The following is a 57671-nucleotide window of genomic DNA, read 5'->3' on the forward strand; positions in this document are numbered from 1 at the left end:
CGTCGCGCTGACCGTGGCGGCCGTCCTCCGGGACGGGCGAGAATCGCAACCGTCGGAGAGGCGCCCGATTACCCGGACCCCTTCGGCGGGTGGCGGCCGTCTTGCGGGACAGTCGAGGATCGCAACACCACCCTGGAGGAGGCCAAGACCTGGCGGACCACCGTGGCGGCCGTTCTCCGGGACGGCCGACGACCACATAGGCGCTCAGTGGATCTTCTGTTGTTCCAGCCATTTCAGGACCTCGGCCCGCTTGTACAAGACCTTGGCATTTCGCCCGCGGCCGAGTTTGTAGCCCTTCAGGCCCAGCTTTGCCGCCTCGCGGTAGACCCAGCTCACGGACATGTTGAGCATGATCGCCAGTTCAGCGGTGTCCATCAGGATCGGCTCGGACTGACGCCCTCCCCTCGCTCGGTTGGAGTACGGGACACTACTTTGCGACTGAGTAATAGAGGAAACGGGCATTGAGCCTCTCCAGTAGAGCTGTCCTGCTGACCATGCCTGATGGCTAACGTTGCCTTTGGCCATGGTCACGGTCGTACCATTTTCGCAGGGTCACGGAATCCGACCGTGGACGCTGGTCAGTGCCTGACGGTCATAAACGCCATGTTCGGAATACGGCCCGGTTTGGCCAACCGGCGATGATCCGCTATATTCCCGACCTCTCTTTGGCGGGCCGCGAGTGAGGGCGGCGCACGCTGCGCCGATGTGCACGGCGGAGACCGCGTCCCGCCGGATCCGCGGCGCGGTCGTGTCGGCCCGCGCGCCGGGGGTGAGAGCGGTGCGACTGCGGGTGGAGGTGGCCCCAGGTATGGGGCAGGGGGCGATTGCGTACCCTGGGGGCGTCGTCACGGCAGGGGCCGGAGTGCCGGCGCAAGCCTTCCGTCGCTGCGTGACGATGTGTCAGGAAAGTCAGCAATCGGTCAGCAAGAGTCCTGCAAAACCTGGTGAAAGCCGGCCGAACGCGCGACTTGCCCCAGGGTACGGAAACCGCCCTTGACCTGCGCATATGCAGGCAGGGAGCCAACATCCAGGAGTGCCGCAATGCTGCGTACCATGTTCAAGTCCAAGATCCACCGGGCCACGGTGACCCATGCCGACCTGCACTATGTGGGATCGGTCACCATCGACGCCGAGCTCATGGAGGCGGCCGATCTGCTGCCCGGTGAGCTGGTGCACATCGTGGACATCGACAACGGCAGCCGGCTGGAGACCTATGTCATCGAGGGGGAACGCGGCTCCGGGGTGATCGGCATCAACGGCGCGGCGGCCCATCTGGTCAAGCCCGGTGATCTGGTGATCCTGATCAGCTACGCGCAGGTGGCCGATGCCGAGGCCCGTGCCCTGCGGCCCCGGGTGGTGCATGTGGACCGGGACAACCGGATCGTGGAGCTGGGTGCCGATCCGGGCGCGCCGGTGCCGGGCAGCGGCACTCTGCGCAGCCCGCTGGCCGTGGCCCGCGGCTGAGCCCCGGGGAAACCGCGGAACACGCCGCGCACAGCACAAGGGCCGGGCCCCGCTCCTCCCTGGATACCTGGAGGAACGGGGCCCGGCCCCATGGTTCGGGATGCGGGTCAGCTCGTGCGGACCAGGTCGAAGACCTCCGCGCACTCCGCCTCCAGCCGCGGACCGGCCAGCCAGGTGGAGTCGTAGGGGCCGATCGAGGTGACCGAGATCAGCGTGTCGTCGTGGATCCAGGGACCGCCGGAGGAACCGGCGGTCATGGTGCAGCCCACGCGGTACATCACCGGCTGGGAGGCGTCCAGCGACAGCCGGGTCGGCTGGTCGGTGCAGCTGTACATCTGCTCGCCGTCGAACGGTTCCGCCGCCGGGTAGCCGATCACCTTGAACTCGTTGAGCTGGGACACCGCCGGGGCGTCGAAGTCGATCTCGTATGCCGCCCCGGTCAGCTCCTCCAGGGACTGGCTGCCGCCGTCCTCCGGGGCGACCTTCATCACCGCGAAGTCCTGGTGCGCGCCGTCGCCGCCGACCGCGGTGCCGTTCTGCACCCAGTAGTCGGTGGTGCCCACGTACTCGGCCCACCAGATGCCCAGCGGCGCGATCTCCTCGAAGGGCAGGTTGATGGACTCCTCCAGCGGCACCCCGCTCGGGTTGTACGCCGGAACGAAGGCCACATTGCGGAACCAGCCGCCCTCGGAGCCCGCGTGCACGCAGTGGCCTGCGGTGGCGACCAGGTTGGAGGCGCCCGGATTGTCCGGGTCCTTCACCACGGCGCCGGAGCACACCATGGTGCCCTCCGGGGTCTCCATGAAGATCTTGCCGACGGCGGGGTAGTTCTCGGTGTAGGGCGCGGGCTCGGCCACCGCGTCCACCGGCAGCGGGTCGGGGTCGGTCACGCCGCGGTCGTCGTCCGGGTTGTCCGCGGGCGGCTCCTCCTCGCCCGGTTCGACATCCTCGATCTCGCCCTCGTCGACGCCGCGGTCCATGTCGAGGGCGTCCCGCATGCGGTCCGCGTCCCAGAAGTCCTCGATGATGATGCCGATGTACTCACCGGCCTCGCGCAGCCACTGGTCCTTGTCCCAGTTCCGCCACTCGCCGTCCTTCCACTTGTCGACATCGATGTCGATGGGCAGGGCGTTGAGCAGGTCGTCGAGACGGTCGTCCTGGCTGTCCGGCGACTCCTCGACGGGCTGGTTGTCCTCCTTGCCGCCGGAGCCCGCCTCGTCCTCGCCGGGGCCGCAGGCGGTGGCGGTGAGGGCGAGTGCGGCGGCCACAACTCCGGCCGCAAGGGCGGCTCGATGGCGCCTGCGCATCAAAGACATGGGTGAATTCCCCCTGAGCGGTTCTGTTCTGAGATGGGCCTCGTGGCCCGCGGGCCGCAAGACGGATGCTGCCCCGGCAACGGGACGGCCCCCCAACTATGCCGGTGTGGTGGTGGACGGAGAAATCCGGGCTGCCGGTTCCGGATGCGTGTAGCGGTGGCGTCGCGGCCATGTCGCGGACCGGTCCCGGGGAAACGGCCCCGGCCGGGCACGCATCAGGGCGGCGCGGGTGCGGGAGGCCGGGCGGGCGCGTGATCGCCCGGCGCCCGGCTCGTTGTTCTCCGGGGACACCGACGGCCGTGCGGGCGCCGCCCGGGTGCGGCTACTCACGAGGGAGAGGGTCATGCACATGGGCACCGGCGAAGAGTACCGGGCACCGGCCCCGTCCGGCGCGGCCGGCGAGCAGGAGACCGTGGAACTGCCCGCACCGCCGGCACCGCCCCGGACGCCGTCCGGCCCGCCGGGCGGTGATCTGCTGGACGGGGTGCCGGACTGGGGCCCGGCGGCGGTGGCGGACGGCCCGGTGCGGCGGAGCCTGCGGCTGCGGCCGGTCCGCCCGCAGTCCGATCTGCCGCTGCTCACCGCATGGTTCGGCGGCCCGGCGGCGGAATTCTGGGAGCCGCCGCGCGACCCGGCCGAGCGGCTGGCCGCCCTGCTCTCCGGCGACGGACGCGAGGTGCCCTGCCTCGGCCTGCTGGACGGCGCCCCGGCGGGCTACTGGGAGCTGTACCGGGCCGATCTCTCGGTGCTCGCCGGCCGCTTCCCCTGCCTGCCGCACGACACCGGGATGCGGGTGCTGCTCGCCCCCGCCCTTGCGCGGCGGCCGGGGCCGGCCGCCGCGCTGCTGGCCGCCGCCGGGGAGCTGGTCCTGCACAGCCGTCCGGCCTGCCGCCGGGTGCTGGCCGCGCCGGATGTGCGGGACGGAGCGGTGGTGACCGCCCATCACCGGGCGGGTTTCCGTACCGTGACCGAACTGACGGCCGAGGCGGTCACCGGGGCCGGGGCGGGCGGCCGGACGTCCCCCGCGCGGCGGATCGCGGTGCTGGTCAGGGAGCGGTGAGCCGGCATCCGGCTCCGGACGGCGGCGGGCGGCCGTCGGGAACCCGCCCCGCGGTGTCAGTGCGTCGGCGTAGGGTTACCGGTCTATGAGCGCAACGACCGGCGGCTCCGCCCCGCACCCCGCACCGTCCGCCCCGCCCGAAGCGACCGGTACGGACCAGGCCGGTCCCGTGCCGGCCGGGCAGCCCGAGCCGGCGGCGCTGCTGGCCGCCGCGGTGGCCGCCATCGGCGGCTCGGCGCGGCCGGGCCAGGTGGCCATGGCCGAGGCGGTCGCCGAGGCCGTCGCGGACGGCAGCCATCTGCTGGTCCAGGCCGGCACCGGCACCGGCAAGTCGCTGGGCTATCTCGTTCCGGCGCTGGCCCAGGGCGAGCGGGTGATCGTCGCCACCGCCACCCTGGCGCTCCAGCGCCAGCTCGTCGAGCGGGATCTGCCCCGCACGGTGGAGGCGCTGCACCCGCTGCTGCGCCGTCGCCCGGAGTTCGCCACCCTCAAGGGCCGTTCCAACTACCTCTGCCTGCACCGGCTGCACGAGGGCGTGCCGCAGGACGAGGAGGAGGGGCTGTTCGATCCGTTCGAGGCGGCGCAGGCCGCCGCGGCATCGAGTGGCCCCGGCAGCCGCCTGGGAAAGGACCTGCTGCGCCTGCGGGACTGGGCCGACGAGACGGAGACCGGCGACCGCGACGCCCTTTCCCCGGGGGTGTCGGACCGGGCCTGGTCCCAGGTGTCGGTCTCGGCCCGGGAGTGCCTGGGCGCCGCCAAGTGCCCCTATGGCGCCGAGTGCTTTGCCGAGGCCGCCCGGGAACGGGCCAAGGCCGCCGATGTCATCGTCACCAACCACGCACTGCTGGCCATCGATGCCCTGGAGGGCGCACCGGTGCTGCCGGAGCACGAGGTGCTGATCATCGACGAGGCCCATGAGCTGGTCTCCCGGGTCACCGGGGTGGCCACCGGCGAGCTGACCCCGGGCGGGGTGAACCGTGCGGTGCGCCGCGCGGCCAAGCTGGTGGACGAGAAGTCCGCCGACCGGCTGCAGACGGCCGCGGAGAGCTTCGAGCGGCTGATGGAGCTGGCCCTGCCCGGCCGGCTGGAGGAGATTCCGGAGGATCTGGGCTATGCGCTGGCCGCCCTGCGGGATGCCGCGCGCACGGTGATCACCGCCATCGGCGCCACCCGGGACTCCTCGCTGGGCGACGAGGAGGCGGTCCGGCGCCAGGCCCTGGCCTCCATCGAGAATGTGCAGGAGGTCTGCGACCGCATTCTCGCGGGCTCGGAGTTCGATGTCCTGTGGTACGAGCGGCACGACCGCTACGGCGCCTCGCTGCGGGTGGCGCCGCTGACCGTCTCCGGGCTGCTGCGGGAGAAGCTGTTCACCGAGCGTTCGGTGATCCTGACCTCCGCCACTCTGAAACTCGGCGGGGACTTCAACGGGGTCGCCGCCTCGCTCGGCCTCGGCCCGGAGGGCGCCATGACGCGTCCCGCTCCTGGCCCGGCCACCGCGGCGGCCGACGCACCGGCCGAGGCCGGGGACGGGAACCGAGCCGGGGACGGAGCGGGGGACGGTGCCGGGGAACTGCAGCCCGCGTGGCGCGGCATGGACGTCGGTTCGCCCTTCACCTACCGCAAGCAGGGCATCCTCTATGTGGCCCGGCACCTTTCCCCGCCGGGGCGGGAGGGCGGCCGGGCCGACATGCTGGAGGAACTGGCGGAGCTGGTGGAGGCGGCCGGCGGCCGGACCCTGGGCCTGTTCTCCTCGATGCGGGGCGCCCAGCATGCCGCCGAGGAACTCCGCGGACGGCTGGATCTGCCGGTCCTGCTCCAGGGCGAGGAGACCCTGGGGGAGCTGATCCGGGCCTTTGCCTCGGACGCCCGCACCTGCCTGTTCGGCACGCTGTCGCTCTGGCAGGGCGTGGATGTGCCCGGGCCGAACTGCCAGCTTGTGGTGATGGACCGCATCCCGTTCCCCCGGCCGGACGATCCGCTGATGAGCGCGCGCCAGAAGGCCGTGGAGAGCGCCGGGGGCAATGGCTTCATGGCGGTGGCCGCCACCCATGCCGCCTTGCTGATGGCGCAGGGAGCGGGCCGGCTGGTGCGGGCCATGGACGACCGCGGGGTGGTCGCGGTGCTGGATCCCCGGCTGGCCACCGCCCGCTACGGCAGCTTTCTGCGCGCCACCATGCCGGACTTCTGGTACACCACCGATCGCAATCAGGTGCGGCGCTCACTGGCCGCCATCGATACCGCGGCGCGGGCGTCCCGGCCCGAGGAGGGGCGCTGAACGGAGCGGACGGCGCGTCGGCGGGGTGGACGGGTACCGAGGCGGGCGACCTTCTGGGGCGCCCGGCCCGCCGCCATGCCGTCTGCGGTGGGACGGCGGCTCAGAGCCGCCGCATGACCGCGACGACCTTGCCCAGGATGGTGGCGTGGTCGCCCGGAATGGGCTGGTAGGCCGCATTGTGCGGGAGCAGCCAGATCTGGCCGTCCTCCCGCTTGAAACGCTTGACGGTCGCCTCGCCGTCGAGCATCGCGGCGACGATGTCGCCGTTCTCCGCCACCGGCTGGCGCCGCACGGTGACCCAGTCCCCGTCGCAGATGGCCGCGTCGATCATGGAATCGCCGACCACCTTGAGCACGAACAGCTCGCCGTCCCCGACCAGCTGGCGGGGGAGGGGAAAGACGTCCTCCACCGATTCCTCGGCCAGGATGGGACCGCCGGCGGCGATCCGGCCGACCAGCGGGACATAGGAGGCCGCGGGCTTGCCGCTGGTGTCCGCCGGGGGCGGGGCGGGCGTGTCCGCGCCGCGCACCTCATAGGCCCGGGGGCGGTGCGGATCGCGGCGCAGGAAGCCCTTGCGCTCCAGGGCCATGAGCTGGTGCGCCACCGAGGAGGTCGAGGACAGCCCCACTGCCTGGCCGATCTCCCGCATGGACGGCGGATAACCGCGGCGCTGCACCGAGTCACGGATGACCTCGATCACCCGGCGCTGCCGGTCGGTCAGCCCGGAGCTGTCCGCCCGGATGCCGGGTGGCCGGCCGGGCGCCGAGCGCTGCGCGGCCGGATCCGTGCCGGCCGGGCCGTGACCGGAGTGCGGCCCGGAGTGCGGCCCGGGGTGGCCGGCGGTCGCCGTGATCGTGTGTTCTGCTGCGGTGGTCATCCTTGCCCCTCTCGCAGGTGGGTTTTCCTGGCCTGACAACGGTAGTTGCTATCGAAAGGTTGCGCCAAACACACGTTCGAGTGAAATATCGCAGATTGGCTTACCCGATCATGCCCCACGGTGTATGAAAGCCGGTCCGGTGCTCCGTCCCGCGGCTCCGCCGCCGGACGTTCCGAAACGTTCCCAGGCGTTGCGGGGTGCCGTCCGCGGTCTGCCGTGGACGGCACCGTATGCTCACCGGGGCCCGCCTCCGCCGGCCGCCGGGGCGCGCCCCGTCCTTCCGTCAATCTGACACTCCGGCACCAGATCTAGTGCCCCGATTGGCGACGGCCACCAGAAATTGTGGTTATGCTGGTGTCGCCCCGCAGGGACCAACGGCACGGACCAAGGTCCCGGCGAGGTGATCCGGTGGTGTCCGCGGCGGCTTCGAGGAGGGTGTGGGAACCATGCACTGCCCCTTCTGCCGGCACCCCGACAGCCGGGTCGTGGACAGCCGCACCGCGGACGACGGCACCACCATCCGGCGCCGCCGCCAGTGCCAGGAGTGCAGCCGGAGATTCACCACACTGGAAACGGCCGCCCTGATGGTGATCAAGCGGAGCGGCGTCACCGAGCCCTTCAGCCGCGACAAGGTGATCGCCGGGGTGCGCAAGGCGTGCCAGGGGCGGCCGGTCACCGAGGACGCGCTCGCCCGGCTCGGCCAGCGCGTGGAGGAGGCCGTACGGGCCACCGGAAGCGCCGAGCTCTCCACCCACGACGTCGGCCTGGCGATACTCGGGCCGCTCAGAGAGCTCGATGTGGTGGCGTATCTCCGCTTCGCCTCCGTGTACCGGGCCTTCGATTCCCTGGCCGATTTCGAGGCCGCCATCGCGGAGCTGCGCGCCGGACCACCCGGTCCCGGCGGCAGCTAGCCGAGCGCGGGCCGCCGGGGCGGTCCCCGCGGAATTCCCGGAGCCGCCGGTGCGCGGCGTGGCGACGCGGCCACACAGCGATACGGCGGTGACGGGACGGCAGCCGGGCAGTCACAGCAGCACAGCAGCAGCACAGGCAAGGCGCACCGGGAAGATCCGGTGGGCGATCGGGCGTTATGCCCATACAGGGAGGCGGAATGACAGAGACGACGAGTGGCTCGGCACGCGGCTCCCGCGCCAGGACGGCCAAGGGCGGGAAGGCCGCGGCCAAGGGGCTGCGGTTCGAGCGCATCCACACCACCCCCGGGGTGCACCCCTATGACGAGGTGGTCTGGGAGCGCCGTGATGTCGTCATGACCAACTGGCGCGACGGCTCGGTCAATTTCGAGCAGCGCGGCGTCGAGTTCCCCGACTTCTGGTCGGTGAACGCGGTCAACATCGTCACCAGCAAGTACTTCCGCGGAGCCGTGGGCACGCCCCAGCGCGAGACCAGCCTCAGGCAGCTCATCGACCGGGTGGTCAAGAGCTACCGGGCGGCCGGCGAGGAGCACGGCTACTTCGCCTCGCCCGCCGACGCCGAGATCTTCGAGCACGAGCTGGCGTACGCCGTGCTGCACCAGGTCTTCAGCTTCAACTCGCCGGTCTGGTTCAACGTCGGCACCAAGCAGCCGCAGCAGGTCAGCGCCTGTTTCATCCTCTCGGTCGAGGACTCCATGGAGTCCATCCTCGACTGGTACAAGGAAGAGGGGATGATCTTCAAGGGCGGCTCCGGCGCCGGCCTGAACCTCTCCCGCATCCGCTCCTCCAAGGAACTGCTGTCCTCCGGCGGCAACGCCTCCGGACCGGTCTCCTTCATGCGCGGCGCGGACGCCTCGGCCGGCACCATCAAGTCGGGCGGCGCCACCCGCCGGGCCGCCAAGATGGTGGTGCTGGACGTGGACCACCCGGACATCGAGGCGTTCATCGACACCAAGGTCCGCGAGGAGGAGAAGATCCGGGTCCTGCGCGACGCCGGCTTCGACATGGACCTGGGCGGCGACGACATCGCCTCCGTCCAGTACCAGAACGCCAACAACTCGGTGCGGGTGACCGACGACTTCATGCGGGCCGTGGAGAGCGGCTCCGACTACGGGCTGCGGGCCCGGATGACCGGTGAGGTGATCGAGCGGCTGGACGCCAGGGGCGTGCTGCGCAGGATGGCCGAGGCGGCCTGGGCCTGCGCGGACCCCGGCATCCAGTACGACGACACCATCAACCACTGGCACACCTGCCCGGAGTCCGGCCGGATCACCGCCTCCAACCCGTGCAGCGAGTACATGCACCTGGACAACACCTCGTGCAACCTCGCCTCGCTGAATCTGATGAAGTTCCTCAAGGACGACGGCCAGGGCCGGCAGTCCTTCGACATCGAGCGCTTCACCAAGGTGACCGAGCTGGTCATCACGGCGATGGACATCTCGATCTGCTTCGCGGACTTCCCGACCCGGAAGATCGCCGAGAACACCCGGGCGTTCCGCCAGCTCGGCATCGGCTACGCCAACCTGGGCGCGCTGCTGATGGCCACCGGGCACGCCTACGACTCGGACGGCGGCCGGGCCCTGGCCGGCGCGGTCACCTCGCTGATGACCGGCACCGCCTACCGGCGCTCGGCCGAACTGGCCGCCGCCGTCGGCCCGTACGACGGCTATGCCCGCAACGCCGACCCGCACCGGCGGGTGATGCGGCAGCACGCCGAGGCCAATGCCGCGGCCAAGCGGATGGACGAGCTGGACACCCCGGTGTGGGCGGCGGCCACCGAGGCCTGGCAGGACGTGCTGCGGCTGGGGGAGAAGAACGGTTTCCGCAACGCCCAGGCCAGCGTGCTCGCCCCGACCGGCACCATCGGCCTGATGATGGACTGCGACACCACCGGCATCGAACCCGACCTGGCCCTGGTCAAGTTCAAGAAGCTGGTCGGCGGCGGCTCCATGCAGATCGTCAACACCACCGTGCCCAAGGCGCTGAAGCGCCTCGGCTACCAGGACGAGCAGAGCGAGGCGATCGTCGCGCACATCGCCGAGCACGGCAATGTGGTCGGCGCGCCGGGTCTGAAGCCCGAGCACTACGAGGTCTTCGACTGCGCCATGGGTGAGCGGTCGATCGCCCCGATGGGCCATGTGCGGATGATGGCGGCGGCCCAGCCGTTCCTCTCCGGCGCCATCTCCAAGACCGTCAACATGCCCGCGAGCAGCACTGTCGAGGACGTGGAGGGCATCTATCTGGAGGGCTGGAGGCTCGGCCTGAAGGCGCTGGCGGTGTATGTCGAGGGCAGCAAGGTCGGGCAGCCGCTCTCCGCCGCCAAGAAGGACGCCGGGAAGGACGCCGGGAAGGACGAGGGCGGGGCGGCCGAGACGGAGCCGGCGGCCCAGGCGCCGGCCGCCGGGGAGAAGCCGGCCGAGCACCGCCCGGTGCGGCGCCGGCTGCCCAAGGGCCGTCCCGGCATCACCACCTCCTTCACGGTGGGCGGCGCCGAGGGTTACATGACCGCCAACAGCTATCCGGACGACGGGCTGGGCGAGGTCTTCCTGAAGATGTCCAAGCAGGGTTCCACCCTGGCAGGCATGATGGACGCCTTCTCCATCGCCGTCTCGGTCGGCCTTCAGTACGGCGTGCCGCTGGAGACCTATGTCTCGAAGTTCACCAACATGCGGTTCGAGCCGGCCGGCATGACGGACGACCCGGATGTGCGGATGGCGCAGTCGATCGTCGACTACATCTTCCGCCGCCTGGCGCTGGACTTCCTGCCCTTCGAGACCCGCTCGGCGCTGGGCATCCACACCGTCGAGGAGCGCCAGCGCCATCTGGAGACGGGGTCCTACGAACTCTCCGCCGAGGACGAGGACATGGATGTGGAGGGGCTGGCCCAGTCCGCGCCCCGCCAGCCGGCGGGCGGCGCCCGTCCGGCAGCCGCCGCCGAGGCGGCGCCCGCCGAGGCGCACAACTCCACCGAACTGGCCGAGATCCAGCTCGGGCTGAACGCCGACGCACCGCTGTGCTTCTCCTGCGGCACCAAGATGCGCCGCGCCGGAAGCTGCTACGTCTGCGAGGGCTGCGGCTCCACCAGCGGCTGCAGCTGACCCCGGCGTGCTCCCCGGCGGCGGCTGACCGGGGGTTTCGACAGGGGACCGGCCCGAGGGGGCCGGTCCCCTCCGCCGTACCGGCCGCGGCCCGGGGCCGGGCGGGAAGGGTCTCGGCCCGGCATCAACCGGGCCACCGGCCGGTGAGACCGGTGCGTTCGGATGCTGAACTGGCCGTACGATAGCGCGGTGCTGGTCAAGTGGATGCGGTGCACCGTGGTCGACCGAGGCGGGTTCGAGCGAGGGCAGCGGAAATGGGCGGGGCTGCTGGGCGAGCCCGGATTCCGCGGCCAGGGCGGCGGCTGGAGCCGCTCCCGGCCCGGGGTGGTGCACTTCTTCGCGTTCTGGGAGAGCCGCACCCTCTACGACTCCTTCATGGCCCGCTCCCACGACCGGCTGGCCGCCTCCCAGTCCGGCACCTACCGCGACATCCAGGTGCGGCTCTTCGACTACCGCTTCGATGTGAAGACCGGCTTCCAGCCCAGGTTCGGCGACGCCGACGTGGTGCGGGTGGCGCACTGCACGGTGCACCGGGAACGCGCCGAGCATTTCGCCCTGATGCAGGAGAAGGTGTGGAACCCGGCCATGGCCGGGTCCCCGGGCATGCTGCGCGGCGTGTTCGCCGAGGCGGACGGCGAGCGGGAGTTCCTGGTGCTGTCCATGTGGAACTCCGCCGCCGAACGGGCCAAGTACCGTACCGAGCGGGTGGAACGGCTCGCCCTGCGGGCCCAGACCGGCGCGGATGTCGCGGCCATCGACGGCGATGTCGTCGATCTGGAGCCGTCCTGGACGGTGTGACAGATCCCGCGCATGGGCGGTGGCCCTGCCCGGCCGCCCCCGGACGACGACTGGAGTGGTGCCCACCATGACCTCGCAGACCCCCGGGACCCCGGACGCGGAGCCCGCGCCCGGACCCGGCGACCCCGGCCGCCGGCGGCGGGCCCTGGCCGCTCTGGAGGGCGTGCGGGTGGGCGACGCCCTGGGCGCCCAGTTCTTCGTTCCGGCACACCTCCCCCTGATCCGCCGCGGCGAGCTGCCGCCCGCTCCCTGGAACTGGACGGACGACACCGAGATGGCCTGCTCGGTGGTGGCCGTGCTGCTCGCCCGCGGCGAAGCCGACCAGGACGAGCTGGCCCGCTCCTTCGCCCGGCACCACGACTTCGACCGCGGCTACGGCCCGGCGGTCGGCCGCATGCTGCGGCTGATCCGCCAGGAGGGCGGCAACTGGCGGGAGCTGGCCGGCGGCCTGTTCCACGGCAGCGGCTCCTACGGCAACGGCGCGGCCATGCGGGTCGCCCCGCTCGGCGCCTGGTACGCCGACGATCCGGCCGCGGCGGCCGCGGAGGCCCGGCGTTCCGCAGAGGTCACCCACCGGCATCCGGAGGGGGTGGCGGGGGCCGTGGCCGTGGCGCTGGCCGCCGCCGCGGTGGCCGGCGGCGAGCGGGACCCGGCGGCCCTGTTCGAGGCCGTGCTGGAGCACACGCCGCAGAGCGAGGTCCGAACCGGCGCGCGCCGGGCCGCCGGACTCCTCGGCCGGCGGCGGGACGCCGACAAGGCAGACAACGCGGCCGAGGCAGACAACGCGGCCGAGGCGGCCGCCGTGCTGGGCAACGGACGGAACGTCACCGCCCAGGACACCGTGCCGTTCACCCTCTGGGCGGCGGCCCGGCATCTCGGCGACTTCGCCGGCACCGTGTGGGACTGCGTCCGTGCGGGCGGGGACATCGACACCACCTGCGCCATCGCCGGCGGCATCGTGGCCTCGGCGCCGGAGGGCGCGCCCCCCGCTGACTGGCTCGCCGCCACCGAACCGCTGCCGGACTGGCTGGAGCCGCGGCCCTGACCGCGGCCCGGCCGCGGCGGCGGCGTAGGGTGGGCCGCATCATGCCAGCACCGTCCGCAGGCCGCCCCCGGCCGCCCTCGCCGACCCACACCGTCGAGCGCTCACTGCGCGCCACCCTCGGAGCACGCCTGGTCGCCGGTGTGGACGAGGTGGGCCGGGGAGCCTGGGCCGGACCGGTCACGGTCTGCGCGGCCGTCACCGGACTGCGCCGTCCGCCCGAGGGGCTCACCGACTCCAAGCTGCTGACCCCGGTCCGCCGCACAGAACTGGCGGAGGTGCTGGCCGGCTGGGTCACCGCGCACGCCCTGGGCCACGCCTCCCCCGAGGAGATCGACGAACTGGGCATGACCGCCGCGCTCCGGCTGGCCGCCTGCCGTGCCCTGGAGGCCCTGCCGGTCCGGCCGGACGCGGTGATCCTGGACGGCAAGCACGACTACCTGGGCGCGCCCTGGCGGGTGCGCACGGTGATCAAGGGGGATCAGTCGTGCGTGGCGGTCGCCGCCGCCTCCGTGCTGGCCAAGGTGCGGCGTGATGCCCGGCTCGCCGAACTCGGGCGGGACCATCCCGACTTCGACTTCGGCAGCAACGCCGGTTATCCCTCGCCGGTGCACCGCGCGGCGCTGGAGCGCCTCGGTCCCACCCCGCATCACCGGCTGAGCTGGGCCTATCTGGACACCTTGGAGCGCTGGCGGCATCTGCGGAAGCCGAATCTGCGGGAGCGTGCGGAGGCGGAGGAGGCCGCCGCCGCGGCGGCCGAGCTGGAGGAGGCGGGACAGCTCGGGATGTTCTGACCCTCCTGCTTCCGCCGGCCGCGACCGGGTGCGAGCGGGCGCTCACGCCGGGTGGGCTGGCTGATTGTCAGTGCTGTCGGGTTGCATGGGGGCATGGACGATCTGGAGCTCCGTGCCGAAGCCGATGCCATCCTCGCCGATCTCGTCGGTGCGCCGGGGGGTTCGGTGCGGCTGCGGGAGGATCAGTGGCGGGCGGTGGCGGCGCTGGTCCGGGAGCGTCGGCGTGCGCTGGTGGTGCAGCGCACCGGCTGGGGGAAGTCGGCGGTGTATTTCGTCGCCACCGTTTTGCTGCGCCGCCGTGGGTGCGGGCCGACGGTGATCGTGTCGCCGTTGCTGGCGCTGATGCGCAACCAGGTCGAGGCGGCGGGCCGGGCGGGTATCCGGGCCCGCACGATCAATTCGGCGAACCCGGAGGAGTGGGACACGATCCATCAGGAGATCGGGAGCGGCGAGGCCGACGTTCTCCTGGTGAGTCCCGAACGCCTCAATTCGGTGGACTTCCGCGAGCAGGTGCTGCCCGGGCTCACCGCCGCAACGGGCCTGCTGGTGGTGGACGAGGCGCACTGCATCTCGGACTGGGGCCATGATTTCCGTCCCGACTACCGTCGGCTGCGGGCGATGCTGGCCGGGCTGTCCCCCGGGGTGCCGGTGCTGGCGACGACGGCGACGGCCAATGCGCGGGTGACGGCCGATGTGGCCGAGCAGCTGGGTACCGGTACCGGTGAGGCCCTGGTGCTCCGCGGCCCGCTGGACCGGGAAAGCCTCCGTCTGGGAGTCGTCCGGCTGCCGGATGCCGCCCACCGGCTGGGGTGGCTGGCGGAGCATCTGGGCAGGCTGCCGGGCTCGGGGATCGTCTACACCCTGACCGTGGCCGCGGCCGAGGAGGCCACCGCCTTCCTGCGGCAGCGTGGCTTCGCGGTGGCCTCCTACACCGGGCGGACGGAGAACGCCGACCGGCTGCAGGCCGAGCAGGATCTGCTGGCCAACCGGGTCAAGGCCCTGGTCGCGACCTCGGCGCTCGGGATGGGTTTCGACAAGCCGGACCTGGGCTTCGTGGTGCATCTCGGGTCGCCTTCGTCGCCGATCGCCTATTACCAGCAGGTGGGCCGGGCCGGTCGCGGAGTGGAGCATGCCGAGGTGCTGTTGCTGCCGGGCAAGGAGGACGAGGCGATCTGGCGGTATTTCGCCGATACCGCGTTCCCGCCCGAGGCACAGGTCCGCCAGACCCTTTCGGCCCTGGCCGAGGCGGGCCGGCCGCTCTCGGTGCCCGCCCTGGAGACCGCGGTGGAGCTGCGGCGGGCCCGGCTGGAGACCATGCTGAAGGTCCTCGATGTGGACGGGGCCGTGCGGCGGGTGAAGGGCGGCTGGGAGAGCACGGGACAGCCGTGGGTGTACGACGGGGAGCGGTACGCCTGGGTGGCTCGGCAGCGGGCGGCCGAGCAGCAGGCCATGCGCGACTATGTGAGCACCGGCGGCTGCCGCATGGAGTTTCTGCGCCGGCAGCTTGACGACGAGGAAGCGGCCCCGTGCGGCCGGTGCGACAACTGTGCCGGCGCATGGATCGACTCCTCGGTCTCCCCGGAGGCGCTGACGGGGGCGAGGAAGGAACTGGACCGTCCGGGGGTCGAGGTCGAGCCGCGCCGGATGTGGCCGACGGGCATGCCCGCCCTGGGCATCGACCTCAGGGGGCGCATCCCCGCCGGCGAGCAGTGCGCCACCGGCCGCGCCCTGGGCCGGCTCTCCGACATCGGCTGGGGCAACCGCCTGCGCCCTCTGCTGGCCGAGAATGCGCCCGACGGCCCGGTCCCCGACGAGGTGCTCAAGGCCTCGGTGGCGGTGCTGGCCGACTGGGCGCGCTCCCCGGGCGGCTGGGCGCCGAATGTGCCGGACGCCTCCCCGCGGCCGGTGGGAGTCGTCGCGGTGCCGTCCCTGAGCCGGCCGCAACTGGTCGGGTCCCTCGCCCAGGGCATCGCGGCCATCGGCCGGCTGCCCTGGCTGGGCACCCTGACGTACCGCGGTGCGGGCGGCGGTCACGCGGTCCGCCGCAGCAACTCCGCCCAGCGTCTCCGGGCGCTTTCCGAAGCCTTCACCGTCTCCGGGGAACTGGCCGGTGCCCTGGCGCGCTCGCCGGGTCCCGTGCTGCTCGTGGACGACTACACCGACACCGGCTGGACGCTCACGGTCGCCGCCCGTCTTCTCCGTCAGGCGGGCTGCCCGGGTGTTCTGCCGCTGGTCCTGGCTGCGGCGGGCTGAGCTCCCCGCGGTCACCGGCGCCGAGCCGCGGGGCCGCGCAGGGTCCTCGGCCGGAGCGGCGGGCCGCGCGCCGCGCCGCGGCGCGCGGCCACGGCGCCACCCGGTCGTTGGGGCGCCGGTCTGACGCGACGGAAGAGAGGCCGGCCGGACGCAAGGTCCTGACTCCCGCGCGGCCGCCGTCCGTCGTCCCCGGGGCCCACTGCTCAGGCGGAGTCGTGCAGGTGGCGGCGGAGGGTGGCGGCGAAGTCCTCGGCGGCCAGCAGTCGGGCGCGCAGGGTCTCGCAGCGGGCTTCGGTGATCTTGTGGTAGGCGTCCAGCCGTTCGCGCAGCCGTTCCCGTTCAGTGGTGTCCATGCGCCGGTCGTCGGTGGTGAGGCGGTCGAGGAGCTGGAGGAGTTCGCGCATCTCCTCCAGGGAGAAGTCCAGCGGCTTCATCCGCCGCACCACCATCAGCCGCTCCACATCGGCCTCGGTGTACAGCCGGAAGCCGCCCTTGCTGCGGGCGGAGGGGGTGATCAGGCCGACGCTCTCGTAGTGGCGGATGGTCCGCAGCGACAGGCCGGTCCGTTCGGCGACTTCACCGATCTGCATCTGTCGCCGCTGCGTCGTCACGCTCTCGGTCCTCTCGTCTCCGCCTTGCCGGCATGCCCGGGTGTCCGGTGAGATCAATCACAGGCCGTATCCGCGGTTTTGCCTGTGATGCACGGCTCTGTCGCTGATCTCTCCCCTTTCGTGAGGGTAGAGTGATCGGCGGACATCCCGTTCCGGCCCGGTGCCGGTTCCGGTGTCCCGCCACCCCGGGCAGCCCACCCTATGCCGCCGGGTGACGCCTTGATACGTGCGGGCAATGATGCCCGGCCGGCGGCCGAGCGCCGCCACCCTTCCTCCCGGCAGGTTCCGCGCCGACGCGGACCGGCGAACCCGGATGTACTTTTTACCGCTCCCCGCGGGGAGCGGCTGCACGCCTGCGCGCGGCTTGCTGCCGCCGTGCGCCCGAAACGGAAACGGACGTATGTCCTCTGCGCTGCCCCCGGCTGCCAAGCCGCGCCTGTCCCTGCGTTACCGTCCCTCGTTCCTGGCCTCGCCGAAGGTGCTGCGCACCGAGGTGCTGGCCGGTCTGGTCGTGGCCCTGGCCCTGATCCCCGAGGCGATCTCCTTCTCGATCATCGCCGGGGTCGATCCCTCGGTGGGGCTGTTCGCGTCCTTCACCATGGCCGTGGTCATCTCGGTCGTCGGCGGGCGCTCGGCGATGATCTCCGCCGCCACCGGCGCCATCGCCCTGGTGATCGCGCCGCTGAACCACAACTACGGCCTGGGCTACCTGATCGGCGCGGTGATCCTGGGCGGGCTGATGCAGATCGCGCTCGGTGCGCTGGGGGTGGCCCGGCTGATGCGGTTCGTCCCGCGCAGCGTGATGGTCGGCTTCGTCAACGCCCTGGCGATTCTGATCTTCCTGGCCCAGGTGCCGGAGCTGACCGATGTGCCCTGGCCGGTCTACCCGCTGGTGGTGGCCGGGCTGGTCATGATGATCCTCTTCCCGAAGCTCACCAAGGCCGTTCCGGCCCCGCTGGTGTCCATCGTCATCCTGACGGTGATCACCATCGGCGCCGGGATCGCCGTGCCCACCGTCGGCGACAAGGGTGAGCTGCCCTCCGCGCTGCCGGTGCCGGGCCTGCCGGAGGTGCCCTTCACCCTGGAGGCGCTGACCGTCATCGCCCCCTACGCCTTCGCCTTCGCGCTGGTGGGGCTGATGGAATCGCTGATGACGGCCAAGCTGGTGGACGACATCACCGACACCCACTCGGGCAAGACCCGCGAGTCCATCGGCCAGGGCATCGCCAATGTGGTCACCGGCTTTTTCGGCGGCATGGGCGGCTGCGCCATGATCGGCCAGACCATGATCAATGTGAAGACCGCCGGGGCCCGCACCCGCGCCTCCACCTTCCTGGCCGGGGTCTTCCTGATGATCCTGTGCATCACCTTCGGACCGGTGGTCTCCGACATCCCGATGGCCGCGCTGGTCGCGGTGATGATCCTGGTCTCCTTCGCCACCTTCGACTGGCACTCCATCGCCCCGAGGACCCTGCGCCGCCTGCCGGTGGGGGAGACCGTGGTCATGGCCGTCACCGTGGCGGTGGTGGTGGCCACCCACAACCTCGCCATCGGCGTCATCGCCGGGGTGATCACCGCGATGGTGGTCTTCGCCCGCCAGGTCGCCCACCTCGCCCAGGTCACCGGCGTGGTCGACCCCGACGGCAACCAGGTGGTCTACGCCGTCACCGGTGAGCTGTTCTTCGCCTCCTCCAACGATCTTGTCTACCAGTTCGACTACACGGGCGACCCCGACGAGGTCGTGATCGACCTGTCCGACGCCCATATCTGGGACGCCTCCTCCGTCGCCGCCCTGGACGCCATCGAGACCAAGTACGCCGCCCGCGGCAAGAAGGTCACCGTGATCGGTCTGAACAAGCCCAGCGCCGACATGCACCGCAAGCTCACCGGCCAGCTCACCGGCACCCACTGAACCGGCCGGTCCGCTTCCGCACCGGCCATGACGCGGAACGTGGCCGGTGCGGGCCGCCTGTGGAAAACCCCAGAAAAGTCTGACGACCCGATTCTCATCTGATCAGGCCGTATGGCAGATCGGTGGGCCTGTGGACAACGCGTTCGCGGCCGGGCCCGGTACCGGGCACCGTCGTCGGCATGACGATGCATCACGAGCCCGCCGGTCCGCACGCCCGCCCTCATCACGACCGCACCGACTCCCGCGTGACCCTGCGCGGTCCGGCCGATCTGGCCGACGCCCTGCCCTATCTGCTCGGGTACCACCCCGAGGACTCCATCGTGCTGATCGGCCTGCACGGCCCGCGCGGCCGGGTCGGCGGCCGGGTCCGGATCGGCATCCCCGAGGACGCCGGCGGCTGGCCGGAGACCGCCCGGGAACTCGCCGACTGCCTGCTGGAGGGCGGCACCGCGCATGGCTCCCGGCCGGACGCCGCGGTGATCTGCCTGTGCCGCGATCCGGCCGGCGGCGAGGCCCCGGCACAGGTGCGCGACCGGCTGGCACCGCTGGCCCAGTGGCTCCGCACCGCCTGCGGCTCCCGCGATCTGCCCGTCCTGGAGGCGCTGTGCATCTCCGGCGGGCGCTACTGGTCCTACTGCTGCCCGGACCCGGAGTGCTGCGACGGCGAGGGCACCCGACTGCCCTCCGGCACTTCTCCCATGGCGGCTGCCGCCGCCCACGCCGGCATCCTGGTGCACGGCTCGCTCGGGGACCTGGAACGACGTCTGGATCCACTCGGCGAACCCGCCGCATCCCGTCAGGCCGATGCCTTCGAGGCGGTGGCCGGGGCGCTGGTCCCGCGCATCCTGGACGACCGGGGCGAGGCGGAGGCGGTGCGCCTGTCCACCCTGCGTCTGGCCGGCGAGCTGATCACCCGGTACCGGCGCGCGACGGCGGACAACCGGCAGGCGGCGACCGGAGATCCGGCCGTCGCCGATGCCCGGGACGACGCCCTGCTGACCTCCGAGGAGGCGGCGACACTGATCATCGGCCTCCAGGACCGCCTGGCCCGGGACCGGGCGGCGGAATGGATGGAGGGCCCGGACGCCGCCCCCGCCCTGCGGCTGTGGCGGGCGCTGGCCCGCCGCTGCATCGGTCCCTGGTCCGGTCATGCGGCAGCGCCCCTGACCCTGGCCGGCTGGGTGGCCTGGTCCACCGGCGACCGCGTCGGAGCCAGGACGGCGCTCGGCCGGGCGGTACGGGCCGATCCCGAGTACGTCTTCGGCAGGCTGCTGCTCCAGGCCCTCCGGGAAGGCCTGGACGCCGAACCGCTGCGCCGCTGCATGCGCCGTCAGCGGGCCTGCCGGACGGTTGACCGCAGGCCCTGAGCGAGGGACCCGCGGAGAACTATGATCACGGCATGCCCTATGACCCCTCGGCCTTCCCGGCATTCGCCGTCACCGTGGACCTGGTGGTGCTCACGGTCCGGCGGGACGCCTTCTGCGCGCTGGTGGTCCGCCGGGGCGAGGAGCCGTTCCGGGGCTGGTGGGCCCTGCCCGGCGGCTTCGTCCGGAAGGACGAGGACCTGGTCACGGCCGCCGCGCGGGAGCTCGCCGAGGAGACCGGGCTGCACGCCCAGGACCCCGGCAGCCCGCCCGCCGGGGCGCATCTGGAGCAGCTCGCCACCTACGGCGACCCCGGCCGCGATCCCCGGATGCGGGTGGTCAGCGTGGCCCATCTCGTGCTGGCCCCCGATCTTCCCGCCCCGACCGCGGGCGGGGACGCGGGCGGCGCCCGCTGGATGCCGGTGGACCAGTTGCTCGGCGCTTCCGGGGCCGGCGCCCCCAGCGAGCGGCTGGCCTTCGACCACAACCGCATCCTGGGCGACGGGGTGGAGCGCGCCCGCTCCAAGCTGGAGTACTCCTCGCTCGCCGCGGCCTTCTGCCCGCCGCAGTTCACCGTGGGCGAGCTGCGCCGGGTCTACGAGGCGGTGTGGGGGGTCAGCCTGGATCCGCGGAACTTCCACCGCAAGGTCACCGGCACCCCGGGTTTCCTGGTCCCGGCCGGCGGCACCACCACCCGGCAGGGCGGGCGGCCCGCCCAGTTGTTCCGGGCCGGGGAGGCCACCCTGCTCAACCCGCCGATGCTGCGTCCCGAGGTCTGAGCCGCGGCGCCGCGGCCCCCCGCGGCGGTCCGGGCCCGGCGACCGGGCGAACCGCGCACGGCCATCGGCGACAGCCCTCGCATGTTGTCTGATATACCGCACATATGCCGCTATGGTGCTGGGGTCATCGTGCCGGGAACGCCGTCAGCGGGAGACTCGATGATCCAGACCATCGGACTCACCGGACCGGACCGCCGGGGCCGGCCGCCGGCCGTGGACGATCTCACCTTCGAGGCGCGGCCCGGCGGCGTCACCGTCCTGCACGGCCCGCCGGGGGCGGGCAAGTCCGCGGCGCTCCGTCTGATGCTGCAACTCCAGCCGGGCCGGGGCGTCGCACTCTTCCGCGGCCGGCCGGTGCGCCGGCTGCGGCATCCCGTGCGGGAGATCGGCGTCCTTCTCGGGGACGTTCCCGGCCACCCCGGCCGCACCGTGCGCGATCATCTGCGGATGCTCGCCGCGGCGGCCGGGATCCCGGCCGCGCGGGCCGAGGAGGTCATGGACCTGACCGGGCTCACCGGGCTGGCCGGCCGGCGGCTGGCCACCTGCTCCCGGGGGATGGACCGCCGGCTGGGCATGGCCGCGGCCCTGCTCGGCGACCCGCACACACTGGTGCTGGACGAGCCGGCCGACGGGCTCTCCCCGCGCGAGAGCGCCTGGCTGTACGGACTGCTGCGCGGGCACGCGGACCGCGGCGGCACGGTCCTGATGACCTGCCGGGACCCGCGCGACGCCGCCCGGCTCGGCGACCATGTGGTGACCCTCGCCGACGGGCGCACGGCCGCCGACCAGTCCGGCGCGGACTTCGCCCGCACCCGGCTGCGGCCGAGGGTGGTGGTGCGCACCCCGCACGCCGAACGGTTCGCAGCCGTGCTGCGGCGCGAACTCCGCGCCGGCGGGCCGCTGCCGGGCACCGGAGAGGACTGTGCCGCGGGCGAGGCGGTGCTGGAACCCGGCGGCCGGGTGGTCGTCTACGGCGTCAGCCGGGCCTCGGTGGGGGAACTGGCCTACCGGCACCGGGTCCTGGTGCACCAGCTCGCCGACGAGAGGGGCACCGCCGGTGACCGGTTCGCCCCGGCCCCCCTGCTGCGTGCCGACGGCCGTCCCCCGCCGTCCGCCGGGGAACCGCCGCCCGGCACCGCCCCGGAGCCGGCGGAAGCCGCCGGACCGCCCCGGGCCGCCGCTCCCGCCGGGCCGGAGCCGCCCGAGGGGCCGGGAGCCGGCTGGGCGGTCGCCTACGAGATCCGGCGCTGGGCGGGGCTGCGCGGCGGCCGGTGGGTGCTGCTGCTCGGCCTGCTGGCCGGGGTGGTCACCGGGCTGGTGACCGCGGCCGTCGGCGGCGGCCCCGCGGCGCGGGTGCTGACCGGCTGGCCGCAGCAGCTTCCGGTGCCGCCGGCCGCACTGGCCGCCGGGGTGCTGGGCGCGCTCTCCTACGGCCAGGAATTCCGCTTCCCGGCGCTCGCCCTCGCCCAGGTGCCGCCGCGGCGGCACCTGGCGCTGCTGGCGGCCAAGCTGGCCGTCTGGGCGGTGGCGGCGGCGCTGCTCTGCGCGGTCACCGGCGCGCTGACCGCCATGGCCCTCGCCGCGCCGGCCGGGGCCGGCGCACCGCCCGGCCACCCGGATCTGCCCGGCCTGCCCGCTCCGCCCTGGGCAGCGGCCCTGTGGGGGATGACCGCGGTGCCCGGGCCGGCCGCGCTCTGTGTGGGTTGCGCCTGGGCCGGACTGCTGGCCGCGGGGCTGTTCCGCGCCACCCTCGCCGGGCTGGCCGCGGTCGCCGCCGTGCCGCTGCTGCTCACGCCCGCCGCCGTCCGGCTGCTGGAGGGGCCGGCGGGGGAGGCGGTGCGCGCCCTTCCGGGCGGGCGGTCCGTGATGTCCGCGGCGGTGCCCGGACTGGACACCGGGCTCGCCGGCCGGCCCCTGGGCTGGGCGCTGGCCGCGGCATTGTGCGTGCTGTCCGCCGGCCATCTGGCGCGGGCACTGCGCGGTGCCCCCCGCTGACTCGCGCCGACACCGGTGGGACCCGGGCATTCCCCGTGGGGCCGGTCCGGCGCAGAACCAGCCGACCGGCCCGGCGTGCCCTATTTGTTCCTTTTAGTCGTCAATTATGCGAGGACCGCCGATCACCCTTTCGTGTGCTTTTCAGCAAAGACCTCAAGGGATTCCCGGGCCCCGCCGACAAAGGATGCGTGACTACCCTCGCGCACACCATGATGACCGCCTCTCGCCCCGCCCCCTCCGGGCCGGGCGAGCTCGACCGCTATGCCTACGCCGAAACCACCGGCGCGGCACGCACAACCAGCGCCCCCGCCTGGGAGGGCGCCGATCCCGAACTCGGCCGGGCCGGCCGCCGGGCAGCCGGAAGCCGGGGCCGGGGCCTGCACGGACAGCTCGTGCAGCAGCTCGGCCAGATGATCGTATCCGGTGATCTGGGCGCCGACCGCCCGCTGGTCCCCGAGGAGATCGGCCAGCGCTTCGAGGTGTCCCGCACCGTGGTGCGGGAGTCCCTCCGGGTGCTGGAGGCCAAGGGACTGGTCAGCGCCCGGCCCAACGTCGGCACCCGGGTCCGCCCCGTCGGTGACTGGAATCTGCTCGACCCCGACATCATCGAATGGCGCGCCTTCGGTCCACAGCGCGAGGACCAGCGCCGCGAGCTGTGCGAGCTGCGCTGGACCATCGAGCCGCTGGCTGCCCGGCTGGCCGCCACCCACTGCGGCGAGGAGGTGCGGCAGCGCCTCGCCGAGATGGTGGAGATCATGACCCGGTCCTTCGCCCAGGGCGACGGCCTGACCTTCGGCCGCGCCGACGCCGAGTTCCACGCCCTGCTGCTCCAGGCCGCCGGCAACCGCATGCTGGAGCACCTCTCCGGCATCGTGGCCGCGGCGCTCCAGGTCTCGGGCGGTGCCCCCTCCGGCTGCGACCACCCCTCCGAGGCCGCCATCGACTGCCACCAGCGCGTGGTCGACGCCATCGGCTCGGGCGAGCCCGCCGGCGCCGAGGCCGCCGTGCGCCAGCTCCTCTCCCTGCACCCCGACGGCTCCGGCGCCGCCGGACCGGACCATGTGGTGCCCGCACCCCGCGAACACTGAGGAGTGACCGGACCAGACGTCGCCGGAGCCCGTCCCCGGACCGGCTCCGGCGACGTATGTGCGGAGCCCGTTACCCTCGAACGTGCGGTGTGACTCGGGACACGCTCATGCGGCGTAACACTTCGGGAAGCAGCGCGATGACAGAAGAGGCAGCAGTCGTGACCGCGCTCCGCGGTGTCCTTGCGGCACCGGGCCGGACATGATTCGCCGACACCGGTGCCGAGCCTCGTCGCCGGTCGTGGTTCCGCTTCCAGCGGGCGGTCCCGTTCCCGTCCCCAGAGTTCCGAGAGGTTGTTCGTGTCGGCCAGCACTCCCCGTACGATCCCCGCAGAAATCGCTGAATCCGATTCGGTGATGGCGCTCATCGAGCGGGGGAAGGCTGAAGGGCAGATCGCCGGTGATGACATCCGCCGGGCGTTCGAGGCTGACCAGATTCCTCCTACTCAGTGGAAGTCCGTACTGCGCAGCCTCAACCAGATCCTCGACGAGGAAGGCGTGACGCTGATGGTGAGTGCCGCCGAGACGCCTAAGCGCCCCCGCAGGAGTGTGCCCGCCAAGACGACCGCCAAGCGCACGGCCACCAGGACGGTGCCCGCCAAGGCCGCGGCTCCCGCCCGAAGCAGCGCCGCCGCGACGGCAGCGGCGGAGGACTCGGAGCCGGAGACCGTGGCCGCGGAGAGCGCTCCGAAACCCGTGAAGAAGACGGCGGCCAAGAAGGCCGCGACCGGTCCGGCCAAGAAGGCCGCGGCCAAGAAGACGACCACCGGCAAGAAGGCCGCGGCCGGTCCGGCGAAGAAGACCGCGGCCAAGAAGGACGCCGCCACCGCCGCCAGGAAGACCTCCGCCGCGGACCCGGCGAAGGCCAAGAAGGATGTCGCCGACGAGTTCCTCGACGGCGAGGAGGAACTGCTGGAGGAGCCGCTGGAGCCGGGCGCCGGCAAGGGCGGCGAGCCGGCCTCCGCCGCCGCCGCCGAGGCGGCGGCGGCCAAGACCGAGGCCGAGGCGTTCATCCTCTCCGACGACGACGAGGACGACGCCCCCGCCCAGCAGGTCGCCGCGGCCGGCGCCACCGCCGACCCGGTGAAGGACTACCTCAAGCAGATCGGCAAGGTCCCGCTGCTCAACGCCGAGCAGGAGGTCGAGCTCGCCAAGCGCATCGAGGCCGGTCTGTTCGCCGAGGACAAGCTGGCCAACTCGGAGAAGCTGGCACCCAAGCTCCGCCGCGAGCTGGAGATCATCGCCGAGGACGGCCGCCGTGCCAAGAACCACCTGCTGGAGGCCAACCTCCGGCTGGTGGTCTCGCTGGCCAAGCGCTACACCGGCCGCGGCATGCTCTTCCTGGACCTGATCCAGGAGGGCAACCTCGGCCTGATCCGTGCCGTCGAGAAGTTCGACTACACCAAGGGCTACAAGTTCTCCACCTACGCCACCTGGTGGATCCGGCAGGCGATCACCCGGGCCATGGCCGACCAGGCGCGCACCATCCGCATCCCGGTGCACATGGTCGAGGTGATCAACAAGCTGGCCCGGGTGCAGCGGCAGATGCTCCAGGACCTGGGCCGCGAGCCCACCCCGGAGGAGCTGGCCAAGGAACTCGACATGACCCCGGAGAAGGTCGTCGAGGTGCAGAAGTACGGCCGGGAGCCGATCTCGCTGCACACCCCGCTCGGTGAGGACGGCGACAGCGAGTTCGGTGACCTGATCGAGGACTCCGAGGCCGTGGTGCCGGCCGACGCGGTGAGCTTCACCCTGTTGCAGGAACAGCTCCATTCGGTGCTGGACACGCTCAGCGAGCGCGAGGCGGGCGTGGTCTCCATGCGCTTCGGCCTCACCGACGGCCAGCCCAAGACGCTGGACGAGATCGGCAAGGTCTACGGCGTGACCCGGGAGCGCATCCGGCAGATCGAGTCCAAGACGATGTCCAAGCTGCGTCATCCCTCCCGCTCCCAGGTGCTGCGCGACTACCTGGACTGACGGATCGGCGGGGGCGGACCGGCGGTGTGACGAGGCGCCCGGGGGCACGGAACCAGCGGCCGTGCCCCGGGGCGCCTCGTCGTGCGAAGGCCCGCCCGGGCACCGCCCGGGCGGGCGTGCTCCGGATGCGGGCGCCCGGGCCCGGCGCCACCCTGGTGGACAACCTGCCACCAACCGCAGCGCCCGGAGGTGTGCATGCGCGGACTGTCCCGGCTGCTGTTCGGAGCGCTCGCCCTGACCCTGCCGGTGGCCGGTCTGCCCGGCCCCGCCGCCGCGGACGACCTGGTCGTGGGCGGCCACCCGGTCCGGGCCGAGGAACACCTGTGGGCCGTGGCCCTGAGCAGCCCCGAACGCTACGGACAGGAGCGCGGCGGCCACTTCTGCGGCGGCGTGGTGATCGGCGCCCGGACGGTGCTCACGGCCGCGCACTGCCTGATCCCGCGCCCCGCCGGGGACCTGCGGGTGATCGCCGGCCGCGCCGACCTGAAGGACACCGGCGGCCGTGAGGTGGCCGTGGAGGCGTACTGGACCAATCCGGAGTACGACCCGCGCACCCACTCCGGGGATCTCGGTCTGCTGGTGCTGGCCGAGCCGCTGCCCGGGGACCATGTGATCCCGCTGGCCGGCCGGGACGACCCCGCCTATGCGGCGGGCACCCCGGCCCGGGTGCTGGGCTGGGGCGATGTCCGGGGCGACGGCAGCTATCCGGATGTGCTGCGGGCCGCCGATGTGTTCGTGCTGGACGACGAGCAGTGTGCCCGCGCCTATGCGGACAGTGCCGAGTCCGGCCACGGGCGGTTCACGCCCGGTGCCATGGTGTGCGCCGGGCGGCGCGCCGGCGGGGCCGATTCCTGCCAGGGCGACAGCGGCGGCCCGCTGGTCGCGCGGGGACGGCTGGTGGGGCTGGTCTCCTGGGGCACCGGGTGCGGCCTGCCGGGCCGGCCCGGGGTGTACACCAGGGCCTCGCTCGCGGCCGAGCTGCTGGACTGGCCGGTGGCCGCGGAGGCGGCGGCCGCCGCCGGAGACGGGTCCGCCGCTACCGATGCGATGGGTGACGATGCGGCGTCCGGCCCGTGGGGCGGGCCCGGCGGGGTGCGGGAAAGGGGCGAAAGGCGGCGGGCGGTCACTCCTCGAAGGAGTGACCGCCCGGTGGCCTGAGGCGCCCGGCGGCACCCGGCCGTCCGCGCGCATGTTCGCTGAGCGCGTAGCGCCGCATGATCCCGATCAGCGTTCGTCGTCCGTGGCCGTGGCCGGGGTCGCGTTGAGCTTCTCGGTCTCGTCCACTATCTCGGCAGCGATCTTCTTGAGCTCCGGCGCGAACTTGCGCCCGTGGTGGGCGCAGAACAGAAGCTCACCGCCACTGAGGAGCACGACGCGCAGGTAGGCCTGAGCGCCGCAGCGGTCGCAGCGGTCAGCGGCCGTCAGCGGGGTCGCGGGGGTCAGAACAGTAGTCACGTCGCCTCTTCTCTGGCTCTCGACGAGCTGTCGTACCTGGGACAACATCCAACCAGCCCGGAAACGTTCCCGTGCAGGGTCTTTTTTCCTCTGCCCGCTTCCGAAGGGCCCCTCCCGGGCGGGTCGGCTGCGGCCGGCCGGCGGCGGATGAGCCGTGTTGCGTCGGGTGCTCGTGCTCGAATGGTGCGTCGGTGGTGGATCGCCTGGTGGATCCGTCTCGTGCGGTGGTCCGGTCTGCCTTGTCTGTCTCCGGTCTGTCTCCGTGAACGAGGGTGTCCGTCTGGTGCTGGTCACCGTCCGGTTACCGGATGTGTACCGGGGCCTTCCCTGTCGAGAAGGACGTGCCCGGAGCCTAAATGGTTCATGCCTCGAAGGGAACGTGATGTGTGTGTCACCTGAACGAGTTATCGAACGCCTGAGCGAAGCTCCGGTAGGCTGGTCACTTCCCGGATGCCTCCAACACCGCTCAACAGGGCCTCGGTACCCTCTGAGCGGCAACCCACCACCGATGCGCCAGCCACGCTCGGAATTCAGCGAGGAGCGAACTGCGTGACCGCCGATACGTCCGTGCCGTCCACCGCCCTGCTCACCGGAACCGATACCGGGAGCAACTACACAGCCCGGCATCTTCTGGTGCTCGAAGGGCTGGAGGCGGTCCGCAAGCGACCCGGCATGTACATCGGCTCCACCGACAGCCGCGGGCTGATGCACTGCCTCTGGGAGATCATCGACAACTCCGTGGACGAGGCCCTGGGCGGTCACTGCGATCACATCGACGTCATCCTGCACGCCGACGGCTCGGTGGACGTGCGCGACAACGGCCGTGGCATCCCGGTCGACGTGGAGCCCAAGACGGGCCTGTCCGGCGTCGAGGTGGTGATGACCAAGCTGCACGCGGGCGGCAAGTTCGGCGGCGGCTCCTACGCGGCCTCCGGCGGCCTGCACGGCGTCGGCGCCTCCGTGGTCAACGCCCTCTCCGCCCGGCTCGATGTCGAGGTGGACCGGGACGGCGCCACCCACGCCATCGCCTTCCGCCGCGGCACCCCGGGCTCCTTCGCCGACACCGGACCGGACGCCCCGTTCGACGACTCCTCCGGCCTGCGCCGGATCAAGAAGGTGCCCAAGTCCCGCACCGGCACCCGGGTCCGGTTCTGGCCCGACCGCAAGATCTTCCTCAAGGACGCCCGGCTGTCCCTGGCCGAGCTGCACGCCCGGGCCCGGCAGACCGCCTTCCTGGTCCCCGGCCTGACCATCGTGGTGCGCGACGAGCGCGGCATCGAGGGCGGCCTGCGCGAGGACGCCGGGGCCGGCACCGAGGCCGCGCCCAGCGAGGAGACCTTCCGCTACGACGGCGGCATCAGCGAGTTCTGCGAGTTCCTGGCCCCCGACAAGCCGATCTGCGATGTGCTGCGCCTGCGGGGCGAGGGCACCTTCAAGGAGACGGTGCCGGTGCTGGACTCCCGCGGCCATATGACCCCCACCGAGGTCAAGCGGGACCTCCAGGTGGATGTGGCGCTGCGCTGGGGCACCGGCTACGACACCACGGTCCGCTCCTTCGTCAACATCATCGCCACCCCCAAGGGCGGCACCCATGTCTCCGGCTTCGAGCGGGCCCTGACCCGCACCGTCAACGAGGTGCTGCGCTCCGCCAAGCTGCTGCGCGTCGCCGAGGACGACATCGTCAAGGACGACGCCCTGGAGGGCCTGACGGCCGTGGTCACGGTCCGGCTGGCCGAGCCGCAGTTCGAGGGCCAGACCAAGGAGGTGCTGGGCACCTCGGCCGCGGCCCGGATCGTCGGCCAGGTGGTGGCCAGGGAACTCAAGGAGTTCCTGACCTCCACCAAGCGGGACGCCAAGGCGCAGTCCCGCGCGGTGCTGGAGAAGGCGGTGGCCGCGGCCCGCACCCGGATCGCCGCCCGCCAGCACAAGGAGGCGCAGCGCCGCAAGACGGCCCTGGAGTCCTCCTCCCTGCCCGCCAAGCTGGCCGACTGCCGCAGCGACGACGTGGACCGCACCGAGCTGTTCATCGTGGAGGGCGACAGTGCCCTGGGCACCGCCAAGCTGGCCCGCAACTCCGAGTTCCAGGCGCTGCTGCCGATCCGCGGCAAGATCCTCAACGTCCAGAAGTCCTCGGTCTCGGACATGCTCAAGAACGCCGAGTGCGGTGCGATCATCCAGGTGATAGGGGCGGGTTCCGGCCGTACCTTCGACATCGACCAGGCCCGCTACGGCAAGGTCATCTTCCTGGCCGACGCCGATGTGGACGGCGCGCACATCCGCTGCCTGCTGCTCACCCTCTTCCAGCGCTATATGCGCCCGATGGTGGAGCAGGGCCGGGTCTTCTCCGCGGTGCCGCCGCTGCACCGGATCGAGCTCTCCAGCCCGCGCAGGGGCCAGGAGAAGTACATCTACACCTACTCGGACAACGAGCTCCGGGAACGGCTGCTGGATCTGGAGCAGCGGGGCATCCGCTACAAGGAGTCCATCCAGCGCTACAAGGGCCTGGGCGAGATGGACGCCGACCAGCTCGCCGAGACCACCATGGACCCGCGCCACCGCACCCTGCGCCGGATCACCATCGGCGATCTGGAGGCGGCGGAGCAGGTCTTCTCCCTGCTGATGGGGAACGAGGTGGCGCCGCGCCGGGAGTTCATCGCCAGCTCGGCGGCCACCCTGGACCGCGCCCGGATCGACGTCTGAACCGCCCGGGGCGCCGGGGCGCGGGTCACCGCGGCGCGAGCGGCGTGATCTCGGCGGCGTGCAGCCGGGCCCGGGGGAGCGGGGCGTCACCGCAGCTCGCCGGCAGGGCCGGGCCGGTGGTCTGCTCGGTGACCAGCACCCGCCAGGCGCGGCCGTCGGTGTGCAGCAGGGTGGTCAGCCGGCCCCCGGGGACCGGCCGGCCGCCGGTGACGTCCAGGGCGTCGGCACCGGCCTCGCCGAGCAGCTCGCGCAGCGCCAGATCGGCGGTCTGGCCGAACCGGTCCCAGGTGGAGCGCCCGCGGCAGCCCTCGGTGACCATCCGGCCGCCGCGCGCCTCGGCCAGCAGGTTCTTCACCGCCGGGGCGGACATCCGGCCGTAGGTGTAGCCGTGCGGCAGCACCAGCAGGGTGGGGGCGAAGCGGTGGCCGCCGAGATGGCTGATCTCCCAGACGTCGCTACCGGCCACCCCGGCCAGTTCGGTGGCCAGCGGGCGGCCGAGCAGGGCGCAGCAGCGGTCCCGCCTGCCGTTGGTGCACACCAGCACCAGCGGGGCGCCGCGGTGCTCCTGCCACAGCCCCTCGTGGTGCCCGGCGCCCAGCGCGGCGAGGCCAAGGGCGCGCAGCGGCCCCGGCTCGTCCAGCACGGCGGTGCGCACCCAGCCGCGGCCGGGGGCGGTGTGCACGGCGAACACCCGGCGGCGGACCGGGCCGCCGGGGTCGGCGTGCCGCCCCGGGCGGCGGATCAGCGCGACCCGTACCCCGGTGCCCTCGGCCGCGTGTTCCAGATCGCGGCCCAGCGCCGGGTCCAGCCGGCTCCCGGTGAGGGCCTTGGCTCCCCAGGGTCCCGGCTGCTCGATCAGCAGCCAGGTGCGGGCGGTGGCCGCGGTCCCGGCGAGCGGCTCCCGGGCGGCCCTGGAGGCGGCGGAGCAGGTGGTCACAGGCGGGTCCCGGGGCCGGGGGCGGTACGGGGGCAGTGGTGAGGGAGCATGCATGGGGAGCGTAACCCGGGATGCGCGCCCCGGCCGCCCGGACGGGCCGGGTGCGCGCCGGACGCCCCGGTACGCCCGCCGGGCCGGCGTGTCCCCGCGGAACGGAGGCCCGCCCGCGCCCGGAGCCCGCGGCGGCCCCCTATCCTGGGACGGACCTGCCGCTGACCTGCCCGAGGAGGGGACATCCGTGGCCGGGAAGCCGATTCCGGTGATCGTGCTCGCGGGCTTCCTCGGCGCCGGGAAGACCACCCTGCTGAACCATCTGCTGCACAACCGCGACGGGGTGCGCATCGGTGCGGTGGTCAACGACTTCGGCGCCATCGAAGTGGATGCCATGGCCCTGGCCGGCCAGGTGGACGCCATGGTGTCGCTCGGCAACGGCTGCCTGTGCTGCGCGGTGGACACCGAGGACCTGGACGGGGTGCTGGAGCGGCTGGCCGATCCGGCGGCCGGCATCGACCTGATCGTGATCGAGGCCAGCGGCCTGGCCGAGCCCCGCACCCTGGTCCGCATGGTGCTGTCCAGCAGGCAGCCCCGGATCCGCTACGGAGGGCTGGCGGAGGTGGTGGACGCGGCCGAGTTCGAGCGGACCCGGGAGCGCCACCCCGAGCTGGACCGGCATCTGGCCGTGGCCGATCTGGTGGTGCTGAACAAGACCGACCGGATCGGGCCCGGGCGGCTGCCCGCGCTGCGGGAACTCGTCGGGGAACTGGCCGGCGGCACCCCGGTGGTGACCGCGGACCACGGGCGGATCGATCCGGGGCTGTTCTTCGACCGCGAGGCCCTCCGGGCGGACACCGCCGGGCACCCGTTCCGGCAGCTGACCTTCGAGGACCTGCTGCGCGCCGGGGCCGAGGAGACCCTGCATCCGCACACCGGCTACCAGCGGGTGGATTTCACCGCCGCCGGCCCGCTCAGCCCGCGCCGCCTGATGGCCTTCCTGGACAGCCGTCCGGCGGGGCTGTACCGCATCAAGGGCCATGTGCGCTTCGGGGTGACGGCCGCACAGTCCCCGGCGGAGCGGTACCGTCTGCACGCGGTGGGCCGCTTCCTGCGGTTCACCGCGGAGCCCTGGCCGCCCGGGGAACCCGCGGACACCCGGCTGGTGCTGATCGGAGCCGGCATCGACGCCGAGGGGGTCCGCAAGCAGTTGCTGGACTGTGTCGGCCCCGGCCCCGATGACCGCGGCCCGGAGGCCATGTACGGCGTCCTGCGCTTCACCGAGCGGGATGCCGGGGAAGCCGGCCGGCCGCACGGGCCGGACGAGACGCACGAGACGGACGAGGCGGAGGAGCCCGACGGGACCGAGGAGCCGGACGAGGACTACCCCATCCACCCCGAGGAGCCGTGAGCCGTCCGGGAACGGCGGCCGGTGCTCCCTGCGGCGGGACGGTCCTTGCCGCCGGGGCGCGCGTCCACGGCGTGCGGCACGCCGCCGTCGCCGCCGGCGTGGATCACCCCGCTCCCCGCCGTGCCGGCCCGGGCGCCCGGGCCGGCACGGCGGCTACCGGACCGGGCCGGCGATATGGGCGATCCTGCGGCTCAGCGGGACTCCGGAGCCGTCCCGGCGCGGGTCCGGGTCCGGCAGCGGAGCCGCCGCCCCCGAGGCGGTGGCGGCGCGCGCCGGGGCCGGACCCGCCCAGGCGAAGGCCAGATGGTCCTCGCCCTTCAGGAACCGCTGGCAGCGCACCCCGCCGGTGGCCCGTCCCTTGCGCGGGTACTGGTCGAACGGGGTCAGCTTGGCGGTGCCCGAGGCGTCCAGCGTGCCGGTGGAGCCGGCGACCGTGAACACCACCGCGTCGCCCGCCGGGTCGACGGCGGTGAACGAGATCACCCGCGCCCCCGCACCGAGCTTGACGCCCGCCATGCCGCCGGCCGCCCGGCCCTGCGGCCGGACCAGCGAGGCCGGATAGCGCAGCAGCTGGGCGTCGCTGGTGATGAAGACCAGATCCTCCTCGCCGGTGCGCAGCTCGGCCGCGCCGACGATCCGGTCGCCCTCCCTCAGCGCGATCACCGGCAGTTCGTCCTTGCCCGTCGGATAGTCCGGCACCACCCGTTTGACCACGCCCTGCTCGGTGCCCAGCGCCAGCCCTGGCGAGGACTCGTCCAGCGTGGTGAGGCAGACCACCCGCTCGTCCTCCTCCAGGGTGAGGAACTCCGACAGCGGTGCCCCGCCGGCCAGGCTCGGTGAGGTGGTCCCCTGCGGCAGCTGCGGCAGATCCACCACCGTCACCCGCAGCAGCCGCCCGGCCGACGTCACCGCGCCGATCTCGCTCCGGGTGGTGGTCGTCACCGACGAGACGACGACATCGTGCTTGGCGCGCTTGGCCGCCGGATCGAAGGAGCCGGCGCCGTCGGCGGTGCGGGCCAGCAGACCGGTGGCCGAGAGCAGCACCCGGCACGGGTCGTCGGCCACCTCCAGGGGCACCGCGGCCAGCTCGACCTCCTCGCCGTCGGCCAGCCGGGTGCGCCGCGGAGTGGAGAACTTCCTGGCCACCTCGGTCAGTTCCGAGGAGACCACCTTGCGCAGCTCGCTGTCCGACTCCAGGATCCCGGTCAGCCGCTCGATCTCCGCGGTCAGCTTCTCCCGCTCCGCCTCCAGCTCGATCCGGTCGAAGCGGGTCAGCCGCCGCAGCGGGGTGTCGAGGATGTACTGGGTCTGGGTCCCGCTCAGGCCGAAGCGCTCGATCAGCGCCTCCTTGGCGCGGGCGGCGTCGTCGCTGGCCCGGATGATCCGGATCACCTCGTCGATGTCGGCCAGCGCCACCAGCAGGCCCTCGACCAGGTGCAGCCGGTCGCGCCGCCTGGCGCGCCGGAATTCGCTGCGCCGCCGCACCACCTCGAAGCGGTGGTCCAGATAGACCTCCAGCAGCTCCTTCAGCCCCAGGGTGAGCGGCTGGCCGTCCACCAGCGCCACATTGTTGATGCCGAAGGACTCCTCCATCGGGGTCAGCCGGTAGAGCTGGGCGAGCACGGCCTCGGGGTTGAAGCCGTTCTTGACCTCGATCACCAGCCGCAGGCCGTGCGCCCGGTCGGTCAGGTCCTTGACGTCCGCGATGCCCTGCAGCTTCTTGGAGTTGACCAGGTCCTTGATCTTGCCGATCACCTTCTCCGGGCCGACGGTGAACGGCAGCTCCGTCACGATCAGGCCCTTGCGGCGCGCGGTGACCTGCTCCACCGCCACCGTGGCGCGCATCCGGAAGGTGCCGCGGCCGGTCTCGTAGGCGTCCCGGACGCCCTCCAGGCCGACGATCTGGCCGCCGGTGGGCAGATCCGGCCCGGGCACATACCGCATCAGGGTGGACAGGTCGGCGTTCGGATGGCGGATCAGATGCCGGGCCGCGGCGATCACCTCGCCCAGATTGTGCGGCGGCATGTTGGTGGCCATGCCGACCGCGATCCCGGAGGCGCCGTTCACCAGCAGATTGGGGTAGGCGGACGGCAGGGCCGCCGGCTCCCGCTCGCTGCCGTCGTAGTTGGGGCCGAAGTCGACCGTGTCCTCGTCGATGGACTCCACCATCAGCCCGGCCGCCGGGGCGGCGCGGCATTCGGTGTAGCGCATGGCCGCGGGCGGGTCGTCGTTCCCCAGCGAGCCGAAGTTGCCGTGGCCGTCGACCAGCGGCAGCCGCATGGAGAACGGCTGCGCCATCCGCACCAGCGCATCGTAGATGGCGCTGTCGCCGTGCGGGTGCAGCTTGCCCATCACCTCGCCGACCACCCGGGCGCACTTCACATAGCCGCGCTCCGGGCGCAGCCCCATCTCGTGCATCTGGTACAGGATGCGGCGGTGCACGGGCTTGAGGCCGTCCCGGGCGTCGGGCAGCGCCCGGGAGTAGATGACCGAGTAGGCGTACTCCAGGAAGGAGCCCCGCATCTCGTCCACGACATCGATGTCGAGGATGCGCTCCTCGTAGTCGTCGGGGGGCGGGGACTGCGTGCGGCGGCGGGCCATCGCGGCAAGGCTCCTTCGCATCGGGGCGGGAGAGGACGGGTCCATTGTGGCCTGTGCCGCCGACAGTCCCGTCCACAGCCCGTCCGCAGCCCGTCCGCAGCCCGTCCGCAGCCCGTCCGCAGCCGGCCGGGCCCGTGCCGCGGCACTTCCCGCGGGCCGTTCCGGGGCCCGGGCGCCCGGTGTCCGGCTGCCGCGCGCACCGCGCGCCGGGCCGCCCGCCCGCATAGGGTGACACCACTCACCCGAGATGTGACCGAGACCTGATGTCAGTTCCGCGAATCGAACGAAGGGATCTGCAACCTATGGGCCACACGGCCACCCCGCAGGAGGCCTCCGGCCGGCTGACGGTGACCGAGCACCGGCTGGCCAACGGCCTGCGCGTGGTGCTCTCGGAGGACCATCAGACCCCGGTCGCCGCCGTCTGCCTCTGGTACGACGTCGGTTCCCGACACGAGGTGCCCGGCCGCACCGGGCTGGCCCATCTCTTCGAGCACTTGATGTTCCAGGGCTCGTACCAGGTGCCCGGCAACGGCCACTTCGAGATGATCCAGGCGGCCGGCGGTTCCCCCAACGGCACCACCAGCTTCGAGCGCACCAACTATTACGAAACCATGCCCGCCCATGAACTGGAACTGGCCCTGTGGCTGGAGGCCGACCGGATGGGCACCCTGCTGACCCGGCTCGACCTGGCCTCCCTGGACAACCAGCGGGACGTGGTGAAGAACGAGCGCCGCCAGCGCTACGACAACGTGCCCTACGGCACCGCTTTCGAACGGATGGTGGCCCTGGTCTTCCCCGAGGGCCACCCCTACCACCACACCCCCATCGGCTCCATGGCCGATCTGGACGCCGCCTCCCTGGAGGACGCCCGGCAGTTCTTCCGTACCTATTACGCCCCGGACAACGCCGTGCTCTCCGTGGTCGGCGACATCGACCCGGAGCAGACCCTGGCCTGGATCGAGCGCTACTTCGGCTCCATCCCGCCCTACCGGGCCAAGCCCGAGCCCCGGGACGGCTCCCTGCCGGAGACCATCGGCGAGGAGCTGCGCCGGGTGATCGAGGAGGCCGTGCCCTCCCGTGCCCTGATGGCCGCCTACCGGCTGCCGCAGGACGGCACCCGTGCCGCGGACGCCGCCGACGTGGCCCTGACCGTGCTGGGCGGCGGTGAGTCCTCCCGGCTGTACAACCGCCTGGTGCGCCGGGACCGCACCGCCGTGGTGGCCGGCTTCGGCATGCTGCGGCTCTCCGGCGCCCCCTCCCTGGGCTGGCTGGACGTCAAGGCCTCGGGAGAGGCGGAGATCGCCGTGATCGAGCGGGCGGTGGACGAGGAACTGGCCCGGTTCGCCGCCGAGGGCCCCACCCCGGAGGAGATGGAGCGCGCCCAGGCCCAGCTGGAGCGGGAGTGGCTGGACCGGCTGGCCACCGTGCACGGCCGGGCCGACGAGTTCTGCCGCTACGCCGTGCAGTTCGGCGATCCGGCGCTCGCCCTGACCGCGGTCGACCGGGTGCTCCGGGTGACCGCGGAGGAGGTGCGCCGGGTCGCCGCCGACCTGCTGCATCCGCGCAACCGCGGGGTACTGGTCTACGAGCCCACCGGCGAGCCGCCCGAGGCCGAGGCCGAGGAGACCGGGGGCCCGGCCGGCCCGCCCGTCCCGGACGTGCCCGCCGACCCCGACATCGCGCCCGGGACCGATGCCGCCGAGGTCGGCGAGGGCCCGGAGGAGCCAGGACGCAGCGAGGGCGGGGGCGAGTCACCCACCGGCTCGGAGGTCCGCCAGGCCGCCGGACCGGCCGTCGACGCCGCCACCGCGGCACCCGAGGAGGAGCGGCAGTGAGCGAGTCCAACACCCCCGCAGGCGCCCCCGCAGGCGCCCCCGCCGGCGCGCCCGGCAGCGGCGGCATGCCGGCCATGACCCTGCACCCCCGTCCGGAGAGCGGCCCGCCCCGCCCCTGGGCCTTTCCCGCCCCGGAACGCGGGGCACTGCCCAACGGCCTCACCGTGCTGCGCTGCCACCGCCCCGGCCAGCGGGTGATCGCGGTCGAGCTCAGCCTGGCCAGCCCGCTGGCCGCCGAGCCGGACGGACTGGAGGGCGTGGCCACGATCATGGCCCGCGGCCTGAGCGAGGGCACCGACCGGCACACCGCCGAGGAGTTCGCCGCCGAACTGGAACGCTGCGGCGCCACCCTGGACGCCGCCGCCGACCACCCGGGGGTGCGGGTCTCCCTGGAGGTCCCGGCCTCCCGGCTCACCCCGGCGCTGGGCCTGCTGGCGGACGCCCTGCGCGCCCCCGCCTTCCCCGAGCCGGAGATCGAACGGCTGGTCGCCAACCGGCTGGACGAGATCCAGCACGAGCTGGCCAGCCCGCCCCGGCGGGCCGCCATGGCGCTCTACGCCCAGCTCTTCCCGGCCGCCTCCCGGATGTCCCGCCCCCGGCAGGGCACCGAGGAGAGCGTGGCCCGGATCGACGCCGCCGCCGTACGGGCCTTCTACCAGGCGCATGCCGGCCCGGGCACCGCCACCGCCGTGGTGGTCGGCGACCTCACCGGGACCGATCTGGACGGGGCGCTGGCCCGGACCCTGGGCACCTGGACCGGCGCGGTCCGGCCGCCCGAGCCGATGGCCCCGGTCACCGGCGACGACACCGGCCGGGTGGTGATCGTGGACCGGCCCGGCTCGGTGCAGACCCAGATGCTGATCGCCCGCCTCGGTCCGGACCGCCACCACCCGGTGTGGCCCGCCCAGGTGCTGGGCGTCTACTGCCTGGGCGGCACCCTCACCTCCCGGCTGGACCGGGTGCTGCGCGAGGAGAAGGGCTACACCTACGGCATCCGGGCCCAGGCACATGTGCTGCGCTCGGACGCCCGGGGCAGCGGCGCCGCGCTGCTGGCCATCTCCGGCTCGGTGGCCACCGATGTCACCGGTCCGGCCGTGGCCGACCTGTGGCGGGTGCTGCGCACCCTGGCCGAGGAGGGCCTGACCGACCAGGAGCGGGACGTGGCCGTGCAGAACCTGGTCGGGGTCGCCCCGCTGCGCTTCGAGACCGCCTCGGCGGTCGCCGACGCCCTGGCCGACCAGGTGGAGCAGGAACTGCCGGACGACTTCCAGGGTCGGCTCTACGCCCGGCTGGCCGGGACCGGCACGGCCGCGGCCTCCGAGGCGGCGGTGCGGGCCTTCCCGCCGGACCGGCTGGTGACCGTGCTGGTCGGGGACGCCGGGCAGATCCTGGGCCCGGTGAAGGAGGCCGGCATCGGCGAGGTGACGGTGCTTCCCGGCACCTGAGGCACCGCCCGCCCGCGGCCCGGCGCCCGGCGCCGGGCCGCGGGCGGGCGGCTCGCGCCCCCGCGCCCGCAGGGCGCGCAGGGTTCCGCGCGGCCCGGGAACCGTCAAGCAACGGTCTCCCGGGCCGCGCTTTTGCGTCCGGTCTTGATCGTTCGCGGCTGAAAGGTGTCGCTTCCGCAGGGCCGCTATCGGCATTCCGGCGCTTTTGCCATAGAGTTCCATTGACCCGGCGGTAAAGCGATGCGGCCGATGCCGGCGACAGTGGGAGTGGTTTATGCGTATCTCCGCGCACACGGTATGCACGGCGATTCGTGATGACATCGTCAACGGGGTGCTGCCGCCCGGCTCGCGGCTCGCCGAGGAGCAGCTCGCCCAGCGGTACGGGGTGTCACGGGTACCGGTGCGCGAGGCGCTGCGGACACTGGAGTCCGAGGGGTTCGTGGTCTCCCGGCGGCATGCCGGGGCGTGCGTGGCCCAGCCCGGCGAGCAGGAGACCGCCGACCTGCTGGACATCCGGGCCCTGCTGGAGCCGCTGGGCGCGGCGCGCGCCGCGCAGCGCCGCACCGAGGCCCATCTGAAGGTGCTGCGCGGCCTGGTCCGCCTGGGGCGGCAGCGCGCGGGCCAGGGACAGGAGGCCGATCTGCGCTCGCTCGGGGACTGGTTCCACGAGACCATCGCGCAGGCCACCTGCTCGCCCGCGCTGACCACGCTGCTGGTGCAGATCCGCCGGAAGATGACCTGGCTGTACGCGGGGGAACCGGTGTCCCGGGCGGCGGCCGTGTGGCAGGAGCGCGGTGCCCTGGTGGACGCGATCGCCCGGGGGGACGCGGAGCGGGCGCGGTCCCTGGCGGCTGCCCAGATCGAGCGCACCGCCCCGGTGCGGCGGCAGCACCGGCCGATCACCGTGAGGACTCCGAAACCTGCCGTAAACATGGCACGCGGCCAGATTTAACGGCGGTCGTATACACCTGCTGGACAAGCAGCGTGAATTCGGTGCGGCGCTCCGCCCGGAATTCGGCGCTGTGAATTCTGCTGCCATGAAATTCATGGTGCGCGGAATCGGCGTGCGGGAAATGTGCAGAAAGGCTGCGGGCGAGGCGCCGGTAATCCACCGGGGCACCTCGCCCGCCGCTCTTTCCGCATGACCGCCGTGTCCGTCGCACCACGCCTCGCACCACGCCTTGCATCACGTCTCGCACCACGCGGCGCCGGCCGGGCCCGCCCGGCGGCCGGGCCGCCGGGGTCAGACGGTCTCGGGGAGTTCCTCCAGGCCCTCGGCGACCAGCCGGGCCAGCCGGTCCAGCACGGCCTCGGCGCTCTCGTCCGGCGACGCCAGCACGATCTCCTCGCCGCTCTCCGCGCCCAGGCTGAGTACGGCCAGCATGGACGCCGCGTTCACCGGCCGGCCGTCGCCCCTGGCGACGGTCACCGGTACCCCCGCCGCGGTGGCGGCCCGGACGAAGATGGAGGCGGGCCGGGCATGCAGCCCTTCCGGCCAGCCGACCGTGACACGGCGCTCAACCATGGTTGTTGCCCTTCGGCTCGGAGCGTGGGTGCGGCCCGGCCCGGACCCCTCGGCCCCGGCCGGACCTATCGACTTGTCCAGACCATAGCCCCCGGGAGCCCGGCGGCCGCATGCCCCCACCCTGCCGGTCGGGCCCGCCGCCCGCCAAGACCGCCCGCCGGGCGCCGGCCGCCGGAGGCGGCAGCCCCTGCGGTGCCGGCGGGCGGCCGTACCCTGAAGCCATGTCCGCGCCCGAGGAGCCCACGGGGAAGCCGCCGGAGCCGCAGCCGTCCTACCCGGACCACTGGGAGGCCGATGTGGTGCTGCGCGACGGCGGCACGGCCCACATCCGGCCCATCACCCCCGAGGACGCCGACCGGCTGGTCGCCTTCTTCGCCCGGGTCTCCGACGAGGCCAAGTACTACCGGTTCTTCGCCCCCTACCCCCGGCTCTCCGCACGGGATGTGCACCGCTTCACCCACCACGACCAGGTGGACCGGGTCGGCCTGGCGGCCGTGCTGGGGGACGAGTTCCTGGCCACCGTCCGCTACGACCGGATCGACGAGAAGGGCATGCCCGCCTCCGCCCCCGCCGACCGCGCCGAGGTCGCCTTCCTGGTCCGCGACGACCACCAGGGACGAGGGCTGGGCTCGGTGCTGCTGGAGCACATCGCGGCCTGCGCCCGGGAGCGCGGCATCCGCCGGTTCGCCGCCGACGTCCTGCCCGACAACCGCAAGATGATCAAGGTCTTCACGGACGTCGGCTACTCGCAGCACCGCCGCTTCGCGGACGGCTCGGTGCACCTCAGCCTCGATCTGGCGCCCACCGACGCCTCGGTCGCCGTGATGCGCGCCCGCGAGCAGCGCGCCGAGGCCCGGTCGGTCCAGCGGCTGCTCACCCCGCGCTCGGTGGCGGTGATCGGGGCCGGCCGCCGCCCCGGCGGGGCCGGCCGCACGGTCCTCGCCGGGCTGCTGCGCGGCGGCTTCACCGGGCCGGTCTGGGCGGTCAACAGCGCGCTGCCCGAGGGACAGAGCGAGCTCGGCGGCGTCCCGGCCCGCCGCAGTGTGCGCGAGCTCCCGGAGCGGGTCGACCTCGCGGTGGTGGCGGTGCCCGCCGCCCGGGTCGCCGGGGTGGCCGCCGAATGCGGCGAGCGGGGCGTCCAGGGCCTGGTGGTGCTGGCCTCCGGGCACACCCGCGAGGAGCAGCGCGAACTGGTGCTGGCCGCCCGCTCCTACGGGATGCGCATCATCGGCCCCAACGCCTTCGGGATCATCAACACCGATCCCGCGGTGCGGCTCAACGCCAGCCCCGCCCCGCGGCTGGCCCGGCGCGGCCGGATCGGGCTGTTCACCCAGTCCGCGGCGATCGGCCTCGGCGTGCTGGACGAGCTGGAGCGCTCCGGCGCCGGACTGTCCACCTTCGTCTCCGCGGGCAACCGGGCCGATGTCTCCGGCAACGATCTGCTCCAGTACTGGCACGACGACCCGGACACCGCGGTCGCCCTGATGTATCTGGAGTCGCTGGGCAATCCGCGCAAGTTCACCCGGCTGGCCCGGCGTTCGGCGGCGGCCGGGCGGCCGGTGGTGGTGGTCCGCGGCGGCCGGCACAGCGGCGGCGCGCTGCCGCCCGGCCACGCCGTCCCGGCCGGCCGCACCCCGGCCGCCACGGTCTCCGCGCTGCTCCGGCAGGCCGGGGTGATCGAGGCGGGCACCGCCACCGAACTCACCGACACCGGACTGCTGCTGGCCAACCAGCCGCTGCCGCGCGGACGCCGGGTCGCCATCGTGGGCAACGCCGAGTCGCTCGGCACGGTCGCGCACGACGCCTGCCGCGCCCAGCGGCTGCGACCGCTGCCCATGCAGAAGCTGGCCGAGGACGCCGGACCGGAGGCGTACCGCCGGGCGCTGGCCGCCGCCCTGGCCGACCCCGGCACGGACGCGGTGCTGATCACCGCCATCCCCATGGTCGGCGACCAGGACGGTGCGGCCGGCGAAGGCAGGGGCGACGGCGGCGAAGGCAGCGGCGGGAGCGCCGGCCCGGCCTGGTCGGACCCCTCCTTCGGCCGCCGCCTCACCGAGGAACTGCACCGGGCGGCCGGCGAGGCCGGGCAGCGGGCGGGCCTGGCCAAGCCGGTGCTGGTCGCCCATCTCGCCATCGCCGGGCTGGCCGCCGCGCTCGCCGCCCGCTCCATCCCCGCCTACCCGTCCGCCGAGCGGGCGGTGCGCGCGCTGGCCCACGCGGTGCGCTACGCCGCCTGGCACCGCACCGCCAACGACCCCGGCCGGGTGCCGGAGTACGAGGACATCGACCCGGCCGCCGCCGCGGTCGTCCTGGACCGCGCGCTGGCCGCCCGGCCGGGCCCGGGCCGGTTCCCCACCGCCCCGCGCCCCCCGGCCGGCCCCGGGCCGGAGGGCACCGCCGGCCCGGCCGGCGGTGTGCCGCTGGCCGAGGAGGCGGCCGGGCAGCTGCTGGCCGCCTACGGAATCAGGGTGCTGCCCGCCCTCCCGGCGCCGGACGCCGCCGCCGCGGTGGCCGCCGCCGCCCGCCTCGGCTACCCGGTGGCCCTGAAGACCACCGCGCCCCGTCTGCGGCACCGCCCGGATCTCGGCGGCATCCGGCTCGGCCTGGCCACCAGGTCCGAGCTCCGCCGCGCCTACGAGGAGCTCACCGCCCAGCTCGGGCCGGCCGGCGAGCTGTGTCCGGTGGTGCAGCCGATGGCCCCGCGCGGGGTGGACACCGTCGTCCGGGCGACGGTCGATCCGGCGATCGGCGCCGTGCTGTCCTTCGGGCTGGCCGGCCCCGCCTCCGAGCTCCTCGGCGACCTCGCCCACCAGCTTCTCCCGGTCACCGACCGGGCCGCGCACGAGCTGGTCCGGGCGATCCGCGCGGCGCCGATGCTGTTCGGCTGGCGCGGCGCCCAGCCGGTGGACACCGCCGCCCTGGAAGAGGTGCTGCTGCGGCTCGGCCGGCTGGTGGACGAGCACCCCGGGATCGCCGCCGTGGAGCTGGAGCCCGTGGTGGTCGCCCCGCGGGGGGCGCATGTGCTCGGTGCCGCCGTCCGGGCCGCCCCGCCGCCGCCCCGCGCCGACCTCGGTCCTCGCCGGCTGCCCGTCTACTGAAACCGGGCCCCGCGCCCGGGCCCGGACCCCCGGCCGCCCGCCCGTGCGCAGGGGCGCGGAGGCCGGTTCGAAGAGGTGTGCGGGCCCTGAGGAGGCCGACCTGAGGGGGCACCCCAGCCCTTAGGATGGAGCCCATGGCGAAGACCGGTACCACGACCCAGGGCCTGCGCGCGGCCATCGAGCGCAGCGGCTACTACCCGGCACTCGTCGCCGAGGCGGTGGAGACGGCCGTGGGCCGCGAGGCGGTGGTGTCCTACCTGGTGCAGCAGGAGACGACCTTCGACAACAACGAGGTCCGCCGCCATGTGACGGTCCTGGTGCTGACCCCCACCCGGTTCATCGCCAGCCACACCGACGAACAGCCCGCGGACAGCTCCTCGCCCGCTCCCTACGCGGCGAGCTCCACCGAGTCCGTCAAGCTCTCCCGGATCTCGTCGGTGATGCTCCGCCGGGTGGTCGCCGATCCCGAGGCGTACACCCCCGGTACCCCGCCGCACGAGGTGGTGCTCACCATCGGCTGGGGCACCCTCTCCCGCATCGACCTGGAACCCGCGAGCTGCGGCGACCCCAACTGCGACGCCGACCACGGCTACACCGGCTCCACCACCGCCGAGGACATCTCCCTGCGCATCAGTGAGGCCGGCGACGGCCCCGAGACCGTCCGCCAGACTCTGGCCTTCGCCCAGGCCCTCTCCGAGGCGACAGCGGTGACCGACCGGTGAGCCGCCACCCGGCCGCCGCGGAGCCGGGGGCGATGGAGCCCCTGCCGCTCGATCCGCGCGGCGCGCCCGTGCCCCGCTACGGCAGTGGCTCGCTGGCCGATCTGCTGCCCGCCGTCGCCGCCGGAATGGGCGTGCCCGTGGGCCACGGCGGTCCGGGCCCGCTGCTTCCCGAGCCCGCCGACCGGGTCTGTGTCCTCCTCGTCGACGGGCTCGGCTGGGAGCAGCTCCGCGCCCATGCCGAGCTGGCCCCCTTCCTCAGCTCGCTGCTGCCCGGTTCCGCCCCGCTCACCGCGGGATTCCCGGCCACCACCGCGGCCTCGCTGGCCTCGGTCGGCTGCGGACTGCCGCCCGGGGTGCACGGGCTGGCGGGGTACAAGGTGCGCGATCCGGCCACCGGCGGACTGATGAACCAGCTCCGGTGGGACCCGTACACCGATCCGCACCTCTGGCAGCCCTACCCGACCGTCTTCCAGCAGGCGCACTCCGCCGGTGTGGCGGTCAGCCAGGTCTCCGCGCCGGGTTTCGAGCACACGCCCCTGACCCGGATCGCGCTCAGCGGCGGCAGCTTCCTGGGCCGTACCGACGCCGGTGAACGGATGGACCTCGCCGCGCAGCGGCTGGCGGCCGGCGACCGCGCCCTGGTCTACACCTACTACGCCGAGCTGGACGGCGCGGGCCACCGCTACGGCATCGCGTCGCCCGAGTGGCGCGGCCGGCTCCGCACCGTCGACGGGCTGGCCCAGCGCCTGGCCGAACAGCTCCCGCGCCGCTCCCTGCTCTGCATCACGGCCGACCACGGCATGGTGGACGTACCGCAGAGCCCGGAGGCGCGCTGGGACTTCGACACCGACTGGGAGCTGCGCGCCGGTGTCGCCCTGCTGGGCGGCGAGGGCCGGGCCCGCCATGTCTACGCGGTGCCGGGAGCCGCCGCCGATGTGCATGCGGTGTGGAGCGAGGTGCTGGCCGGCTCGGCCTGGGTGGCCACCCGGGAGGAGGCGGTCGAGCTGGGCTGGTTCGGTCCCGTGGTGGAGCCCCGGGTGCTGCCGCGGATCGGCGATGTGGTGGTCGCCATGACCGGCGACGCGGCCATCGTGGCGAGCACCACCGAGCCCAACGAGTCCGCCCTGATCGGCATGCACGGCTCCATGACCACCGCGGAGCAGCTCGTTCCGCTGCTCCGGGTGCACGGCTGAGCCCGGTCGGGGCGCCGGACCCGGGAACCGTCCGGGGAACCGCGCCCCGGAAGCCGGCGCCCGCCCCGGCCCGGGCCCCCGCAGGACGACCCCCGAGACCCCGAGACCCGAGACCCGAGACCTTGAGAAAGCTGTCGCGTGGCCGAACTCGTCTTCTTCACCGGAACCATGGACTGCGGCAAGAGCACCCTGGCGCTGCAGATCCAGCACAACCGCTCGGCGCGGGGCCTGAAGGGCCTGATCTTCACCCGTAACGACCGGGCGGGGGAGGGGCGGCTCTCCTCCCGCCTGGGCCTGGTCACCGACGCCGTGGAGGCGGGTGACGCCTTCGACTTCCATGCCTACCTGGTCAAGTACCTCACCGGCGGCGGCCGGGCCGATTATGTGATCGCCGACGAGGCGCAGTTCCTCACCCCCGGGCAGGTCGACCAGCTGGCCCGGGTGGTGGACGACCTGGGCATCGACGTCTTCGCCTTCGGCATCACCACCGACTTCCGCACCAAGCTCTTTCCCGGCTCGCAGCGGCTCCTCGAACTCGCCGACCGGGTGCAGACCCTCCAGGTGGAGGCGCTGTGCTGGTGCGGCGCCCGGGCCACGCACAACGCCCGCACCCTGGACGGCCGGATGGTGGTCGAGGGCGCCCAGGTGGTGGTCGGCGACGTCGGGGACGCCGCCGGTGCCGGTGGTGCCGCTGGTGCCGGTGGTGCGGGCAACGCCGCGGGACGGGCGGACGGCGGCCCGGGGCGGGTCGGCTACGAGGTGCTGTGCCGCCGCCACCACCGGCGCCGGCTGACCGCCGCCGCGGCCGGGGCCGCCGTGCTCTCCCCGGACGTGCTGCCGCTGGACCACGGCCCGGCGGGCATCCCCGCCCAGCCCGGGCACGGCCGCCCCGCCTGACCGTCCCGCCCGACCGCCCCGCGGCATCAGGCGGCGGGCGGCGGCTCCTCCAGAGCGGCGAACGGCGTGCCCTCCGGGTCGCTGATCACCGCCATCCTGCCGAACGGGGTCCGCCGCACCTCCCCGGTCAGCCGGCCGCCCAGCTCCGGCACCCGGCCGGTCACCCGGTCCAGATCGGTCACCGAGAAGTAGACCAGCCAGTGCGAGCCGCGGTCGTGCGGCACCGCCCGCGGCCCCACCCCGTGGATGCCGGCCACCGGCCGCCCGGAGTGGTGCAGGGTCAGATAGTCCAGGCTCGGCAGCCTGGGCTCCGGCCGCGGGTCGTAGTCGAAGACCACCGCGTAGAACTTGCTGACCGCCGAGGACTCCGGCGTGATCAGCTCCATCCACACCGGTACCCCGGGCAGCGCCGCGAACCGGCAGCCCGGGTGCTCGCCGGGCTGGAAGACGCCGAACACCGCGCCGACCGTGTCGGCGGCGATCGCCATCCGGCCGGAGTGCGCCACATCCATCGGGCCGATCGCCAGGGTGCCGCCGCACTCCCGGATCATGTCGCAGGTGGCGTCCGCGTCGGCGGCGGTGATGTACGGCAGCCAGGTCGCCGGCCGGCCCAGCCGCTCGGCGCGGCCGGCCAGGCCGGCCACCGGGTGCCCGCCCAGCACGGCCCTGGCATACGGGCTGAGCTGCTCCGGGCCCGCCCGGTACGTCCAGCCGAACAGCTCGCCGTAGAAGCGCTGGGCAACGGGCAGATCGTGCACCAGCAGGCTCGCCCAGCAGGGGGCACCGGGGCCGGGCGGGTTCCAGGACTCGGTCATCGTCGCCTCTCCTCGGAACGTGCGACGGCGGACGCGGACGGGAACGGGTGGGGATACGGGGCTGTACCGCCGCCGCCGTGCGCAGCCGATGGTCGCATCCCCCGGCACGGCCTCACCCCGGGCCGCGCCGGAAAACCGCGCGATCCGTGCGGGTGCCACCGGACGGGCGACCACAATGGCCCCATGGCAGCCATCATCTCCGCATCCGAACTTCTGAGCGAGTTGGCGGCGTCCGCGGGGACGCCGGAACGCCGGCCGGTCCTGCTGGACGTGCGCTGGCAGCTCGGCGGCCCACCCGGTGAGCGGGAGTACCGCGCCGGGCATCTCCCCGGCGCCGTCTACATCGACCTGGACACCGTGCTCGCCGCGCCGCCCGGCCCCGGTGGCCGGCACCCGCTGCCCGAGCCCGGGGCCTTCGGGGCGGCCATGCGCCTGGCCGGCGTCCGGCACGACCGCCCGGTGGTCACCTACGACGGCGGCCAGGGCTGGGGCGCGGCCCGGGCCTGGTGGCTGCTGCGCTGGGCCGGGCACCGGCAGGTGCGGGTCCTGGACGGCGGCCTGGCCGCCTGGACCGGCGAGCTCACCGAGGAGGTCCCCGTTCCCGAGCCGGGCGACTTCCGGCCCCGGCCCGGCGCACTGCCGCTGCTCGACGCGGAGGGCGCCGCCGGGCTGGCCCGCGACGGCCTGCTGCTGGACGCCCGCGCGGCCGAGCGCTACCGGGGCGAGACGGAGCCGGTCGACCCGGTGGCCGGACACATCCCCGGCGCGGTCTGTGCCCCGACCACCGAGAACACCGGGCCGGACGGCCGCCTCCGCCCGGCGGCGGAGCTGGCCCGCCGCTTCGCGGCGCTGGGCGCCGGGCCGGACACCCCGGTCGGCGTCTACTGCGGCTCGGGCGTCTCCGCGGCCCACGAGGTGCTGGCGCTGGCGGTGGCGGGCATCGACGCCGCGCTCTACGCCGGCTCCTGGAGCGAATGGTGCGCCGACCCCGACCGCCCGGTCGCCACCGGCCCCCACCCCGGCTGAGCCCGCACTGCCCGGCTCGGCACACGGCGGGCCGCGTCGGCCCCGGGCCCGCACGGCCCGGGCCTGCGGCCCGCCGTGAGCCGTCAGTCCTTCTTCTTGCGGCGGGTGCCGAAGACGATCTCGTCCCAGCTCGGCACGGCGGCCCGGCGGCCGGGGCGGACGCCGTCCGCCTCCGCCTGCTTGTCGGTGGTGCCGACCAGGCGGTCCCGGTGGCCGGAGACCGCGCGCGGCATCAGCACGTCCGCGTACGCCGAGCCGGCGCTGGCGGCCGGGCGCTGCTGCTCGGCCGGCGGCTCCGGCGCCGCCGCGGCCGGCGGTTCGCCGGTGCCCGGTCCCTCGGCCGCCGGAGCGGGCTGCGGGCCCGGTACCACCAGATCGCCCCGGAAGTTCGGCACCGCCTCCAGCAGGCTGGTCAGCGAGTCGCCGTCGTCGGCCGGGGAACGGCTCCCGGCGGTCGCGGCCGGGCGGCCCCGGCCGCCGCCGTCCCGCTCGCCGTCCCGTGGCAGCCGGGCGATCCGCGGCACGAACGGCGTGCTGGGCTGCTCCGGGGTGTCGTCGGTGTCGCCGATCAGCGACCGCGCCTCGTCGTCCACCGGCTGCACCAGCCGGCGCGGCGGGTCGTAGGACCAGCTCGCCGAATGCGTCTCGCCCGCGACCCGGTAGACCAGCAGCACCTCCCAGGTGCCGTCGTCGCGCCGCCAGGAGTCCCAGCGCACCGTGTCCCGGTCCGCGCCGCGCACCAGCAGCCGTTCGGCCACCGCCTCGCCGAGCTGCGGACCGGTCGTCTCGCCGGGACGCCGCACCGGGGTGTTCCGGGCCCGCTCGGCCATGAAGGCCCGCTCGGCCAGTACCGGCCCCTCGAAGCGGCGCACCCGCTCCACCGGGATGCCGGCCGCCTGGGCGACCTCGTCGGCCGTGGCCCCGGCTCGTATCCGGGCCTGGATGTCGCGCGGGCGCAGAATCGACTCTGCCTCGATCTGGCCCATCCGCGCCCGGTCGTTGCGCACCGCGGCGCGCAGCCGCTCGTCGATGGGAAGCGTGTATTCCGCATTGTCGGCACCCTTGAGCACCAGCCGTGTGCCGTCGTTGCTGACGGCCACGACACGCAATTCGGGCATGAGGACCTCCCGGGTGCCTGCCGACGTCACCTGCGTTGCTGCTCCCGCTAGACGAGTGTGGCCTGCCCGGGTGCAGCCCGCCACAACCTTGCCGACTTACCCCGGCGTGTCGAGCCTCGGCCCTCGCTCACCGTTATGGCAGGGTAGCCAATTCGCCACTTTCGGTGATCGACGCGGCTTGCTTCGCACACTTCAGGGCAGACGGGGGTCGAGGCCAGGACTCGCCACACTACTCCATTGGGGCCAACCCGGGGCGGTTGCCGCCAGGATCACCCATTCTTGTGGCTTCTTGTGGCGCCCGTCCGGGGAGTCCGGTGCCTCTCGTTCTTCACCTGTTGGAGTGATCACCCGCCCGGAAATGGCGAAAGCGGAACGTTTGCCGCGCGACTGAGGTAAGTCACTGGGACAGAAGAATACGCCCGAGTGGACCTCGCTCGCTTGACGCAGCGTCAGGTAAAAAGTCGGTATAGCGCCCGACGCGCCCGGCCCCCGGTCCGGGTGACAGTGGGCGGTGCGAGGATGGCGGCATGTCGCACACCCCGGCGCCGGCCGCACGGACCGGCTCCCACCCCACCGATCCGACCCCGTACGACGCCCTGCTGCTGCTCTCCTTCGGCGGCCCGGAGGGCCCCGAGGACGTGGTGCCCTTCCTGGAGAACGTCACCCGCGGCCGGGGGATCCCGCGCGAACGGCTGGAGGAGGTCGGCCGGCACTACTACCTCTTCGGCGGCGTCAGCCCGATCAACGGGCAGAACCGCCGGCTGCTGGCCGCGCTGCGGGAGGACTTCGCCGCGCAGGGCCTGGCGCTCCCGGTCCACTGGGGCAACCGCAACTGGGCCCCCTATCTGACCGACACCCTGCGGGAGATGACGCGGGCCGGCCACCGGCGCGTCCTCGCCGTGGTCACCAGCGCCTACTCCTCCTACTCCGGCTGCCGCCAGTACCGCGAGGATCTGGCCGAGGCGCTGGCCGCGCTCACCGGCGAGGGGCTCACCCCGCCCCGGGTGGACAAGCTGCGCGTCTACTTCAACCACCCCGGGTTCCTCGGCCCGATGACGGACGGCGTGCTGGCCGCCCTGGAGCGGCTGCCCGAGGCCGTGCGCGACCGGGCCGAGCTGGTCTTCACCACCCATTCCCTGCCCACCGCCGCCGCCGATGTCTCCGGACCGCCCGGCTCCCACGGCGGCCCCGGCGGCGCCTATGCGGCCCAGCACCTGGACGCGGCGCGGTACATCGCCGATGCGGTGCGGGAGGCCACCGGCGTGGAGCGGCCCTGGCAGCTCGTCTACCAGTCGCGCAGCGGCGCCCCGCACATCCCCTGGCTGGAGCCGGACGTCTGCGACCACCTGGAGGAGCTGCACGCCCGGGGGGCCGGGGCCGTGGTGATGATCCCGGTCGGCTTCGTCTCCGACCACATGGAGGTCCGCTACGACCTGGACACCGAGGCGATGGCGGTGGCGGAGAAGCTGGGCCTGCCGGCCGTCCGCTCCGCCACCGTGGGGGACGATCCCCGGTTCGTGGCCGCGCTGCGCGACCTGGTGCTGGAACGGGCCGCCACGGAGCGCGGCGAGCGCCCCGAGCGCTGCGCCCTGGGCGCCCTCGGCCCGGGCCACGACCTCTGCCCGGCGGGCTGCTGCCCCGGCCGCGCCGCGAAACCCGCGGCGGCGGGCGCCGACAGCCCGTTCGCCTGACCGGCCGGGTCCGGACGGGCAGCACAGGCGGGCGGCGGCCGTCCTCGACGGTGAGGGCGGGCAGCCGCCCGCGACGAGTCACATGCGAGGAGCACCACCACGTGTCCCAGTCACCGAATCACCCCGGCCGTCCCGATCCGGACGAACTGCTGGCGCTCGCGCTGGAGGCGGCACGCCGGGCCGGCGAGCTGCTGCGCGACGGCCGCCCCGCCGACCTCGGGGTGACCGCCACCAAGTCAAGCCCGATCGACGTGGTCACCGAGATGGACGTCGCCGCCGAGAAGCTGATCACCGGCTTTCTCGCCGAGCACCGCCCTCAGGACGCGGTGCTCGGCGAGGAGAGCGGCGACAGCCGGGGCCGCAGCGGGATCCGCTGGGTCATCGACCCGCTGGACGGCACCGTCAACTACCTCTACGGCCTGCCCGGCTGGGCCGTGTCCATCGCCGCCGAGGCGGACGGCGAGACGGTCGCCGGGGTGGTGGCCGTGCCGATGCGCGGCGAGACCTTCCGCGCGGTGCGCGGCGGCGGTGCCTACCGGCGGGGCGGCATCGGCGCGGCGGCTGCCGAGGACTGGCAGCGGCTGCGCTGCCGCCCCTCGCCGCCGCTGTCCCAGGCCCTGATCGGCACGGGTTTCAACTACGTCACCGAGGTGCGGGCCGGCCAGGCCGAGGTGGTCCGCAAGCTGCTGCCGCTGGTGCGGGACATCCGCCGGGGCGGGGCCGCCGCGGTCGATCTGTGCGATCTGGCGGCCGGCCGGCTGGACGGCTTCTACGAGCGCGGGCTGCATCCCTGGGATCTGGCCGCCGGGGAGCTGATCGCCCGGGAGGCGGGCGCCCGCAGCGGCGGCCGGCCGGGCCGGCCGGCCGGGCGGGAGCTGTCCGTGCTGGCCGGCCCCGGAGTCTTCGCCGAGCTGCAGCCGCTGCTGGAGGAGTGGGGCGCCTGGCACGACTGACCGGACGGTCACCGGATCCCGGCCGCCCGTGGGCGCCGGTGCCGGACCGGGCCGGACCGGGCCGGACAGGGCTGTGCCCCCGGAGTGTGGGGCTCCGGGGGCACAGCCGACGCGATGACGGATGGTGCGGGTGCTCCGCTGATCCGGTCAGGGCCGATCCGGTCAGGCGGACGCCGCGCCGCACGGGGTGACGTGCACTCCGTGCTCGGCGGCGATCCGGCGCAGATCCTCCAGCTCGGACTGCTCGACATCGATGCCGTAGACATCGCCGGCCTCGCGAGCGCGGTGCAGATTGGACTCGGTGTTACGGATGCGCTGCATGATGCCTGCGGTGAACGCGTCCAAGGTGCGCCCCCTCGTCCAGGGTCGGCGGCACTCGGGGTGCCGGTGGGTGCGGGATGCGATCACAATGAGCCCGTGGACGGTCGGCAGCGGCCGGTGGCTTGCCGCCTACAAGGGGTGATCGCGTGGGTTGCAGGGCTCCTCCCCGGGAAGACCGGAGCGGAAACCTCCGGCCCCGAAAAATCCGCGACGGAAGTTCTTAACCTCGTGATTACGCGAGGACACGGCAGGATGGAGCGGGCGGTTCCCCGTCCGGCCGCGGAGCGCGTGTGCCCCCGCCGATCCCCCGCAGATGTCCCGGAAAGGAACTGACGTGCGCGTACTGGTCGTGGAGGACGAGCAGTTGCTCGCCGACGCGGTCGCCACCGGCCTGCGCCGGGAGGCGATGGCGGTGGATGTGGTGTACGACGGAGCCGCGGCCCAGGAGCGCATCGACGTCAACGACTACGACGTGGTGGTGCTGGACCGCGACCTGCCCCTGGTGCACGGGGACGAGGTGTGCCGCCACATCGTCGAGCTCGGCGCGCCCACCCGGGTGCTGATGCTCACCGCCTCCGGCGATGTCAGCGACCGGGTGGAGGGCCTGGAGCTGGGGGCCGACGACTATCTGCCCAAGCCCTTCGCCTTCAGCGAACTGATCGCCCGGGTGCGGGCGCTCGGGCGGCGGGCCACGCCCGCGCTGCCCCCGGTGCTGGAACGGGCCGGCATCAAGCTCGACCCCAACCGCCGCCAGGTCTTCCGGGACGGCCGGGAGGTGCATCTGGCGCCCAAGGAGTTCGCCGTGCTTGAGGTGCTGATGCGCGGCGCGGGCACCGTCGTCTCGGCGGAGCATCTGCTGGAGAAGGCGTGGGACGAGAACACCGATCCCTTCACCAATGTGGTGCGGGTCACCGTGATGACGCTGCGCCGCAAGCTCGGCGAACCGCCGGTGATCACCACCGTGCCCGGCGCGGGCTACCGCATCTGACCCCCGCCCCCTCGGCCGCCCCGACATGACATTGCTCACACGGAACACCCGGATCACACCGATCACGCCTATCACACTGATCACATCGGTCACACCGATCACACCCATCACACGGATGACACGGACGCCATGACAGCCGCCGCCCCGCCGCCGGTCCCTCCGGCGGTACCGCCGCCGCCCGCCGCCCCGCCCCGGCCGTCCCGCGAGCCGCGCGACACCGAGCACACGCGTCCCTGGCTGCGCCCCACCATCCGCATCCGCCTCACCCTGCTCTACGGCGGAATGTTCCTGATGGCCGGCATCGTGCTGCTGGCCATCATCTATCTGCTCGCCGCCGACGCCCTGCACGCCGGCAGCGGCGTCCCGTTCCACTTCGCCAGCGACGCCAAGGTCAAGATCACCTCCGAGGTCTGCCCGGTGATCGAGAACCTGGAGGTGGATGCCGCCTTCTTCCGTCAGTGGTACGCCGACTGCCTGGACCTCCAGCGCACCGTCGCCCTGGACCACCTGCTGCGCCGCTCCCTGCTGGCGCTGATCGGGCTGGCCGTGGCCGCCTTCGCCCTCGGCTATGTGATGGCCGGCCGGGTACTGGCCCCGCTGGGCCGCATCACCCGCACCGCGCGCCGGGTGGCCGGCTCCGACCTGCACCGCCGGATCGAGCTGGACGGCCCGGACGACGAGCTCAAGGAGCTGGCCGACACCTTCGACGAGATGCTGGACCGGCTGGACCGCGCCTTCACCGCCCAGCAGCGCTTCGTCGCCAACGCCTCCCACGAGCTGCGCACCCCGCTGGCCATCAACCGCACCCTGCTGGAGGTGCAGCTCGCCGATCCGCAGGCCTCGCCCGAGGTGACCCAGCTCGGCCGGACCCTGCTGGCCACCAACGAGCGCAGCGAGCAGCTGGTGGAGGGCCTGCTGCTGCTCGCCCGCAGCGAGAACGCCGTGGTCGACCGCAAGCAGGTGGATCTCGCCGAGGTGGCCGACCGGGCGGTGGAGCAGGTGCGGGCCGAGGCCGAGGCGGCCGGGGTGCGGCTGCACGGCGAGCGGCATCCCGCCCAGGTGCTGGGCAACGGTGTGCTGCTGGAGCGGGTGGCCCTCAATCTGGTGCAGAACGCCGTACGCTACAACGTGCCGGAAGACGGCTGGGTGCGGGTCGGGACCGAGGCGCGGCCGGGCCAGGCCGTCCTGGTGGTGGAGAACACCGGTCCGGTGGTACCCGCCTATGAGATCGACAATATGTTCGAGCCGTTCCGGCGGCTGCGCGGCAGGCGCACCGGCAGCGACAAGGGAGTCGGTCTCGGGCTGTCCATCGTGCGCTCGGTGGTCCGGGCCCACGGGGGTACCGTGACCGCCGAACCCCGCAAGGACGGGGGGCTGACGATGCGGGTCTTTCTCCCGGTCTGAGATGATGTTTCTCCCGGTCGGCAGCCGCCGCTCCGGCGCTCCCGGTCATGTCGCATCGTGCCTCGCCAGATGTGATCAATGGCACACGCGATGCCCGGGGCGCCCTCGGGGCAACCCGCTGAGCAGGCCCGTTGTCGCGGCGTTGGCCGACCGGAAGTCCCGAGGAGCACCTCATTCGGCGTCCGGTTGGGTGTCGATTGAGTAACAGGGCTTGAAGTGAGGCAAAATCTCCGCCTCGAACCGGGCACAAGACCGGGCTCTCATGCGTTACGTGCGCTGGAGATATCGCAGACACCCACAGGGGGAGTGACACATGGCCACCGACTACGACACACCACGCAAGACCGACGATGATGTCAACGAGGACAGCATCGAGGAACTCAAGGCCCGGCGCCACGACAAGAGCACGTCCAGCGTCGACGTCGACGAGTTCGAGCAGGCCGAGGGGCTGGAACTGCCCGGCGCCGACCTTTCCAACGAGGAGCTGTCGGTCCGGGTGCTGCCCCGGCAGGAGGACGAGTTCACCTGCATGAGCTGCTTCCTGGTGCACCACCGCTCGCAGCTCGCGGCCGAGAAGAACGGCCAGCCGATCTGCCGCGACTGCGCGGCGTGATCGCTTCCCGGGAAGGGCGACGGGCGGGACCGCGGGGGTCTCGCCCGGACGATGAGCGATCTCCGGCCCGGCACGGCCGGCTCGCCCGGTCCGGTCAGACCGCCGGGCCTTCCGCGGACCGGCCGGCCGAAGAATGCGCGGTGAGCACCGCGGCCAGCCGCACCGGCTGCCGCGTGGACAGATACAGATACGGCGTGGGATCGTCCGGGTCGGTCACCTCGACCCGGACCGCCGTACGCACATAGCCGCGCAGCAGCATGAACGCCCGGGCGTCCGCCCGGTGCGTGCGCCAGGCCAGCGCCTCGCCGGCGTCCAGCGCCCGGGCCCCGCCCAGCGCCGCCAGCGGAATCCTGGCCGGCCCGGCGAGCAGCCATTCCCCGGCGACCCGGATCCGCGCCGAACCGTAGGTGTTCAGTGCCACGGCCGCGACCGCCGCGCCGGCGGCGGCCCCCGCCAGCACCGGCACCGGGCCCAGCGGCACCAGGCTCACCCCCAGCAGGGCCACGGCCAGCGCCGCCATCAGCCACCACCCCGCGGGGACGGTCAGCCGCTCCTCGTACCCGGAGTACCCGGAGTACCCGGAGTGACCGGACTGTCCGGACCCCGTGCCGCCCGCCGGGACCGCCCCGCCTTCCCGGCCCCGCCGCTCTTCCTGCTCGCTCATGGATCCAGCATCGCAGGCCTGCCGCGAGGTCCCGCGCACGGCGGTAGGGTCAGCACCGTGAGAGCCGATCCCGTCAGCCGCCGCCCCGCCGCCGGTTCCGTCCGGCGCCCGCTTCCCCCGGAGGAGAGCCGATGAGCGGCGTTCCCGGCGTCCCCGGCGTCCCCGTGGACGTCCTGCTGCGGCGTATCGATCCCGAGGTGCCGGTGCCCGTCCGGGCGCACCCCGGTGACGCCGGATACGACCTGGTGACCACCGAGGCGGCCGAGCTGGCGCCCGGCCGCCGCGCCGTGCTGCCCACCGGCATCTCCCTCGCGCTGCCGGACGGTTACGCGGCCTTTGTGCACCCGCGCTCGGGCCTGGCCGCGCGCTGCGGAGTCGCTCTCGTCAACTCCCCGGGGACGGTCGATGCCGGGTACCGTGGAGAGATCAAGGTCATCGTGATCAATCTCGACCCGGAGGAGAGCGTGCGCTTCGAGCGGTACGACCGCGTCGCCCAGTTGGTCGTCCAGCGGGTGGAGGCGGTCCGTTTCCACGAGGTCGCGGAACTGCCGGGGTCGGCACGCGCCGACGGGGGCTTCGGCTCCAGCGGAGGCCATGCCGGCGCGCACCACTCCTACGCCCTGAAAGGACAGTGACGTGTTCGGACGTCGCCGCAAGCGGACTGAACAGCCCGATGGGGCCGTCGAGCCCACCGCGCCGGAGGCCCCGGACGAGGCCGAGCTGCGCCGGGTCAAGCTGGAACCGGCTCCCCGCCCGGAGGGCCCCTGGGACGTGTCGGAACTGACCAGGCCGGGGGAGGGCCGGGTCGATCTCGGCGGGCTCTTCATCCCCGGTGTGCCGGGGATGGAACTGCGGGTGGAGGTGGCCGGCGAGGCGATCGTGGCCGCCACCATCGTGCTCAAGGACAGCGCCATCCAGCTCCAGGGGTTCGCCGCGCCCAAGCGGCACGGCATCTGGGGTGAGGTCCGCGAGGAGATCGCGGGCGGCATCACCCAGCAGGGCGGCATCACCGATGTGGTGGAGGGCCCGCTCGGCTGGGAGCTGCGCGCCCAGGTGCCGGTGAAGCTGCCGGACGGCAAGCGCGGCATGCAGGTGGTGCGCTTCGTCGGGGTGGACGGCCCGCGCTGGTTCCTGCGCGGGGTGATCTCCGGCCAGGGCGCGGTCCAGCCGGAGCGCGCCGGGCTGCTGGAGCAGATCTTCAAGGACACGGTGGTGGTGCGCGGCGAGGGTCCGATGGCGCCGCGCGACCCGATCACCCTCAAGCTTCCGGAGGACGCCAAGATGGTGCCGCAGGGCGCGCAGCGGCAGGCCGCCGCGCCCGGTACCGCCGCGCCGTCCCGCTTCTCCGGCGGTGCCGACCCGCTCCGCCGCGGCCCCGAGATCTCCGAGGTCCGCTGACACCGGCCCGGTGCGGCGGCGCCCGGCCCATGAGGGCCGGCCCGCACCGCTCGGCCCGCGGAGGGGGAGCGGATACGCTGAAGGAATGACGGAGGAGAGCGCGGGCGGGCGGCGCGGCCGGCGGCTGTGGAAGCTGCTGGGCCTCACCGGGAACCGCCCGTCCCCGGCCGGCGCCGACGTGCCGGTGCCCGAGCAGGCCTGTACGCGCATCCGGGAGTGCCGGGAGGGGGCCGACGGGCGTCCGGTGGTCACGGTGAGCGGTAGGCTGCGTGCGGTCAGTCAACGCACCGTCGGCGGGCTCCCGGCGCTGGAGGCCGAGCTGGACGACGGTTCGGGCATCCTGGAAGTGGTGTGGCTGGGACGCCACTCCATCACCGGCATCGAGCCCGGCCGTACGCTGACCGCCTCCGGCCGGTTCTCCGTGTCCCAGGGGCGCCCGGTGCTGTTCAATCCCCGATACGAGCTACGACCTCTCGGAACGGAGTAGCGGGTGACCTCACTCGACAAGCAGGCCGCCGATCCGGCCGGCGCCGGCCGGATCGCTCCGCAGGTGGCCCCCCAGGAGGCCGACGAGGCGGCGACCAAGGCCGCGTTCTTCGAGGCGTTCGGCGGGGTCCGCGGCATGGTGGAGACCACCCTGCCCGGCCTGGTCTTCATCCTGAGCTACACCCTCGACCGCGACATCCGGCTCTCCGCCTTTCTGGCGCTGGGCATCACCGGCCTGATGTTCGTCGCCCGGCTGATCCAGCGCGGACCGACCAAGCACGCCTTCGGCGGCGTCTTCGGCGTGGTGATCGGCGCGGTCTTCGCGATGATGACCGGCGACGCCAAGAACTTCTACCTGCCCGGCATGCTCTACACACTGGGGCTGGGCGTCGCCTATGTGGTCACCTCGGCCTGCGGCGTGCCGCTGCTCGGCCTGATCCTGGGCCCGGTGTTCAAGGAGAACCTCTCCTGGCGCACCCGCAACCCCGGCCGCAAGCGGGCGTATGTCAAGGCCAGCTATGTCTGGGGCGGCATCCTGCTGGCCAAGTCGGCGATCACCTTCCCCATCTACTTCTGGGGCGACGCCACCCAGCTCGGCTGGCTCCGGGTGGCGCTGGGTGTGCCGCCGTTCCTGCTGGCCGTCTACATCACCTGGGTGCTGCTGATGAAGGCGCCGCCGCCGATCAATGTCATCGCCGAGATGGAGGCCGAGGAAGCCGCCGAACGGCAGGCCGCGGAGCGTGAGGCGGCGCTGC

The 57671-nt window shown here is 73.5% G+C and carries 47 protein-coding genes (1 of these 47 running past the window's edge); 35 read left to right on the forward strand and 12 right to left on the reverse strand.

Going from position 1 to position 57671, the window contains the following annotated elements; genetic code table 11:
* Positions 1 to 204 precede the first annotated feature (204 nt).
* Entirely contained in the window at positions 205 to 525 is a 321-nt protein-coding gene (locus tag BM242_RS07270; protein ID WP_245833933.1) for a helix-turn-helix domain-containing protein, read from the reverse strand.
* 516 nt (positions 526 to 1041) lie between these two features.
* On the opposite strand from BM242_RS07270, the gene panD reads away from it, so the two are divergent.
* Positions 1042 to 1464 (forward strand): aspartate 1-decarboxylase, encoded by a 423-nt coding sequence (gene panD / locus BM242_RS07275; RefSeq protein WP_093837878.1) that lies wholly within the window; start codon positions 1042 to 1044, stop codon positions 1462 to 1464.
* A 107-nt stretch (positions 1465 to 1571) separates the two neighbouring features.
* On the opposite strand, the gene BM242_RS07280 is transcribed toward panD, so the two are convergent.
* Positions 1572 to 2732 carry a trypsin-like serine peptidase gene (locus tag BM242_RS07280; RefSeq protein ID WP_342746944.1) on the reverse strand — a complete coding sequence of 387 codons (1161 nt, stop codon included), beginning with the start codon at positions 2730 to 2732 and terminating at the stop codon, positions 1572 to 1574.
* Between the two features lie 391 nt (positions 2733 to 3123).
* Between BM242_RS07280 and BM242_RS07285 the strand changes: the two genes are divergently transcribed.
* Both BM242_RS07285 and BM242_RS07290 read left to right on the forward strand, forming a co-directional pair.
* Complete coding sequence (locus BM242_RS07285; protein ID WP_093837880.1) at positions 3124 to 3840, forward strand: GNAT family N-acetyltransferase; 717 nt, start codon at positions 3124 to 3126, stop codon at positions 3838 to 3840.
* 85 nt (positions 3841 to 3925) lie between these two features.
* Positions 3926 to 6115, forward strand: a complete 2190-nt coding sequence (locus tag BM242_RS07290) for an ATP-dependent DNA helicase (protein ID WP_093837881.1) — start codon at positions 3926 to 3928, stop codon at positions 6113 to 6115.
* A 100-nt stretch (positions 6116 to 6215) separates the two neighbouring features.
* Here BM242_RS07290 and lexA read toward each other — a convergent pair whose 3' ends face one another.
* Positions 6216 to 6992, reverse strand: coding sequence for a transcriptional repressor LexA (gene lexA / locus BM242_RS07295; RefSeq protein WP_093837882.1), 777 nt, complete (start codon positions 6990 to 6992; stop codon positions 6216 to 6218).
* A gap of 446 nt (positions 6993 to 7438) precedes the next feature.
* On the opposite strand from lexA, the gene nrdR reads away from it, so the two are divergent.
* The 6 genes from nrdR to BM242_RS07325 all read left to right on the forward strand — a co-directional run bounded on the left by nrdR (position 7439) and on the right by BM242_RS07325 (position 15906).
* Positions 7439 to 7903, forward strand: coding sequence for a transcriptional regulator NrdR (gene nrdR / locus BM242_RS07300; RefSeq protein ID WP_093837883.1), 465 nt, complete (start codon positions 7439 to 7441; stop codon positions 7901 to 7903).
* Between the two features lie 197 nt (positions 7904 to 8100).
* Positions 8101 to 11019 (forward strand): vitamin B12-dependent ribonucleotide reductase, encoded by a 2919-nt coding sequence (locus BM242_RS07305; protein WP_093837884.1) that lies wholly within the window; start codon positions 8101 to 8103, stop codon positions 11017 to 11019.
* 189 nt (positions 11020 to 11208) lie between these two features.
* Positions 11209 to 11817 carry a YdbC family protein gene (locus BM242_RS07310; protein WP_093838235.1) on the forward strand — a complete coding sequence of 203 codons (609 nt, stop codon included), beginning with the start codon at positions 11209 to 11211 and terminating at the stop codon, positions 11815 to 11817.
* 67 nt (positions 11818 to 11884) lie between these two features.
* Positions 11885 to 12862 (forward strand): ADP-ribosylglycohydrolase family protein, encoded by a 978-nt coding sequence (locus BM242_RS07315; protein ID WP_093838236.1) that lies wholly within the window; start codon positions 11885 to 11887, stop codon positions 12860 to 12862.
* A 41-nt stretch (positions 12863 to 12903) separates the two neighbouring features.
* Positions 12904 to 13653 carry a ribonuclease HII gene (locus BM242_RS07320; RefSeq protein WP_093838237.1) on the forward strand — a complete coding sequence of 250 codons (750 nt, stop codon included), beginning with the start codon at positions 12904 to 12906 and terminating at the stop codon, positions 13651 to 13653.
* A gap of 93 nt (positions 13654 to 13746) precedes the next feature.
* The gene (locus tag BM242_RS07325) at positions 13747 to 15906 is read left to right on the forward strand and encodes a RecQ family ATP-dependent DNA helicase (protein WP_093837885.1); all 2160 of its coding nucleotides are present in this window, start codon (positions 13747 to 13749) and stop codon (positions 15904 to 15906) included.
* Positions 15907 to 16109: 203 nt separating this feature from the next.
* On the opposite strand, the gene BM242_RS07330 is transcribed toward BM242_RS07325, so the two are convergent.
* Complete coding sequence (locus tag BM242_RS07330) at positions 16110 to 16496, reverse strand: MerR family transcriptional regulator (RefSeq protein ID WP_093837886.1); 387 nt, start codon at positions 16494 to 16496, stop codon at positions 16110 to 16112.
* Between the two features lie 421 nt (positions 16497 to 16917).
* On the opposite strand from BM242_RS07330, the gene BM242_RS07335 reads away from it, so the two are divergent.
* From BM242_RS07335 to BM242_RS07365, 7 genes are all read left to right on the forward strand, one after another.
* On the forward strand, positions 16918 to 18429 hold the full coding sequence (locus BM242_RS07335; RefSeq protein WP_093837887.1) for a SulP family inorganic anion transporter: 1512 nt from the start codon (positions 16918 to 16920) through the stop codon (positions 18427 to 18429).
* 179 nt (positions 18430 to 18608) lie between these two features.
* Positions 18609 to 19796: a DUF4192 domain-containing protein gene (locus BM242_RS07340; protein ID WP_245833894.1), complete on the forward strand. Its 1188-nt coding sequence runs from the start codon at positions 18609 to 18611 to the stop codon at positions 19794 to 19796.
* Positions 19797 to 19828: 32 nt separating this feature from the next.
* On the forward strand, positions 19829 to 20572 hold the full coding sequence (locus BM242_RS07345; RefSeq protein WP_093837888.1) for an NUDIX hydrolase: 744 nt from the start codon (positions 19829 to 19831) through the stop codon (positions 20570 to 20572).
* A 159-nt stretch (positions 20573 to 20731) separates the two neighbouring features.
* Entirely contained in the window at positions 20732 to 22567 is a 1836-nt protein-coding gene (locus BM242_RS07350; RefSeq protein ID WP_093837889.1) for an ABC transporter ATP-binding protein, read from the forward strand.
* A 134-nt stretch (positions 22568 to 22701) separates the two neighbouring features.
* Positions 22702 to 23655 (forward strand): FadR/GntR family transcriptional regulator, encoded by a 954-nt coding sequence (locus tag BM242_RS07355; RefSeq protein ID WP_093837890.1) that lies wholly within the window; start codon positions 22702 to 22704, stop codon positions 23653 to 23655.
* 297 nt (positions 23656 to 23952) lie between these two features.
* Positions 23953 to 25629 (forward strand): RNA polymerase sigma factor, encoded by a 1677-nt coding sequence (locus BM242_RS07360; RefSeq protein ID WP_281254671.1) that lies wholly within the window; start codon positions 23953 to 23955, stop codon positions 25627 to 25629.
* 195 nt (positions 25630 to 25824) lie between these two features.
* Positions 25825 to 26787, forward strand: a complete 963-nt coding sequence (locus BM242_RS07365) for a serine protease (protein WP_093837892.1) — start codon at positions 25825 to 25827, stop codon at positions 26785 to 26787.
* A gap of 66 nt (positions 26788 to 26853) precedes the next feature.
* Here BM242_RS07365 and BM242_RS07370 read toward each other — a convergent pair whose 3' ends face one another.
* Positions 26854 to 27084: a DUF7455 domain-containing protein gene (locus BM242_RS07370; RefSeq protein ID WP_093838239.1), complete on the reverse strand. Its 231-nt coding sequence runs from the start codon at positions 27082 to 27084 to the stop codon at positions 26854 to 26856.
* 549 nt (positions 27085 to 27633) lie between these two features.
* Between BM242_RS07370 and BM242_RS07375 the strand changes: the two genes are divergently transcribed.
* The gene (locus tag BM242_RS07375; protein WP_093837893.1) at positions 27634 to 29784 is read left to right on the forward strand and encodes a DNA gyrase/topoisomerase IV subunit B; all 2151 of its coding nucleotides are present in this window, start codon (positions 27634 to 27636) and stop codon (positions 29782 to 29784) included.
* 25 nt (positions 29785 to 29809) lie between these two features.
* Here the strand turns inward: BM242_RS07375 and BM242_RS07380 are convergent, their stop codons facing one another.
* Entirely contained in the window at positions 29810 to 30721 is a 912-nt protein-coding gene (locus tag BM242_RS07380; RefSeq protein WP_093837894.1) for a ferredoxin family protein, read from the reverse strand.
* 238 nt (positions 30722 to 30959) lie between these two features.
* On the opposite strand from BM242_RS07380, the gene BM242_RS07385 reads away from it, so the two are divergent.
* Positions 30960 to 32123: a CobW family GTP-binding protein gene (locus tag BM242_RS07385; RefSeq protein WP_245833895.1), complete on the forward strand. Its 1164-nt coding sequence runs from the start codon at positions 30960 to 30962 to the stop codon at positions 32121 to 32123.
* Positions 32124 to 32276: 153 nt separating this feature from the next.
* On the opposite strand, the gene BM242_RS07390 is transcribed toward BM242_RS07385, so the two are convergent.
* On the reverse strand, positions 32277 to 34724 hold the full coding sequence (locus tag BM242_RS07390) for a DNA gyrase/topoisomerase IV subunit A (protein ID WP_093837896.1): 2448 nt from the start codon (positions 34722 to 34724) through the stop codon (positions 32277 to 32279).
* A 302-nt stretch (positions 34725 to 35026) separates the two neighbouring features.
* Between BM242_RS07390 and BM242_RS07395 the strand changes: the two genes are divergently transcribed.
* From BM242_RS07395 to BM242_RS07405, 3 genes are all read left to right on the forward strand, one after another.
* Positions 35027 to 36559 carry a M16 family metallopeptidase gene (locus BM242_RS07395; protein WP_245833896.1) on the forward strand — a complete coding sequence of 511 codons (1533 nt, stop codon included), beginning with the start codon at positions 35027 to 35029 and terminating at the stop codon, positions 36557 to 36559.
* A gap of 65 nt (positions 36560 to 36624) precedes the next feature.
* Positions 36625 to 38004, forward strand: coding sequence for a M16 family metallopeptidase (locus tag BM242_RS07400; RefSeq protein WP_093838240.1), 1380 nt, complete (start codon positions 36625 to 36627; stop codon positions 38002 to 38004).
* Positions 38005 to 38278: 274 nt separating this feature from the next.
* On the forward strand, positions 38279 to 38956 hold the full coding sequence (locus tag BM242_RS07405; protein WP_093837897.1) for a GntR family transcriptional regulator: 678 nt from the start codon (positions 38279 to 38281) through the stop codon (positions 38954 to 38956).
* A gap of 291 nt (positions 38957 to 39247) precedes the next feature.
* Here the strand turns inward: BM242_RS07405 and BM242_RS07410 are convergent, their stop codons facing one another.
* Positions 39248 to 39529, reverse strand: coding sequence for an HPr family phosphocarrier protein (locus tag BM242_RS07410; protein WP_093837898.1), 282 nt, complete (start codon positions 39527 to 39529; stop codon positions 39248 to 39250).
* Positions 39530 to 39750: 221 nt separating this feature from the next.
* Here BM242_RS07410 and BM242_RS07415 point away from each other — a divergent pair, with 221 nt between their 5' ends.
* The 4 genes from BM242_RS07415 (at position 39751) to BM242_RS07430 (ending at position 45439) form a co-directional block, all read left to right on the forward strand.
* Positions 39751 to 42627, forward strand: a complete 2877-nt coding sequence (locus BM242_RS07415; protein ID WP_093837899.1) for a bifunctional acetate--CoA ligase family protein/GNAT family N-acetyltransferase — start codon at positions 39751 to 39753, stop codon at positions 42625 to 42627.
* Between the two features lie 134 nt (positions 42628 to 42761).
* Positions 42762 to 43349, forward strand: coding sequence for a DUF5998 family protein (locus BM242_RS07420; RefSeq protein WP_093838241.1), 588 nt, complete (start codon positions 42762 to 42764; stop codon positions 43347 to 43349).
* Positions 43350 to 43381: 32 nt separating this feature from the next.
* Positions 43382 to 44542 carry an alkaline phosphatase family protein gene (locus BM242_RS07425; protein ID WP_093837900.1) on the forward strand — a complete coding sequence of 387 codons (1161 nt, stop codon included), beginning with the start codon at positions 43382 to 43384 and terminating at the stop codon, positions 44540 to 44542.
* 138 nt (positions 44543 to 44680) lie between these two features.
* Positions 44681 to 45439 (forward strand): thymidine kinase, encoded by a 759-nt coding sequence (locus BM242_RS07430; protein ID WP_093837901.1) that lies wholly within the window; start codon positions 44681 to 44683, stop codon positions 45437 to 45439.
* Positions 45440 to 45465: 26 nt separating this feature from the next.
* On the opposite strand, the gene BM242_RS07435 is transcribed toward BM242_RS07430, so the two are convergent.
* Positions 45466 to 46254 (reverse strand): VOC family protein, encoded by a 789-nt coding sequence (locus BM242_RS07435; protein WP_093837902.1) that lies wholly within the window; start codon positions 46252 to 46254, stop codon positions 45466 to 45468.
* Positions 46255 to 46437: 183 nt separating this feature from the next.
* Between BM242_RS07435 and BM242_RS07440 the strand changes: the two genes are divergently transcribed.
* Positions 46438 to 47280, forward strand: a complete 843-nt coding sequence (locus tag BM242_RS07440) for a sulfurtransferase (RefSeq protein WP_093837903.1) — start codon at positions 46438 to 46440, stop codon at positions 47278 to 47280.
* Positions 47281 to 47363: 83 nt separating this feature from the next.
* Here the strand turns inward: BM242_RS07440 and sepH are convergent, their stop codons facing one another.
* Entirely contained in the window at positions 47364 to 48428 is a 1065-nt protein-coding gene (gene sepH, locus BM242_RS07445; RefSeq protein ID WP_093837904.1) for a septation protein SepH, read from the reverse strand.
* Positions 48429 to 48925: 497 nt separating this feature from the next.
* Between sepH and BM242_RS07450 the strand changes: the two genes are divergently transcribed.
* Together BM242_RS07450 and BM242_RS07455 are read left to right on the forward strand one after the other, a co-directional pair.
* A complete protein-coding gene (locus tag BM242_RS07450; RefSeq protein WP_093837905.1) occupies positions 48926 to 50089 on the forward strand; it encodes a ferrochelatase in 1164 nt (387 codons plus the stop codon).
* Positions 50090 to 50190: 101 nt separating this feature from the next.
* Positions 50191 to 51042, forward strand: a complete 852-nt coding sequence (locus BM242_RS07455) for an inositol monophosphatase family protein (protein ID WP_217652398.1) — start codon at positions 50191 to 50193, stop codon at positions 51040 to 51042.
* A 162-nt stretch (positions 51043 to 51204) separates the two neighbouring features.
* Here the strand turns inward: BM242_RS07455 and BM242_RS07460 are convergent, their stop codons facing one another.
* Positions 51205 to 51387: a hypothetical protein gene (locus tag BM242_RS07460; RefSeq protein ID WP_093837906.1), complete on the reverse strand. Its 183-nt coding sequence runs from the start codon at positions 51385 to 51387 to the stop codon at positions 51205 to 51207.
* 310 nt (positions 51388 to 51697) lie between these two features.
* Between BM242_RS07460 and BM242_RS07465 the strand changes: the two genes are divergently transcribed.
* From BM242_RS07465 to BM242_RS07475, 3 genes are all read left to right on the forward strand, one after another.
* Positions 51698 to 52351 carry a response regulator transcription factor gene (locus BM242_RS07465; RefSeq protein ID WP_093837907.1) on the forward strand — a complete coding sequence of 218 codons (654 nt, stop codon included), beginning with the start codon at positions 51698 to 51700 and terminating at the stop codon, positions 52349 to 52351.
* 129 nt (positions 52352 to 52480) lie between these two features.
* A complete protein-coding gene (locus BM242_RS07470) occupies positions 52481 to 53755 on the forward strand; it encodes a sensor histidine kinase (protein WP_093837908.1) in 1275 nt (424 codons plus the stop codon).
* A gap of 313 nt (positions 53756 to 54068) precedes the next feature.
* Complete coding sequence (locus BM242_RS07475; RefSeq protein WP_093837909.1) at positions 54069 to 54368, forward strand: DUF4193 domain-containing protein; 300 nt, start codon at positions 54069 to 54071, stop codon at positions 54366 to 54368.
* A 94-nt stretch (positions 54369 to 54462) separates the two neighbouring features.
* On the opposite strand, the gene BM242_RS07480 is transcribed toward BM242_RS07475, so the two are convergent.
* Positions 54463 to 55032 (reverse strand): DUF3093 domain-containing protein, encoded by a 570-nt coding sequence (locus BM242_RS07480; protein WP_093837910.1) that lies wholly within the window; start codon positions 55030 to 55032, stop codon positions 54463 to 54465.
* 131 nt (positions 55033 to 55163) lie between these two features.
* Between BM242_RS07480 and dut the strand changes: the two genes are divergently transcribed.
* The 4 genes from dut to BM242_RS07500 all read left to right on the forward strand — a co-directional run.
* Positions 55164 to 55667 carry a dUTP diphosphatase gene (dut, locus tag BM242_RS07485; RefSeq protein WP_093837911.1) on the forward strand — a complete coding sequence of 168 codons (504 nt, stop codon included), beginning with the start codon at positions 55164 to 55166 and terminating at the stop codon, positions 55665 to 55667.
* Position 55668: 1 nt separating this feature from the next.
* Complete coding sequence (locus BM242_RS07490; RefSeq protein ID WP_093837912.1) at positions 55669 to 56430, forward strand: DUF3710 domain-containing protein; 762 nt, start codon at positions 55669 to 55671, stop codon at positions 56428 to 56430.
* An 85-nt stretch (positions 56431 to 56515) separates the two neighbouring features.
* Entirely contained in the window at positions 56516 to 56917 is a 402-nt protein-coding gene (locus BM242_RS07495; protein ID WP_093837913.1) for an OB-fold nucleic acid binding domain-containing protein, read from the forward strand.
* 3 nt (positions 56918 to 56920) lie between these two features.
* Positions 56921 to 57671, forward strand: partial view of a DUF3159 domain-containing protein gene (locus tag BM242_RS07500; RefSeq protein ID WP_093837914.1) — the 5' portion only. 38 nt of this gene lie beyond the right edge of the window; 751 of the gene's 789 nt are visible here — the first part of the coding sequence; its start codon is at positions 56921 to 56923; its stop codon lies off the right edge, out of view.

The organism is Streptomyces aidingensis, from assembly GCF_900112355.1.
Taxonomy (GTDB): domain Bacteria; phylum Actinomycetota; class Actinomycetes; order Streptomycetales; family Streptomycetaceae; genus Streptomyces; species Streptomyces aidingensis.

Bases quoted from the DNA above. Each gene is read 5' to 3' on its own strand.
- BM242_RS07450 (WP_093837905.1), top strand. From the start codon at position 48,926: ATGTCGCACACCCCGGCGCCGGCCGCACGGACCGGCTCCCACCCCACC.
- BM242_RS07395 (WP_245833896.1), top strand. From the start codon at position 35,027: ATGGGCCACACGGCCACCCCGCAGGAGGCCTCCGGCCGGCTGACGGTG.
- BM242_RS07340 (WP_245833894.1), top strand. From the start codon at position 18,609: ATGACGATGCATCACGAGCCCGCCGGTCCGCACGCCCGCCCTCATCAC.
- BM242_RS07405 (WP_093837897.1), top strand. From the start codon at position 38,279: ATGCGTATCTCCGCGCACACGGTATGCACGGCGATTCGTGATGACATC.
- BM242_RS07335 (WP_093837887.1), top strand. From the start codon at position 16,918: ATGTCCTCTGCGCTGCCCCCGGCTGCCAAGCCGCGCCTGTCCCTGCGT.
- BM242_RS07290 (WP_093837881.1), top strand. From the start codon at position 3,926: ATGAGCGCAACGACCGGCGGCTCCGCCCCGCACCCCGCACCGTCCGCC.
- BM242_RS07420 (WP_093838241.1), top strand. From the start codon at position 42,762: ATGGCGAAGACCGGTACCACGACCCAGGGCCTGCGCGCGGCCATCGAG.
- lexA (WP_093837882.1), bottom strand. From the start codon at position 6,992: ATGACCACCGCAGCAGAACACACGATCACGGCGACCGCCGGCCACCCC.
- BM242_RS07305 (WP_093837884.1), top strand. From the start codon at position 8,101: ATGACAGAGACGACGAGTGGCTCGGCACGCGGCTCCCGCGCCAGGACG.
- BM242_RS07315 (WP_093838236.1), top strand. From the start codon at position 11,885: ATGACCTCGCAGACCCCCGGGACCCCGGACGCGGAGCCCGCGCCCGGA.
- BM242_RS07345 (WP_093837888.1), top strand. From the start codon at position 19,829: ATGCCCTATGACCCCTCGGCCTTCCCGGCATTCGCCGTCACCGTGGAC.
- BM242_RS07480 (WP_093837910.1), bottom strand. From the start codon at position 55,032: ATGAGCGAGCAGGAAGAGCGGCGGGGCCGGGAAGGCGGGGCGGTCCCG.
- BM242_RS07410 (WP_093837898.1), bottom strand. From the start codon at position 39,529: ATGGTTGAGCGCCGTGTCACGGTCGGCTGGCCGGAAGGGCTGCATGCC.
- BM242_RS07325 (WP_093837885.1), top strand. From the start codon at position 13,747: ATGGACGATCTGGAGCTCCGTGCCGAAGCCGATGCCATCCTCGCCGAT.
- BM242_RS07475 (WP_093837909.1), top strand. From the start codon at position 54,069: ATGGCCACCGACTACGACACACCACGCAAGACCGACGATGATGTCAAC.
- dut (WP_093837911.1), top strand. From the start codon at position 55,164: ATGAGCGGCGTTCCCGGCGTCCCCGGCGTCCCCGTGGACGTCCTGCTG.
- BM242_RS07285 (WP_093837880.1), top strand. From the start codon at position 3,124: ATGCACATGGGCACCGGCGAAGAGTACCGGGCACCGGCCCCGTCCGGC.
- BM242_RS07495 (WP_093837913.1), top strand. From the start codon at position 56,516: ATGACGGAGGAGAGCGCGGGCGGGCGGCGCGGCCGGCGGCTGTGGAAG.
- BM242_RS07400 (WP_093838240.1), top strand. From the start codon at position 36,625: ATGCCGGCCATGACCCTGCACCCCCGTCCGGAGAGCGGCCCGCCCCGC.
- BM242_RS07320 (WP_093838237.1), top strand. From the start codon at position 12,904: ATGCCAGCACCGTCCGCAGGCCGCCCCCGGCCGCCCTCGCCGACCCAC.
- BM242_RS07350 (WP_093837889.1), top strand. From the start codon at position 20,732: ATGATCCAGACCATCGGACTCACCGGACCGGACCGCCGGGGCCGGCCG.
- BM242_RS07440 (WP_093837903.1), top strand. From the start codon at position 46,438: ATGGCAGCCATCATCTCCGCATCCGAACTTCTGAGCGAGTTGGCGGCG.
- BM242_RS07415 (WP_093837899.1), top strand. From the start codon at position 39,751: ATGTCCGCGCCCGAGGAGCCCACGGGGAAGCCGCCGGAGCCGCAGCCG.
- panD (WP_093837878.1), top strand. From the start codon at position 1,042: ATGCTGCGTACCATGTTCAAGTCCAAGATCCACCGGGCCACGGTGACC.
- BM242_RS07365 (WP_093837892.1), top strand. From the start codon at position 25,825: ATGCGCGGACTGTCCCGGCTGCTGTTCGGAGCGCTCGCCCTGACCCTG.
- BM242_RS07270 (WP_245833933.1), bottom strand. From the start codon at position 525: ATGGCCAAAGGCAACGTTAGCCATCAGGCATGGTCAGCAGGACAGCTC.
- BM242_RS07470 (WP_093837908.1), top strand. From the start codon at position 52,481: ATGACAGCCGCCGCCCCGCCGCCGGTCCCTCCGGCGGTACCGCCGCCG.
- BM242_RS07425 (WP_093837900.1), top strand. From the start codon at position 43,382: ATGGAGCCCCTGCCGCTCGATCCGCGCGGCGCGCCCGTGCCCCGCTAC.
- BM242_RS07435 (WP_093837902.1), bottom strand. From the start codon at position 46,254: ATGACCGAGTCCTGGAACCCGCCCGGCCCCGGTGCCCCCTGCTGGGCG.
- nrdR (WP_093837883.1), top strand. From the start codon at position 7,439: ATGCACTGCCCCTTCTGCCGGCACCCCGACAGCCGGGTCGTGGACAGC.
- BM242_RS07330 (WP_093837886.1), bottom strand. From the start codon at position 16,496: ATGCAGATCGGTGAAGTCGCCGAACGGACCGGCCTGTCGCTGCGGACC.
- BM242_RS07390 (WP_093837896.1), bottom strand. From the start codon at position 34,724: ATGGCCCGCCGCCGCACGCAGTCCCCGCCCCCCGACGACTACGAGGAG.